Consider the following 57,671-nt stretch of genomic DNA (forward strand, 5'->3'; position numbering starts at 1 on the left):
AGATTGAAGAGGCTAAAAACAATCCCAGTGACTACCCGGTCAACCTCTTAAGTTACCAAAATGAAGGCTACCGGGGTCATGTGGGCCACCCGGGCCGGTCTAACCATCGTTTGATCCGGTTAACTTTAGATAATGGTGAGCAATGGGGCTTCCAGTACTCGCCTTATGCTTACTACAATGAACATTCTATCTTCTTATCCATGGCCCACCGCCCTATGAAAGTGGGCAAGCAAACAGTGGTCAATTTACTCAATATCTTAGAAGAATTTCCCCACTATTTTGTGGGGTCTAATGCCGGCCTTCCCATTGTAGGCGGGTCTATCTTGGCCCATGACCACTACCAGGCTGGCCGCCACCAATTTGCCTTAGACACTGCCCCTTCTATCTACGACTTTACCCTTAAGGGGGTCCAGGCCAGTATTGTAAACTGGCCCATGTCTGTGATCCGCCTCAAAGACCCGGACCGAAACAAATTAACCCAGGCGGCCCAAGTCGTCTTTCAGGAGTGGGAGAGTTACAGCAACGAAGACTTATCCATCCAAGCTTTTACAGGGGAGACCCCCCATAATGCTATTACCCCTTTGACGCGTAAAGATGGGACTGACTTTGTGGTTGACTTGGTCCTCCGCAACAACCGGACAGATAAGACTTACCCTGACGGTATTTTCCACCCCCACCCAGAGGTCCAGCATATCAAACAGGAAAACATCGGCTTAATTGAGGTCCTAGGTCTAGCCGTCCTCCCTCCACGTTTGAAAGGGGAGTTACAGGAAGTGCGGGACTACTTACTGGGTCAAACTGGTCAAGTAGCCACCATCCACCAGGCTTGGGCTGAGTCCCTAAAAGAAAAATACGGGATCCTCAGTCCAGAAGAGGTAGACGGGGTTGTACAGGCTGAAGTAGGGGAGAAATTCCTCCAAGTCTTAAAAGATGCTGGTGTCTTTAAGTTGGACCAGGCAGGACAGGCTGCCTTTAAGGCTTTCGCCGACGACCTGGCCCAGCATGAATGAAGAAGTCAAGCCAAAATAAAAAGGATGAAGGTGTCATTATGAAAGTTATGGCCGTTGATACATCAAACAAGGCCATGGCCATGGCCCTAGCTGAAGACGACAAGCTTTTGGCAGTCAAAAAAATCAATATTAAACGCAACCACAGCATCCAAGTTATGCCAAGTATCGCTAACTTGCTAGAAGAGACCGGCTGGCAGGCTAAAGACCTCGACCGGATTGCTGTAGCCAAGGGGCCAGGCTCTTATACCGGCCTCCGGATTGCTGGGACCCTAGCCAAGACCTTGGCTTGGGCCCTGGGAATTGATTTGGTGGCTTACTCAAGCTTAGAGGTTTTGGCCTTGAACTTGGCTCCGATTCGGCAGGTTTATATCTGCCCCCTCTTCGATGCTAGACGGGAAAATATCTATACTGGCCTTTACCGGTTTGACTCGGCAGGCCAGCTGGAAAATGTCATCAAAGACCAGCACCTAGCTAGTCAGGACTGGGCGGAGAGGCTTTCGGACTTGGATGAGTCAGTTTACTTTGTTGGAGAAGATGTGTTGACTTTTGCTCCCTTGTTTAAAGAAAAATTAGGGACTCATTTTATCTACCAAAGAGAAGTCAGTCAGCTCCCAAATGTTGAAGCCATGGCCTTACAGGCTCATTGCCAGCCTCTTCAAGATGTCCACCACTTTATACCGGAATACTTAAAATTGGCTGAAGCAGAAGAAAACTGGCTGAAAGATAATCCTGATGCAGACGGGAGTACTTACGTTGAAAAATTGGATTGACCAGCTCCAGTCTTGGTGGACCAATATAGTGGGTCAGGTGTCTCTAAGAGATTCAAGTCTACCCCTCATACAGGAAAGTTACACCAGCCAGGAGAGGGTCTATCAGCTAAAAGTAGGCCAAAAAGCTGACGCCAAATCCCTGGTTAACTTGCAAGAAACTGCTTATAGCCCAAGTGAGATCTGGCCTGAGTCCCTCCTGGAAAGGGAAATGTCCACCAAGTCCAACTCCCTTTACTTACTCTTACTCTACCAAGACTACCCGGTTGCCTTTATCGGGGCCTGGATTAAGGGAGACAATTGTCATGTTTCCAACTTGGTCGTTAGACCCGGCTACCAACGACAAGGCCTAGGCCAGTTTTTACTCAACCAGGTGGAGCAAGTTGCCTTAAACCAAAATTGTCACTACTACAGTTTAGAAGTTAGAGAGTCCAACCATAAAGCTCAAAAACTCTACCATAAACAGGGCTTTGAAACTGTCGGCGTCAAAAAAGAATACTACTCCAATAACCGAGAAGATGGATTGGCCATGGTCAAGCAATTAATATTAAAAGACTAGGAAGGAAGAAGACAGTGGCCGACCTGACCGAAAAGAAAGAGACTCAGCTAGGCCCAGGCCTAGCATCCAAGACTACTCCTTTCATCCGCCTTTTAAAGGCTCAGGAAGACTTGTCCCAAGAACTCCACCAAATCAGCCTATCTGCCTTTGCCCAGCAACCACCTTGGCAGGAGGCCCAGCTTACTAGTATCCTCCAGTCAGACCACGTCCTTACCCTTCTGGTTGAAGAAAAGAAGGAGGTCTTAGCCTTTATGGTCCTTGGCTTGGCTGGAGACCAGGCTGAGGTCTATCAAATAGCCGTGGCCAAGCCCCACCAGCGCCGGGGCCTGGCCAGCCTGCTTATGGAAGACTGCTTGCGTCATCTTTGGGCTAATGGGGTTTCAAAGCTTTTTTTAGAAGTCCGGGCTTCCAACCGACCAGCCCAGCTTTTCTATAAAAGACAGGGGTTTACCCTGCAAGGTTACCGTAAAAATTACTACCATAATCCTAAAGAAGATGCTTTGGTCTTAGCCTTAAACTTAAATGGAAAGAGAGATGGAAATGTTCATTCTTGCAATTGAAAGCTCCTGCGATGAAACCAGTGCGGCTATCATCCAAGATGGCCGGTCCCTGAAATCCAATATTGTGGCTTCTCAAATTAAAAGCCATGAGCGCTTTGGTGGAGTGGTACCGGAGATTGCTTCCCGCCACCATGTGGAATTTATCACCCTGATTATTGAAGAAGCTATGAAGGAGGCAGGGGTTGACTTTAGCGACCTGTCAGCTGTAGCTGTCACCCAGGGACCGGGTTTGGTTGGCGCTCTTTTGATCGGCATTAGCGCTGCAAAAGCCATAGCCTTAGCCCATGACCTCCCTCTAATTCCTGTTAACCATCTAGCCGGCCATATTTATGCTAGTAACCTGGTTGAGTCCATGACCTTCCCCCTCCTCGCCCTAGTTGTTAGTGGGGGCCATACTGAGTTGGTTTATATGGCAGAAGATGGTCAATATGAGGTAGTCGGTGAAACACGGGATGATGCAGCAGGGGAGGCCTATGACAAGGTTGGCCGGGTCCTAGACTTGCCTTACCCGGCCGGCAAGGTCATTGACCAGATGGCTGACCAAGGCCAAGACACCTTCCACTTCCCCCGGGCTATGCTCCAGGAAGATAATTATGACTTTAGTTTTTCTGGACTCAAATCGGCCTTTATCAACACAGTCCACAATGCCAAGCAAAAGGGGCAATCCTTAGATGCCAATGACCTGGCAGCCAGTTTCCAGGCAGCGGTCGTAGAAACATTGGTAGAGAAAACTATCCGGGCAGCTAAAGACTACCAAGTCAAGCAAGTGATTTTGGCAGGTGGTGTGGCAGCCAATAGTGGCCTTCGAACCCATTTAAAAAAACGACTAGAAGCTGAAATGCCGCAACTGGACCTCCTTATTCCCCCAATCTCCCTTTGCGGGGACAATGCAGCCATGATCGGAGCAGCTGGGACCATAGCTTACCGGAAAGGAGACTTTGGTCAGCTCGACCTCAATGCCAAGCCTGGCCTGATGCTGTAGATAAAAACCCCTAGTAAATTGGTTTGTTAGGAAACAAGCCAACTACTAGGGGTCTTGTGGTTAGAGTGAACCATTATCCGTTAGTGGACCATTTTAAAACATAGATTATTATTCAAAACTGGCTGCAGTTGACGAATCTTAGCGAAATTCTCAAACAAGGACTGTTATTTGAGAATTCTTTGGAGGTTTTCTCAAACAACTACCGTTATTCGAGAATGCTAATGGATTATTCTCAAATAATATATATTATTTGAGAATCCCGGCACTTTTTTCTCAAACAACAATTGTTATATGAGAATTTTAAAAGCTCGCTTGTTTAGGCTAGGTCTAAAAACTAGCAAGGTTGGATTCATTAAATACTTATCATAGCAGTAAAAAGGACCAGGTTAGACTGGTCCTTTTTATGAAACTTAATGGCCTGGGGCGAAGTGGACTTGGTTGTCTTTTAAGGAGTTAATCCGGCAGATGGAGTAGACATCAATACCTTCAGACTCAAGGTTTTGCCGGCCATCTTGGAAGGACTTTTCGACACAGATCCCAACTCCAGCTACACTAGCTCCAGCTTGCCGAACCAAGTCAACCAGCCCTAAGGAGGCTTGTCCCCGGGCTAGGAAATCGTCGATGATTAAAACCTTGTCCTCAGCTTGCAAGTATTCCTTAGATACAATGACTCGGCTGGTTTTGTCCTTGGTAAAACTGTGGACCTGTGTTTCGTAATGGGCTTGGTTTTTTAAGGTTGACGGTTCGGTTTTTTTGGCAAAGAGCATGGGGACGTCAAATTCAATGGCTGTCATAATAGCGGGAGCAATCCCGGATGCTTCTATGGTAAAAACCTTGGTGACCCCTTCATTCTTAAAGTGGTCGTAAAATTCTCTGACAATTTCTTTCATGACTTTGGGGTCAATTTGGTGGTTTAAAAAGGAATCGATCTTTAATACAGTTTCATCTAAGACAATCCCTTCTTGGATAATCCGGTCTTTTAACAAGCCCATCCCATCACTCCTCTAGTTTTTAAGACCATTATACGAATAAAAGAAGGAGAATTCAATACAATGTTCGGCTAAAGACCAATCTTTATTCAGCCTTTCACGATTTTTTAGTCATCCAAATCGAGCAAGTCTTCCTGGATTTCTTCCCATTCTTCCATTAAGCGAACCTGTTCTTGGTCTAGGTCTTGGTGGGTCTGGCTTAATTCAGCTAATTTGTCAGGGGCTTGGTAGAGATCAGGCTTTTCCAAGTCTTGGGCCAGGTCTGCTAGATCCTGGTCGATTTCTTCCAGTCTGGCTTCAATTTTTTCCGCCCGGCGATTTAATCGGCGGCTTTCTTTTTGTCTTTCTTTCAAGTCTTTGCGGTCCAGGCTGTCTTGACTTTGCTCTTGCCCTTGTTCAGGGGCTTGTTTATCTTGTTCAGCCTTAGTCTGGGCTGCTTCAATGGCTTGGAGTTCTTCTTTCTTCTGGACATAATAGTCGTAGTCGCCTAGGTATCGGTCAATACCACCTGGGTGGATTTCGATGACCTGGCTGGCCAAGCGGTTGATAAAGTAGCGATCGTGGGAGACAAAGATCAAGGTTCCCTGATAGTCGATTAAGGCATTTTCTAATACTTCCTTGGAATCGATGTCTAAGTGGTTGGTAGGTTCGTCTAAGAGGAGGAAGTTGTTTTTTTCTAATGATAATTTGGCCAGGGCGACCCGGGCTTTTTCCCCACCACTGAGGGAATGAATGGTTTTGTCGACCGCTTCGCCTGTAAAGAGGAAGCTGGCCAGTAGGGTTCGGATAACCACTTCGTCAAGGTCTGGCTGTGCGTCCCAGACCTCATCTAAAATGGACTTATTGCCAGTTAGATTGGCCTGTTCCTGGTCGTAGTAGCCTAGGTCTACCTTGGTCCCATACCGAATGTCACCCGCCAAGGCTGGATTAACACCGGCTAAGTTCTTGATAAGGGTAGACTTGCCAATGCCGTTAGGTCCGACCAAGGCGATGGCATCTCCCTTGCGGATGTCTAAGTTAATATCCTCGGCTAAGACTTGATCGCCATACCCAATGGCCAGATCCTTAGTCTGGAGGACAATGTCACCGGAAGTTCGGTCAGTTTCAAAGGAGAAGTAGGCAGACTGGTCATCCTTTTTGGGTTTTTGGACTGTTTCCATCTTTTCTAACTGCTTACGTCTAGCCTGGGCCCGCTTGGTGGTGGAGGCTCGGACAATATTTTTTTGGATAAAGTCTTCCATTTCCGATATTTTTTTCTGCTGCTTGTCATATTCCTTGGCCTGCTGCTTGATCTGAGCCGATTTTAAGTCTAAATAATTGGAATAGTTACCAGGGAAATGGGTGACCTGGCCCAAAGCCACTTCGTAGGTCTCATTGATCACCCGGTCTAAAAAGTACCGGTCGTGGGAGACGATTAAAAGAGCCCCCCGGTAGTTCTTGAGATAGCCTTCCAACCAGGCTAAGGTTTCTATATCCAGGTGGTTGGTGGGCTCGTCTAAAATAAGCAAGTCCTTGTTTTCCAAAAGGAGCTTAGCCAGGGCTAACCGGGTCTTTTGACCTCCAGAAAGGTGATTAATCGGGGTGTCGTAGTCTGTTTCGTAAAATTGGAAGCCATGTAAGACTGTCCGGATTTCACTTTCATAACCGTAGCCATTTTGCTTTAAAAATCTGGTTTGCATCTTATCATACTGGGCCATCAGGTCTTGGTAGTCTGAGCTAGTCTCTTGAACTTGGCTGATTTTTTCTTCTAATTGGTGGAGGTCTGTTTCCAGGTCAATCAACCAAGAGAAGACAGACTCCATTTCTTCTAGGATAGTCCGGTCAGAGTCTAGGCCAGTATGCTGGTCTAAATAGCCAATGGACAAGTCCTTTTGCCAAGAAACTTGGCCAGCGTCAGGATCTTCATGGCCAGCCAGGATGTGGAGGAGGGTAGACTTGCCCGCCCCATTCCTGCCGACTAGGCCAATCCGAGCCCCATCTTGGACCTGTAAGTTGACCTGGTCAAAGAGGGTTTCACCTGCAAAATCCCTAGCCACTTTTTGTGCTTGGAGTAGTATCATATACATTCTTCCTTTAAAAATAGTCACCTTAGTTTAACATAAATCTTTGCCTCTTCTGAATGACATACTGGTGCTTGTGACTTATATCTTTTTATTATAAGAAAAAATATGTTCACTAAAAACTTTCATTAATAGGTTGAACTTGTTATACTATTCATTGATTGTGAATTGATTAATTTTGCAAAGGGGACCATATTATGGTAAAACAAAGACAGATTCCAAAGGCGACAGCAAGGCGGTTGCCACTTTACTACCGTTACTTTACCTATCTTTATGAAACAGGCATTAAGCGGATTTCTTCAGCCCAATTGAGCGAGTCTATGAAGGTTGATAGTGCAACTATTCGAAGAGACTTCTCTTACTTTGGGGCCTTGGGTAAGCGGGGTTACGGCTACGATGTTGAAAACTTGATGAACTTCTTTAAAGAACAATTGAGTCAAGAGGAGTTAACCAATATTGCCTTGGTTGGAGTGGGGAACCTGGGCCAGGCCTTGCTTAACTATAACTTCCGGAAAGACAATAGCATGCGGATATCAGCCGGCTTTGATGTCAATCCTGGCTTGATCGATACCATCTTAGAAGGCGTCCCAATCTATGATGTCAAGGATCTGGTGGCCCAAGTCTCTGACCAAAAAATCAATGTGGCCATCCTAGCTGTCCCCAGCGATCATGCCCAAGACATGACTGATAAGTTAGTGGAAGCTGGAGTGAAAGGCATCCTCAACTTTACCCCTCTAAGGGTAACAGTCCCACCTGGAGTCCGAGTCCATAATGTTGACTTGGCCAACGAACTACAGGCCTTGATCTACTTTATCAGCCATTATACCGACACTGACCAAGAAGCCAGCATGGATGAAGAATAAAAAACCGACTAATTACTTCTCTTGTGGGGTAATTAGTCGGTCTTTTTACTTACCGCCCTTGCGTATATTCCAATAGACCATAAAGTGTCTGGTGGCTTGGACAAAGTCGTAGCTGGCTATCAAAGCAGTTAGGAGGGTAAGAAGGGAGAAGCCAGATTCTTTAAGGGACTGGACCAAAAGAAAGAAGAAAAGGAGGAAGAAAAGAAAGTTAAGACCGGCATTCATCAATAGGGTTTGCTTCATTTTTAGCCCTCCTTAGACCAGCAAGTTCAAGATGGTAGCTAAAATGTTCAGCCCCATATGGGCGATGATGGGACCCCAAATGTTTTGGGTTTTGTAGTAGACATAGCTAAAGATAAGGCCCATGACAGAATAAGTTAAAATCATCCCGTCAAAGTGGATAAAGGCGAAGACCAAGGAAGAGATGACGGCAGCCCCAATCCAGCCAATCTTGTCTACTAAGAGGCCGTTAATCGCCTTTCTAAAGACCAATTCCTCCAAGATGGGGGCGGAGATGATGGGAAGGAGGACGAAGAGGGGGTTGGCCAGGATGGTTGCCATAATGGATGTGGTATTGGCCGAGACGGTGGGTTGGCCAAAGAGGGTGATCTCTAGCATGGTTAGGGCCACTTGAGACAGGTAGGCTAAAGCTGTTCCGGTTAGGCCCCAAGTGAGGATTTCCTTGCCTTTTGTTTGCCCTCTTTCAAAGGGATAAACCAGGTTGAAATGATAATTAATCCAAAGGGCAAAGAAGGCCCCTGCCAGGTTGATGACCACATTGGCATTGATAAAGTAGCTGGGTGGTTGGCTTTGGAAAAGGAAGACGGCTACAATCGATAAGACTTGGACGGCAATAAAGGTCAGCATAATGCTGACAGCCGGGCCAATCTGGGAAGGCTTTTGTTTTTTAGGACGCAAAGTTAGACCTACTTTCTTTATAAGAGCTATCATTTCTATTCTTCATTATAACTTATCATAAAAGCTAGACCATGTCATAAGTTGGAGAAAATTCATAAAATCTTCAAGTCAATCACTTGAAAGCTAGGCGGAAATTTTTTATACTATAAATGAACTTAGCACTCGGGTCACTTGACTGCTAAGTCATCAAATTAGGAAGATTTTTGGAGGCGAATTGAATGCTTAAACCTTTAAGTAACCGTGTCGTTTTAGAAGTTGCTGAAAAAGAGGAAACAACTGCGAGCGGTTTTGTATTGCCAGAATCAGCCAAAGACTCACCCCAGACTGGACGCGTTGTTGCGGTAGGCAAGGGCGTCTTATTACCCGATGGCAGCCGGTCTGAAGTTGAAGTAGCTGAAGGCGACCAAGTTATCTTTGAAAAACACGCTGGATCCGAAGTGAAATACGATGGCAATGAATACCTAGTGGTAAAAGATACAGATATTATCGCTGTTGTTGAGTAAGTGAGACTAGCAGGTAAATCTTTTTTTGAGGTGATATAAATTATGGCAAAAGAAATTAAATATTCTGAAGATGCACGCAATGCGATTTTAGATGGTGTTGACAAATTAGCGAATACAGTCAAAGTAACCCTGGGCCCCAAAGGTCGTAACGTTATTTTAGATCAATCATACGGTGCACCAACCATTACCAACGACGGGGTAACCATTGCCAAAGAAATTGAATTAGAAGACAAGTTTGAAAACATGGGTGCCCAATTAGTCGTAGAAGTCGCTAGCAAAACCAATGACATTGCTGGGGACGGGACTACAACTGCAACCGTCTTAGCCCAAGCCATTGTCAACGAAGGCTTGAAAAACGTGACTGCAGGTGCCAACCCAGTTGGTATCCGCCGCGGGATTGAAGAAGCAACCAAAAAAGCTGTCCAAGCCTTGAAGTCTATTTCAACTGATGTCTCTGACTCTGAATCCATTGCCCAAATTGCTTCTATTTCTTCTGGTGACAAGGAAGTTGGTCAGTTGATTGCTCAAGCAATGGAAAAAGTCGGCAGTGATGGGGTCATTACCATTGAAGAATCACGTGGGATTGAAACCGAACTGGATGTTGTCGAAGGGATGCAGTTTGAACGTGGTTACCTCTCCCAATACATGGTAACCGACAATGAAAAAATGGAAGCCAACTTGGACAACCCTTACATTTTAATTACCGACAAGAAAATTTCTAATGTTCAAGACATCCTCCCATTATTGGAAAACATTATGCAACAAAACCGGCCTCTCTTGATTATTGCCGACGATATTGACGGGGAAGCTTTACCAACCCTGGTTTTGAACAAAATTAGAGGGACCTTGGACGTTACTGCGGTGAAAGCACCTGGCTTTGGTGACCGTCGTAAAGGCATGCTAGAAGATATTGCCATCTTGACTGGTGGCCAAGTGATTACCGAAGACTTGGGCTTGAACTTGTCTGATGCGACAATCGATGACCTGGGTGTTGCCAGCAAGGCTATTGTGACCAAGGATGACACCACCATTGTAGAAGGTGCTGGCGAAAGCAGCCAAGTTGAAGACCGCGTAGCCATGCTCCGTAAACAGGCAGAAGACAGCAATTCAGACTTTGACCGTGAAAAATTACAAGAAAGAATTGCTAAACTAGCTGGCGGTGTGGCTGTTATTAAAGTTGGTGCCCCTACTGAAACTGAAATGAAAGAGCGTAAACTCAGAATTGAAGATGCCTTGAACGCTTCCCGAGCAGCTGTAGCTGAAGGCATCGTAGCTGGTGGGGGAACAGCTTATATCAACATCCTCAAAGAAGTCAAAAAACTTGAAGAAGAGTCTGATGGCGACCTAGCTACCGGTGTTAGTATCGTCGTCCGTGCCCTTGAAGCTCCTGTCCGTCAAATCGCAGAGAATGCTGGTATTGATGGCAGTGTGATTGTTGAACGCTTGAAAGCTGTCGAAGAAGGTGTTGGCTTCAATGCGGCAAGTGGTGAAATGGTCGACATGGTTGAAGAAGGCATTATCGACCCAACTCGCGTAACCCGGTCTGCCCTCCAAAATGCAGCTTCCATCGCAGCCCTCCTCCTCACCTCTGAAGCAGCAGTCGCTGAAATTCCGTCAGGCGATGATGATAACCAAGGCGGAGGCATGAACCCTGGCATGGGTGGCATGATGTAAGACGAGCGTAAAAATGACACAAGCAAAAAGAGCCAAGCTGAACTCAGTTCTAACTAAACTGAGTTGCTTGGCTTTTTTGCTTGCTTTGCTGAAGATTAAGGCATGGGGTGGCCAAAAAATTGGGTCAGATAAAGGATACCCTCATCATAGGCTACGCCTACTCCCATCTGGGTGTAGCTGGGATTGATGATGTTTTCGTAGTGGCCTTGGCTATCCAACCAGCCTTGGAAGATGTACCGGGCCATATGGGCATCGTCGACATGGTAGGTCGCCATGGCCAGATTTTCTCCGATGACTTGGTATTGGTAATTAGGTGGGGCCTCACTGTCTTGGAGGACGGTAAAGAAGTCTTGACCGTCCGGGCGGGTATGGGAGAAGGAGGTAACTGTCTCTTGGGCTCTTATGTCACCTGCCAGTTCTAAGTCGCTATTCTGGCTGAGAGGGGGGAGGCCTTGGTCAGCCCGGGTTTGGTTGGTGAGGTCTAAAATTTGCTCTCGCAGCAATTGGTCGTCTATGTCCAGACTGGTTAAATCTTGCCCGCCTGCCTGGTGGCTTACTTCTTGACGGCTGGCTTGGTCCAACTCCGGCTCCTGGTCATTTTGATCCCAGAAGTCGGAGGTAATGGGCAGGTAGTCCATCACCCAATCTAAGCCGTCGCCAATAGGGGTCCCGCTAGCGACTTGGGAAACAGCTAGCCAATAGCCTAATATGATGAAAAAAATACTTTTCAATAAAGAGCTGATCAAACGCATAGCCCTTCCTCCTTTATGCCCTTATATTGTAGCAGATTAGATAGGAATTTGTTACTGTCTTTAACTCTTTACCCCTTAAATTTTTAACTTAGCAGCAGTAATCTTTACATAAACTATACTTTTACTTGCTATACTAAAATCCTAAGTCTATTGATGAAGGGAGTTGGCAAAATGGGAAGCTTAATCCAGCTTGACCAGGTTTGCTTAGAACTCAAGGACAAGATTATTTTACAAGATATTTCTTTTGCCATCAGCCAAGGAGACTTTGTCACCCTCTACGGGCCATCAGGGAGTGGCAAATCTAGCCTGTTAAAATTAGTCGCCAGCCTCATCAAACCCACGAGTGGGACCATTTATTTTAAAGGCCAGGATATATTTGCCCAAGACATCTTAGATTACCGGAAAAAGGTGTCTTATTTTTTTCAGAATCCCGTCTTGTTTGGCCAAACCGTAAGAGATAATCTCAGCTTTCCCTATCAAATCCGCCATTTAAATTTTGACCAGGACCGGGCTCTTGACTTGCTTGGCCGGGTCAAGCTCGACCAGTCTATTTTAGACAAGTCAATTCAAGATATTTCTGGTGGGGAAAAACAGAGGGTGGCTCTGGTCCGCAACCTCTTATTTCCACCACTGGTCTTGCTCTTGGATGAAATCACCTCTTCTTTGGACCGTGAGACCAGCCAGATTATCCAAGACTTGCTTGAAGACTTATTGACTCAAGGAGCAACCATCTTATCGGTAAGCCACAAGGAAGAAGATATTAACCGGTCTAGTCGCAAAATTCAGATCGCTGATGGAAGGATGGTCGATTAAAGCTTGGAAGGAAGTGTAGAAATTAATAACTTGTCGCTTTTACTGTCGACAAGTTTACTGGTCGTTGCTATTGTAATCTCTTACAAGGAAAGTTTGGGCCTGTCCAAGGATATTGTCATCGCTGGGGTCCGGGCAGTAATCCAGCTTTTTATCATTGGTTTTGTCCTGGAATATATTTTTGCTATCGACCAGCTTGTCTTAACCCTTTTGATGATCGCCTTTATTATCTTTAATGCCTCTTACAACAGCCATCAAAGAAGCAAAGGCATGTCAGGTTCGCTTAAAATATCCCTGACAGCTATCGGGTTCTCCAGCCTAGTTAGCCTCTTGCTCCTTGTCGTGACCGGGGCCATTGACCTAGTCCCCACCCAGGTCGTCCCGATCACCGGGATGATTGCCAATGGGGCTATGGTGGCGGTGGGGCTCACTTTCCAATCCTTGGACCAGCAGTTTAAAGACCACCAGCAGGAAGTTCAGGAAATGTTGACCCTAGGAGCCAGTCCTCTCCAAGCATCCAAGTCGATGATTGCCCAGGCCATTAAGACCGGGATCAGCCCAACCATTGACTCGACTAAAACAGTGGGTCTGGTTAGCCTGCCGGGGATGATGTCTGGCCTCATCTTTGCTGGGGTTAGCCCCATCCTAGCCATCCGCTACCAAATTGTCATCATGTTTATGCTGGTTTCGGCCTCCAGCATTGCCGGCATCATAGCCAGCTACATGGCCTTCCGCAATTACTTTAATGACTTCCACCAGGTTACTAGCTAAAAGTAGTCCGATAAAGCCATAGGAAAAAGTCGTCAGTGTTACAAATGTGACAAAGAGATGTTAAGTTTAATGGAATAATACAAAGCAACTAAGGGGAGGTAACAAATGGGCCCTCCCTCTTTTTTTATGCCGAAAACGTGATAGTATGATGAATGTGCTAAAGGAAATAGAAAAAATACTATTTATAAGGAGACATTCACCATGAAATTACGGAATAAATTGATCGCAACTGGTGCAGCTGCCTTGCTTTCAAGTGTCTTTGCCAACCAAGCAGACGTAGAGGCCGCTACTTGGACCCCAAGAACCGTGGAAGAAATCCACGCTGACATCCAAGAAGAAAAGGCCAACCAAGAAGAATCTGAACCAGTTGAATACACCATTAAAGATGGAGACACTCTTTGGGGAATTTCTGAAGCGACTGGCATTTCAGTTGACGCCCTAACCCAAGTCAACGACATTGCCAACCGCCACTTGATTATTACTGGTAACACCATTTACTTGAGTGACGACAACTCAGTCCTTTCTGTTAAAGACGAAAATGACCAATTGAAAAGTTATGAGGTAAGCGAAGAAGTTAAAGAAACCGAAACTCCGCAAGAAGTCACTGAAAGAGAAGAAGACAGGCAAGAACAAGCTGAAGCACCTGTTCAAGAAGACCAAAATCAAGAACAAGCTGAAGCTCAAGCCCAAGAAGCTGAACAAGCTCCAGAACAAGCCCAAGAAGCAGCTCAAGATCAGGAAGCTAACGACCAAGCAGGCCAAGTTGTCGCTCAACCAGCTTCTAACCAAGGTCAAGACCAAGCTTCTGCAAACACTGGTAGCTTCATCGGAACCTTCAACGCAACTGCTTACGCTATAGGTGACGGTTTAACCCCAAGCACCGTTACAGCTAACGGAACTGACGTATCCAACACCATCTACTCTAACGGCCGTCGCATTATTGCAGTTGACCCTAATGTCATCCCACTTAACTCAACTGTCATTGTTGAAATGCCTAACGGTAGTCGGTTCACTGCAGTAGCAGCTGACACTGGTGGTGCCATCAACGGCAATACCATCGACTTATTGGTATCTAGCCCAGCTGAAGCTCAAAGCTTTGGCCGTCAAAGTGGCATTAAAATTTACCGAGCTAACTAATATGTAAAAGATGGGACACAAAAACTCCAGGCTGAAAGGCTTGGAGTTTTTGTTATCTTCTCTTCTTGACCTTGTTGGTTTAATAGCCCCATTGTTCTATAGTAGGAGGGACCATCATCCACCTCATTATTCTCGAACAACTTACGTTATTCGAGAATTATTTGAGCTTTTTCTCAAACAACTTATGTTATTCGAGAATTATTTGAGTTTTTCTCAAACAACTTGCGTTATTCGAGAATATTTCAAAATTTTTCTCAAGTAACAATTGTTATACGAGAATTTTCAAATCCTGATTGAGTCAGTACACTTTATAAGTGTCTACCCTAGGGGAAACCATGCCGGCCTTTCTGTTTAAGAATGACCCTGGTGAAACCCCACCAAGGTCAAACTATGTATCAGTCGTTTTTCATGGCCATTAATTATATAATAATATAATAAGCTAAAATATAATTAATAATAACTAGCAATGTAAACGCATAATTGATATAATTTAGTCAAGAAGCCAAGCGCTTCACAAAATAATAAGGAGTGGCAGTTATGAAAAAATTAACTCGCTTAATGTTAACTTCTATCTTAGCTGGATCTTTCTTAGTAGCTTGTAACAACAATGAAGAGCCAGCTGAGGAAGAACCTGCAACAGAAGAACCCGCAACTGAAGAAGAAACAACTGAAGAGGATGCGACTGTAGAAGACCCTACCGGTGAAGAAGCGGTAGAGGAAGAAGAAGCAGGAGACGAAAACGCAGGTTAAACCTGCCAATTTATCCATAAACAAAAAAGGCTGGGGGCTAAAAGCCCCTAGCTCTTTTTATTAGCCTTGGTAGATTCGAGGGATGCGGGGGCTGATCCGGGTGAGGATTTCATAGTGGGAGCTAACAGCCTGGTCGCCGATTTCAAAGAGGGAATAGGTATCTTGGCTTTCAGGGCTGAACCAGGTGACTTCATCCCCAACTTCAATATCTGGGACCTGGCTGAGGTCTACCATTAATTGGTCCATGCAAACCCGGCCCACAATCGGCAATTTTTGACCTTGGTAGAGGAAGTAGCCCTTATTGGATAAACTGCGGAAGACCCCGTCAGCATAGCCAATAACCAGGGTACCAATTTTCCCATCCTGGTCCATCTGATAGGTCCGGTTGTAGCCGATATAACGCTCTTTTTCTAAGGGTTTGACATGGGCTAGTTTGGTCTTGACGGTCATCAAGGGTTTCAGGTCAACCAAACCAGCCATATCTGAGGCTGGCGGATAACCGTAAAGGCAGATTCCCACCCGGACCATGTCTAAGTGGTATTCCGGAAAGCGGAGGGTAGCAGCAGAGTTACAGGCATGCTTGATAGCAAAGTGGTGACCCTGGTCTTCTAAAGTTTGGAAAACAGTTTGGAAGTGGTCAAATTGCTGGCGGGTAAAGTCCTCTTCGTCCATATTATCTGCATCCGCAAAGTGGGTGTAGATCCCCTCAACCAGGCAGTTTCGGTCTTCTAGTTCTTCTAAAACTGCTTGCCCTTGGTCGGCGTTTTGGACGCCGATCCGGGACATGCCGGAATCCACCTTCAAGTGGACGTAGGCTTTGGTGTTTAATGCTTGGGCTAGACGGTTGATGACTCGGGCATGGTCTGGTCTAAAACAGGTGATTCGGATTTTGTTTTGAATGACTAGCTCGAGTTCCTCTTCATTGGTGACCGGGGTCAAAACCAAGATCGGTAGGTCAATGCCGGCTTGTCTTAACTCGATGGCTTCTTGAGCCAAGGCAACAGCCAAGAAGTCCACTCCGGTCGCTTGGAGTCTTTTAGCCACTTCTACAGCCCCGTGACCATAGGCATTGGCCTTGACCACGCCACATAATTTACTATTTTTTGAAATATGTTTGGTTAAGGCTTTGACATTGTCTTCTAAATGCTTTAAATTAATTATTGCTTGTGTATCTCTCATAATGATTCCTCCTAAACTTATTATAGAGTAGACAGGCTGAAATCTACAGGCAAGACTTTGGTCGGCTAACTAGCTGGTTATAACTAGGCATGTTTATAGTCGGTCAAAGTAGTGGAAAAGGAGTATGATATGCAGTATTTAAAAAAATCAAAACTATTTGCCATACTGGTGGCGGTCATCCTAGTTGGCTTGGCTATCATGGTTTTCTCTACGGTTGACTTTATATTCTACCCGATCGGTGCCTTGTTTGAAAGTCTCTTTCCTATCTTTCTAATTACAGGCTTTATCTTTTATATCTTTTTGCCCGTCTATGAATTCCTAGATAAGAAGATACATAATGATGGGATCACTATTCCCCTAGTCCTTCTTCTCATTATTCTCATTCTCTATTTTCTTATTTCGGCCTTTTTACCTGAAATTATCAAGCAGATTTCCAATCTCATTTCGATTACACCGGGGATTGTCAGTGACTTGGTGGCTTTTATTGAAAGTTTAGTCGATGAATACAATATTTCTAGCCAAGAAGTCTACAATTACCTTAGCAACTTAGACCTTTCTGTAACGAATATCTTAACTAATATTTTAAACCAGTTAACCTCTGGCTTTGGGAACTTTCTGTCGGTGACCATCAATTCCTTGGTCATTATCGCCACTGTTCCCTTGGTCTTGATCTACCTCTTTAAAGAAAACGAAAAGGTCCCTAAGAATATCTTGCAATTTGTCTCACCCAAGTACAAGACACTTGCCTTAGATTTATTAACCGCTTTCCACGAAAACGCCAAAAAATACATTGGGGGCCGGGTCTTGGTCTGCGTGTTTGTAGGAATCTCTTCTTATATTATTTACCTCCTACTTGGATTGCCCAATGCCATGCTCTTTGGTCTCTTCAGTGCTGTTGCTGACTTAATCCCTTACTTCGGTCCCTTTATCGGGGCAGCCCCAGCCTTCTTTGTAGCCCTATCCATGTCTCCATTGCGAGCTTTGGCCTTGGTGGTATTAATTACCATCCTCCAGCAAATCGAGTCCTATGTCTTCACTCCATTTGTTATGGGCAACAGCTTGGACCTGCACCCAGTGACAGTCGTGGTCTTGGTTATCTTTGCCAAAGACGCTTTTGGTGTCTTGGGGATGGTCTTGATCTTACCAGCTTATGCTATTATCAAGGGCTGTGCCATTGTTTTGATGAACTACTTGAGGGACAAGAAGGGAATTCAAATCAAGTATGATTAATTGTTGCCAGTAATCATTAATGGTATAATAGCGAAAAAAATACGGAAAATTTTTATTGGTCGCAATCGGAGGCTTTAACAGTAAATGGATTCAAATTATTTGTCCAGTATCCTTATATTCTTGTTTTTTGTGGTGCTTTCAGCTTATTTCTCCTCGTCTGAAACTGCTTTTACCTCAGTTAGGGAAACCAAGCTGAAAATCCAGGCCAAAAATGGAGACAAGCAGGCAGCCCGCACCTTGAAATTGCAAGAGAATTTCGATGATGTTTTATCCACCATCTTAATTGGCAATAACTTTGCCAATATCGCTGCTTCAGCTATCGCAACGGTTTTTTTCGTTGACCTTTACCCCAGATATGGGGCCACCATTTCTACTATTGTAACCACCATCCTTCTCTTGATCTTGGCTGAAATAACCCCAAAATTACTGGCCAAGATGGTTCCCGAACCCATCGCCAAGATGACTTCACCCGTCTTAAACTTCTTACTGGTCCTCTTTAAACCCTTGATTTGGTTGCTCGGTCAGTGGCAAAAGTTGGTAAAAATAATCGTCCCAATCTCTCCTTCAGAGTCCCTTAGTGAAGAAGAACTCCTGTCCATGGTAGATGAAGCCCGGGTGGACGGGTCGATTGAGTCAGAAGAGCATAAATTGGTCAAGGCAGCTATTGAATTTGATGATGTCGAAGTCTCTTCCATCCTAACACCCCGGGTTGACGTGGTAGGGGTGGATATAGAAGACAGTGATGATACCATTGAAGAGACCTTTGACCAAAACCCCTTTTCTCGACTTATTGTTTATGATGAATCCGTGGACAGCGTGGTGGGAGTCCTTCACCAAAAGGACTTTAACCGCTACTTAAGAGCCAAGCAGAGGGGGGCCTTGAAAGTCCAGTCGGTGGTCAACTTAGTGACCGAAGTCCTCTATGTCCCACCTATGATCAAGCTTTTTGACCTCCTCCGCCTTATGCAACGCAACAAGAACCATATGGCTGTTGTCGTCGATGAGCATGGGGGGATGACCGGTATTGCCACCATGGAAGATGCCCTAGAGGAGTTGGTTGGCGAAATTTGGGATGAAACGGATGAAGTTGAAAATGAGATAGAGGTTCTTGAGGAAGGGTCTAAAATCCGGGTCAAGGGGACCTACCCGATCGAAAAACTCCTAGCTAGCCTCAACTTGCCTGTTTTAGATGACTGGTTATCCAATACCGTCTCAGGTTTTATGATAGAGCAATTGGAGCGGGTGCCCGAGTCCAATGACTCTTTCATTTATGAGGGTTACGAATTTTTAGTCTTGGATGCGCAAAAGCGGCGGGTCAATGAAGTTTTGGTTGAAAAAATTGATCCTGCTGCTGATTCAGATGAACCGGATGATTCAGATGCAGATTGATGAAAATGAAGTCTTTTAGGGTTGAAAGGCCGAGGTGAGAAGAAAGGCTAGCTAGACCTAAGTCTGGCTAGCCTTTTTCTTTTTTAGCCGTGTTTGATTGGTCACCAAACGCTTACTATTGCAAAGTTAGGTCATAAAGATGTAAAATAAAAAACACGTGACTTTTGTGAAAAAAAGATAGACCAAGCAGGAGGCAGAAAGAATGACCGGAAATAAATTTACCAGAGAATTTACCCTACCCCCTTATTTAAGTGACCGTTACCGTAATATTCCTTTAACCACCCTGAGCTCCATTTTAGTATCTGTCTTAGGCCAGCAAAGTGAAGAACTCGGTCAAGAGGCAGAACTTGAAGCTTATTTCAAAGAGAAAAACCTGTCTTGGATAATTCTCAAATTTGACATGGACATTGATCGCCAGCCAGATGCTGGTGAAAAGCTAAGGGTGGAGACCTATGCCACAGGTTACAACAAACTTTTTTGCTACCGGCAAATTGATGCTTATGATGAACAAGGGGACCTGGTTGTCCAGTCTACGGTCACCTATGCCTGGTTCGATATGACCAAACGCAAACTGGCCCGGTTAGACCCAGACATCATGACCCTATACGGGGCAGACTACGAAAAAAGAATTCGCCGGATGAAGACGCCTGAATTTGACCCTGACCAGGCTTCAGAGGGAGACCATTTTGAAGTTACTTATTTTGATATTGATATCAATAACCACGTGAACTTTACTATTTACCTTAAATGGGCCATCCAGTCCTTGGGGGTTGATTTTATGAACCGCCACCGGGTTCAATCTTTGTCCATCAAGTATGACAAGGAAGTTTTAGAAGGGGAAGAGGTCACCGTTAAAACCAGCTTGAGTCCAGAAGAAGACGGACAAGTTCAAACCATCTCCAAAGTAGAAAGTAGCCGGGACAATGCCACTGTTGTCCTGGACTGGGTCCAGCGGCAAAATCAAGACTAGTAGACTAGGCTGCAAAAATAAAGAGCTAAACAAATAGACTTGTTCGGTCTATCCTGCTAAGACTTAATGTTACAATGGTAAAAAAGCCATCCTGCCAAAAACTGGTGGGATTGACTTTTTTTATTCCAGTCTTGTTAAGACTTAAAAGGCAATAGGTGCATTTGGACCAAGTGGGAGACCCAAGAGGTACCAGATGATCAAGAGGATGGTCCAGGTGATTAAGAAGGTAATCGAGTAGATCAACATGGTTGAAATTAGGGTTCCAATCCCCGAGTCCTTGTCATAGCGTTGGGTGAAGACAATCACCATAGCAAAGTAGTTCATCAGTGGTGAAATAATATTGGTGGTAGAGTCGGCAATCCGGTAGGCCATCAAGGTCATCTCAGGGGTTAAGTTTAGGTTATAGAACATTGGTGTGAAGATGGGGGATAGGATAGCCCATTTGGCTGAAGCTGAACCGATGAAGAGGTTGATAAAGGCAGCCACCAAGACAAAACCTAAGATGAGGGGGATACCAGTTAGAGAAATGGATTCAAGAAAGTTAGCTCCGGCAACAGCAATAATGGTCCCTAAGTTGGTGTAGTTAAAGTAATTAATCAGTTGGGCCGCAAAGAAAGCTAAGACAATGTAAGCCCCCATGGAGCTCATGGCTTCAGACATGCCTGTTACCCAGTCTTTGGTATCTTTAATCTTGTTAATGGTTACACCGTAAACGGTACCTGGTATGGCAAAGAGGAAGAAGATAGCCAAGAGCAAACCAGCTGACATGAAGTTGTTCAAGTTGACTGCTTCAGCAGTTTCGTCAAAGGATTGGAGGATTCCACTGAAAGGGAGGTTGAAGTCAAACATGAGGTAAACCATGACGATTGCGTAAATGATCAGAGCAATCAAGGCATTGCGCAGGCCTCGGTGTTCAAGGTCGGTCAAGGGCTCTTGGTCTGGGACAAACTCCCCATTGTATTCACCTAATTTGGGTTCCACAAACTTGTCTGTCACGATGGCCCCCACGATGGTCAAAACGAAAGAGGAAGCAATGATGAAGTACCAGTTAGCAGTTACTTGAATATCGTATGTAATATTCGCTGCATCCAAGGCTTCTTCAGTAATCCCAACCAAGAGGGCATCAGTTGGACCGGGCAATAAGTTGGCAGAGAAACCAGCTGAAACTCCAGCGAAGGCAGCAGCTAAACCGGCAATGGGGTGGCGGCCAGCTCCGGCAAAAATAACAGCACCTAGAGGGATGATAACAACGTAACCGACATCTGAGGCAATGTTAGAGATGACCCCGGCAAAGACCACAGCAGCTGACAAGAGGAAGGGAGGGACATCGGAGAGCAAGTTCTTCAAGGTTGAGGAAATCAGACCGGTCCATTCTGCAATCCCGACCCCTAACATAGCCACCAGTACTGTTCCCAGTGGAGCGAAGGAAGTGAAGTTTTCCACGGCGCTGTTAAAGATATAGTTAATCCCATCCACACTTAGGAGGGATTCAGCAGCCACGGTCACTTCTTCACCAGTTGGGTCGGTATAGTCTAGGGCGAGTCCAGATAAGTCAGCAATACCTGAAGCAAGGATGACGATAGCCGCCAAGATGATAAAAATAAAAACAGGGTGGGGGAGCTTGTTCCCGACCCGCTCAATCCAGGCGAAGAAACCAGAATTTTGCTGCTGGTTAGCAGTATTTTGATCCATTTTGATCAAATCCTTTCCAAGAATGATAGTCTATTTTTTTACAGTTGGGAATTAGAAAAATGGGTTGTAGCTTTTCTCATGGCCAATACTTGTAGCCTGACCATGGCCTGGGTAAACAGTAAAGTCATCGTCTAGGCTAAGGAGTTTGGTCTGGATACTGTCCAGCAAGGTTGGGCCATCAGCATTAAAGGAATCAGTCCGGCCGATACTTTCCCTGAAGAGGGCGTCGCCAGCGATAACTTGTTTGTCAGATTGGAAAATAAAGGAAACAGACCCAGGAGAGTGGCCGGGAGTGTGGACTACTTTAAAGTCAAAGGGTCCTATCTCTAACTCAACTTCCTCTGTAAACAAGTGGTCGGCAGGCTGGCAGGTAAAGGGCTGCCCCGTCATGCTAGAAAAGTTTAGGTCAGGGTCAAGTAGGTAGTCCTTTTCGATTTCATGGATGCTGGCCGGGATATGGTAATAGTCCCTAACCTGGTCCAAGGCTCCAATATGGTCAAAGTGGGCGTGGGTCAGGAGGATGTGAAGAGGCTTTAAGTTCAGGTCTTCAATTTTATGAATGATCCGCTCCCCGTCCGAACCCGGGTCAACCACCAGGGCCTGGCCATCTTTTTCCAGAATGTAACAGTTTTCCTGGACAGGCCCGGTGATGAGTTTGTGAATTTTCATGAAGGTCACTCCCTTATTAAAAAGTGATTACTAAGTAATAATAAGTATATAGAAAAGATAAGAGTCAGTCAATATTTGCACTTTATTCATTTTTAAATGCGCAGTAATAACACCCCTTCACTTGCCTTACGAGCTTTCGTGACTTAAATCGATTGTCAGACTAGTTTTATGAGCTATGTCCATAATTTAAATCTAGCTGAAAGTAAGGAAGGACCAATAAGGATATTATTGTAAATATAATAGTTGAACTTAAAAAGAATTGTATTTCTTGAATGTTAGGTGATAAATTGCATGAATGATTATAAATATTTTATATAAAAAGGTCTATTGCTTACAGGGTTATTGGCTATTAATTAATAATATAGTATAATAACGATTTGTATAGAAGCATTGTATTATATTATTAAAAAATAGAGGAGGTTTCCTTGTGAGTAAGGAAAACAAAGAGAAGAAACTTGGACTCTTGCCGCAATTAATCGCTGCGATTGCCTTGGGGGCTTTGGTAGGTCAGATGTCTTTTATTCCGGACTTTATCTTACAAATACCGGTGACTTTTTCAGACCTGTTTGGGAACATTCTGAATTTTTTTATCCCCTTGATGATCGTTGGCTTTATTGTGAAAGGGATTGCCGACTTGTCAGAAGGGGTAGGTCGCCTACTTGGGGCGACTGCAGGTATTTCCTACTTGTCTACCTTAATTGCAGGATTGGTTGCCTACCTCATAGCCAGTTGGGTTTTTCCCTTATTTATCCAACCAGGCCAGGCAACAGTTGAAGTCACAGGTCAAGGCTTAGATCCCATTTTTATGGTGGAGATTCCGCCTATGTTTGAGGTGACCTCGGCCATTGTCTTTTCCTTTATGTTTGGCATTACCATTTCATGGTTAAGAAGCAAAAAAAATTCCTATGGCATGTATAACTTTTTTGATGAATTTAACCAGTCGGTCAGTCTTATCCTTGATAAATTTATTGTTCCATTTCTCCCCTTATTTATCTTTGGCAATTTTGTTAACTTGTCCTACACAGGAACTTTTGGGGCAATCTTTTCAGTCTTTTGGCGGGTCTTTCTCATCATTATCACCCTTCATTGGGTCTTCATTATTCTTTGGTTTATTATTGCGGGAACCTATGCTGGTAAGAAGCCCATGGATTTAATCAAGAACCAATTAACCGGTTATATTGCAGCTGTTGGTCTCCAATCTTCTGCTGCCGCTATTCCTATCAACTTGGAAATTGCTCAAAAGAATGGGGTTTCCAAGGAAATTCGTGATTTTGTCATTCCCTTTTGTTCAACAGCCCACTTGATGGGGAGTATGATTTCCATCACTTCCAGTGTAATGGCCGTTCTGATGCTAAATGATATGGCCAATGACTTTACTATCATGGCTCCTTTCATCATCACCTTAGGTATTGTTATGGTAGCAGCCCCTGGAGCCCCAGGGGGAGCCATTATATCGGCCTTGCCCTTCCTGACCATGGTAGGGATTGACCCTTCTGGTAGTCTGGCTTCCCTTCTGGTTTCCCTTCATATGGCCCAGGACAGCTTTGGTACAGCGACAAATATTTCAGGGGACAATGCAATCGCGGTTTTAATTGATAAATGGTTTAACAAAAATACCAACAGTAACCAAGCTAGCCAAGGTAAGTAAAAATTTTATCTGGCAGCTTTCACACTAGACGAAGCTTTTGCTATATTGGTGCAGATCAGGCAGTTCTAATCCATCCTCAGCCAAGTCAGGAATTGGTCAATCGCCTTCTAAAACAAGGCTAGAAAGAGATCTTAAGATCAAAGACTTATGTATAGATAAATATTAAAAGGGCTAAGGGTACTGTCCCTTAGCTCTTTTCTTACTGACTGTGCATGTGACCCAAATAAAACTAGACAAGAGAAGTTCCTGATAATATAATAGAATAAATCTAAAGGATAACTCATTTATTGGTCATTAAAATGGCCTTGCATTCCCGGTTGGATCATGCTATTTTATAAGCAGAATATAAGAAAGCGTTTTCTTTAATAGTGATTTCACAAGAAAAAAGGAGGGTTCAAGTATGATTTATCTTGTCTTGCCGACTTAAACAGTTGTATACTTAGTCCAATCTTTTTGAAAACTGAGGAGGTTTCCTAATGAGTCAGGAAAAAAAGAAGAAAAAATTTGGGCTCCTGCCCCAGTTGATTGTAGCTATTATCCTTGGTGCCCTGGTCGGTCAAATGACATTTATCCCAGAGATTATCTTGCAAATCCCGGTAACCTTTTCCGATTTGTTCGGGAATATTTTAAGCTTTTTTATCCCCTTAATGATTGTTGGTTTTATTGTTAAAGGGATAGCCGACCTGTCCGAAGGGGCTGGCCGGCTTTTAGGGGCTACTGCTGGTATTGCTTACCTGTCCACTTTAATAGCCGGGACGGTCGCCTATTTAGTTGCGAATTTTGTTTTCCCTTTATTTATTGAAGTAGGCACCTTTGTAGGTGAAGCAGAAGGGGAGGGCTTGGCTCCGATTTTTACGGTCGAAATTCCAGCCATGTTTGAAGTGACTTCTGCTATCGTCTTTGCCTTTATGTTCGGGATCACTATTTCCTGGTTGCGAACTAACAAAGAGTCCTATGCCATGTACAATTTTTTCGATGAATTTAACCAATCCGTTATCTTTGTCCTGGAAAGATTTATCGTCCCCCTCTTGCCTTTCTTTATCTTCGGGAACTTTATCAACCTATCTTACGCTGGAACTTTTGGCACTATCTTGTCTGTTTTTTGGCGGGTCTTCTTGGTCATACTTATCCTGCACTGGGTCTTTATCATCCTCTGGTTTGTCTTGGCCGGGTCCTATGCTGGCAAGAACCCATGGACTTTAATCAAAAACCAATTATCCGGCTATATTGCGGCTGTTGGACTCCAATCATCAGCGGCTACTATCCCTATTAACTTAGAAATCGCAAGAAAAAACGGTGTCTCACAAAAAATTCGTGACTTTGTTGTCCCCTTCTGTGCGACCGCCCACCTGATGGGGAGTATGATTACCATTACCTCCTGTGTCATGGCTGTTCTCATGATGAACGACATGCCTTCTAATTATGGCATCATCGGGCCTTTTATCATCACCTTAGGGATTGCCATGGTTGCGGCACCAGGAGCTCCAGGCGGGGCCATCATGGCAGCCTTACCTTTCTTGGGGATGGTGGGGATCGACCCGTCTGGTGCCCTGGCTTCTTTACTGGTCTCCCTCTATATTGCCCAGGATAGCTTTGGAACAGCCACCAATATTTCAGGCGACAACGCCATTGCCGTTCTGATTGACAAGTGGTTTAACAAAAATATAGGCGGAGGCGACATAAACCAAGCCAGTGATTAAAGCCTAAAGAACATTGGCCAAACTTGTGTAAAAGCTTGGATTTTGATCCAAAACTTGAAACGAATAGAAAAAACTCAGCCAGACGATAAGATTTAACCCTAGTGGTGTGGTAAGATAGAGGAGGAAACAGGAATGACCAAGCAATATTTTGACAAAGAAATTTTTGCAACAATTGAGAAGGAGAGGCAAAGACAAGAAGACAATATTGAATTGATTGCTTCTGAAAACTTTGTCTCTGAAGAAGTTTTACAGGCTCAAGGGTCTATTTTGACCAACAAGTACGCAGAAGGCTACCCTGGCAAACGCTATTATGGGGGCTGTGAATTTGTCGATGTCATCGAGCAGTTGGCCATAGACCGGGTCAAAGACTTGTTCGAAGCTGATTATGCCAATGTCCAACCCCACTCCGGGTCCCAGGCCAATAACGCCGTCTTCCAAGCCCTGCTCCAGCCTGGGGACACTTACTTGGGTATGGACTTGAGCCACGGGGGGCACTTAACCCACGGGTCTCCGGTTAACTTTTCTGGCATTTTGTATCATGCTGTCCACTACGGAGTTAACAAGGAAACAGAACTAATTGACTACGACCAAGTCCGCCAACTCGCCATAGACCACCAGCCAAAGATGATCATTGCTGGCTACTCGGCCTATCCAAGGGAGTTGGACTTTAAGAAGTTTAGAGACATTGCTGACGAGGTTGGTGCCTATCTGATGGTGGATATGGCCCACTTTGCTGGTTTAGTCGCAGCAGGCGTCTATCCTGACCCTGTTCCTTATGCGGATGTCATCACCTCTACTACCCACAAGACCTTGCGGGGACCTCGGGGAGGCTTAATCCTAGCCAAGGCAAAATATGCTAAAAAATTAAACTCGGCTATTTTTCCCGGTAGCCAGGGCGGTCCCTTGGAACACGTGATTGCTGGGAAGGCAGTGGCCTTTTTAGAAGCTGCCCAGCCTGCCTTTAAAGACTATGCTAAGCAGATTAAAAAGAATGCCAAAGCTATGGCAGAGGTTTTTGCCCAATCAGACAAGGCCCGACTGATCTCGAATGGAACGGACAACCACTTGCTCCTCCTTGATGTAACAGGTTTTGGCCTTACCGGTAAAGAGGCCGAGAAGCTTTTAGACCAGGCCAAAATTACCGTTAATAAAAACACCATTCCTTTTGAAACCCGGTCACCACAAGTGACGTCTGGTATCCGCTTAGGGACACCGGCTGTGACCACTCGGGGCTTCAAAGAAGAAGATTGCCAGCAAGTTGCCCGTTTGATTATCCAAGCATTGGAATCAAATGACCAAGAAGAGGTCCTCGACCAAGTTCGTCAAGGTGTAGCCAACTTAACCAAGGCTATCCCACTATACAAATAAGAAAGAATGAGTTGATGAAAGAAATACAAGTAAAAGACCAAGAAGGATCCTATAAACTAGCCCAGACCCTAGCCCAATATGTCAAGCCGGGGATGGTCTTCTTACTAGAAGGGGACTTGGGGGCCGGCAAGACAACTTTTACCAAGGGCTTGGCCCAGGCCCTCCACATTGACCGGATGATTAAAAGTCCCACCTACACGATTATCCGAGAATACCAAGGTGGCGATCTCCCTCTCTACCATATGGACCTCTACCGGCTGGACTTGGACATGGCCCTAGACCTAGGTTTGGAAGAATATTTTGACGGCCCTGGTCTTTGTGTGGTGGAGTGGCCTTCCCAGGCAATGGAGGCCATGCCCAGAAAACACCTTAAAATTACTATTAAGGATTACTTTGACCAAGCCGGCCACCGGACTTTTTACTTGCAAGCTGAGGGAGAAGCCTACCAAGCCCTCCTAGACCAGGTTCATTTAGACGAATAGACCAGCAGAAAAGAGCTAAGGGAAGACCTTAGCTCTTTTGCTGTTTCTGCTCAATGGGGTGATAGTTTTGACTTAGTGGTTAAAGATTAATTTTTTCACTTCCATGATGATGGTGGTAGCTAGGGCTAGGCCGGAAGCGATCCCCCAGTGGACTAGGCCAAAGGAGTCGGGAATGCTGAAGAGGTCCCGGGCAATAGGAAGGAGGGTCAAACCGTACAAGGCCATGCAGACGAGGAAGGCAAGGAGGATGTATTTGTTGGAAGTGAAGCCCAATTCAGCAATGGTCAGGTTTTTAGACCGGGCTGGGAAAACCTGGAGACTTCTGGATAAGATGAGGGTTGTGAAGGCCATGGCCACGCTGATTTCAACGCTGTAGGATAAACCAATATACTGGGACAGGATAACGGCCAGGGCTATGGTAATCCCCCTAAAGAGGATATTTTCCAGGGTTCCACCAGCAAAGAGACCTTCATTGGGGTCTCTTGGGTCCTCCTGCATCAGTTGGGCTTCAATCGGCTCCGCACCGAGGGCAATAGCAGGGAGGGCGTCGTTGACCAGGTTAATAAAGAGAAGCTGGATGGTGGTAAATGGGGCCACCCAATTTAAGATCAAGGCCACGATAATAGCCAAGACAGCCCCAAGGTTTCCGGAGAAGAGGTAGGAAATCGATTTTTTAATATTACTGTAGACATTCCGGCCAACTTCAACCGCATTGATAATGGAGACGAAGTTGTCATCGGTCAAGATCATGGCAGCAGCATCTTTTGCGACATCCGTTCCTGACCCCATGGCCACACCGATGTCAGCTTGTTTAAGGGCAGGGGCATCGTTAACCCCGTCCCCAGTCATAGCCGTAACCTTGTCTTTGGCTTGCCAAGCATCGACAATCCGGATTTTGTTTTCAGGAGTGACCCGGGCATAGACTGAAATGGATTCCAACTTCTCTTCCAATTCTCGGTCGGACATGTCATCTAACTCACTACCAGTGACAGCCAAATCACCTTCACGGAAGATTTCCAAGTCCTGGGCAATGGCCTGGGCGGTTGTCTTGTGGTCTCCGGTGATCATAATTGGCCGGATGCCGGCATTTTTGGCAGTTTGGATAGCATCGTAAACCTCTTGTCGGGGTGGGTCGATCATAGCCATCAAACCCACCAGGATAAGGTCATTTTCATCATCTAGGTCTAAGTTATCGGAAGGGTGGTCTTTATAGGCAAAGGCCAAGACTCGTTTGGCTTCTTCAGCAAAGTCTTCATTAGCCTGGATAAAGGCTTCTTTATCTTCTTGGCTAAGGTCTTGGACCTGGCCGTCTTTAAGAATGCGGTTGGCCCGGTCGAAAACGACATCAGGTCCCCCCTTGGTTAGCATCATTTGGTCTCCGTCAATTTCATGGAGGGAGGACATCAACTTCCGGTCAGAGTCAAAGGGGAGCTCGGCGATTCGAGGATAGCGGTCGCGGAGGTCTTGATAGTCTAAGTCTAAATCTTGGGCCAAGAGAATAAAGGCTGCTTCAGTTGGATCACCTGCTAGAGTCCCTTCCTGGTTGACATAGGAATCATTTGCCAAGATGGCGATTTTATAGAGGAGGTCTTCTGCCGGGGACCATTTGTCTGGATCCTCATCTTGGAAGATTTGGTCTTGGTCAGGTAGGAAGCCATCCACTACCGTCATCTTGTTTTGGGTCAAGGTCCCGGTCTTGTCTGAGCAGATAATAGAGGTTGATCCCAGTGTTTCCACTGCTGGTAGGCGGCGGATGATGGCATGTCTTTTAGCCATTTTGTTGGTCCCTGTGGAGAGAACAATAGTAATGATGGACTGGAGAGCTTCAGGAATCGCAGCAACAGCTACTGCCACAGCGAACATAAAGGCATTGACTAAGGAAAGGGTAAGGTTGGAAGTCCCCATGGTCAAAATTCGGTAACTTGAAAGGGCAAATATAAAGAGAGAAAGGATTAAGATGCCCCAGCCCAACTTCACAGAAAATTTCCCAACCTGGACCTGGAGAGGGGTTTCCTTGGTCTTGGCTGACTGGATCAAAGAGGCAATTTTACCCATTTCCGACTGGTTACCGGTTTCGGTTACTAAAAATTTTCCTCGACCATTGGTGACCAGGGTGCCACTGTAGACCATGTTAATTCGGTCAGCTAGGGGTGTTTTCTCTTCTACTTGGCCGACTTCCTTACTGGCAGGGACTGATTCTCCGGTTAAGGCTCCTTCGTCCACCTGCAGACTTTTAGCTTCTAGCAAGAGGCCGTCTGCTGGGACCTGATCGCCAACTTCCAAATGAACCAGATCACCGGGGACAACTTGGTCTGCTTCAACTTCAACTTGCTGGTCATTGCGGTAAACTACTGCTGTGGGAGAAGACAGGTTGCGGAGGGACTCTAGGGATTCAGCTGCTTTTTTCTCCTGAACCACTGTAATAATGGCACTGAGGATAACAATGGCTAGGACAACTAGGGATTCAAAAATCTCACCCAAGAAAATTTGGACCAGGGCCACGAGCAAGAGGATGATCACCATGGGGTCTTTGAAATTTTCTAGGAACATTTTAAGGGTGGACTTTTGCTCCTGGTCTTGGATTTGGTTGGGGCCGTATCGGTCGAGCCGGTCCTGGACTTGGTTGTCAGATAAGCCCTCTAAGCTAGCATCCAAATGGCTTAAAGCCTCATCTTGCTTCATAGCGTAATATGGTTTGGTCATAGTTGATCCTTTCTCCTTTAAAAGAGCACAGACAGGATTAAAAAAAGACGCATGCAAAAGCTAGGACTTTTACATACGTCTCACTATTTAATCCAGTACCAGAAACAAAAAAGCCATCGTTTCGGTTGGTGGCACTGGAACAGAAATCTGTCAGTTACTCCCGTATTGATTTATAATACTAAAGTAATTATAGCGACTGGATGGACTGAAAACAAGTCTTTTAAATTATTTTTTTATTAAAAAGATAAAAGTAAAATCTCCCTAAGGCAAGAAAATCTTTTTCGATATCTTCTTTTATTCGTGATAGAATGATCGTATCATATTTTAGACTTTATTAGTAGTTGAAAGCAAAAGATTTATGTATCATAAAGTAAAGGATTAGTAAAATGTTATTTGATCGTATCGTAGAAGCCTTTCCCGAAAGCAACATCAAAAAAGATGAACCCTTGTCCTATTACTCTTACACTCGAACAGGTGGCCCGGCTGACATTTTGATTTTCCCAGAATCCATCGATGAAATTGTGACGATTATCAAGTGGATCAACCAAAGTCCGGAATACCAAGCTGGCGATCTCCCCCTCACTATCTTAGGCAATGCTAGCAACCTGATCGTAAAAGATGGTGGGATAAGAGGGATTACCATCATTACCACCGGCATTAAAACCATTTGTCACGAAGAGAACCGGATCACTGCGGGCGCTGGAGCAGCTATTATCGATGTTAGCCAGGCTGCCTTGGACCATAGCTTAACTGGCTTGGAATTCGCTTGTGGCATACCGGGTAGTACAGGCGGGGCTGTTTACATGAACGCTGGGGCTTACGGTGGGGAAGTCCAGCATTGTGTTGAAAGTGTCCAAGTCTTGACCCGGCATGGCCAGTTGAAGACCTATAGTAATGCGGAAATGAACTTCTCCTACCGCCACAGTTATTTGATGGAAGAAGACGATATAGTAGTCTCCGTGACCTTTAAATTGGAGTCGGGCGACTACATCACTATCAAGGAAAAGATGGATGAATTAACCTACCTTAGAGAATCCAAACAACCGCTGGAATACCCCTCTTGTGGGTCAGTCTTTAAAAGACCTGAAGGCCACTTTACGGGGAAATTAATCCAGGATGCTGGCCTTCAAGGATTGGTCCATGGTGGAGCCCAGGTATCCGAAAAACATGCCGGTTTTATCATTAATATAGGCAATGCTACCGCCAGCGACTACCAAGAGTTGATCCAACATATCCAAGAAGAAGTCTACCGGATTTACAAGGTTAAGCTGGAACGTGAAGTTCGCATTATAGGGGAGGATTAGTTAGAAAGGGGCAGGCGTCATGACAGACTTAAAGAAAGCAGTTGGCTATCAGGCGGCCGAATACGTTGAAGATGGTATGGTGGTTGGTCTTGGCACAGGCTCGACAGTAGCCTACCTACTCGAGGGTTTGGGCAAGCGGCTGAAGGCAGAAAACTTGTCCATAACAGCTGTCACAACTTCCAACCGGACCAAGGACAAGGCGAGGAGCTTGGGCATTCCCACCCTTCCCCTGGACCAGGTTGAGCGAATTGATTTGACCATTGACGGAGCTGATGAGGTGGACCCCCAATTTAACGGGATCAAGGGGGGAGGCGGGGCCCACCTTTACGAAAAAATTGTGGCCCAGCATTCCAAACAAAATATCTGGATTGTCGATGAATCCAAGTTGGTGGACCAGCTAGGGGCCTTCCCATTACCTGTTGAGGTGGTCAAATTTGGTAGCCAGCACCTATTTGACCAATTGGTGGCAGACCAGCTCAAGCCTAGCTGGCGTTTAGATGACCAGGGCCAAAAGTACTTAACCGATGACAACAACTACATCATCGACCTCAAGCTTGACTACATTGACCAGGTCCAAGAATTGGCAGCCCAACTCAAATCCTATACTGGTCTGGTGGAGCACGGTCTTTTTATCGGCTTGACCGACCGAGTCCTAGTGGGCCGACCAAGTGGGGTAGAAGTTTTAACCAAGTAGCCAACCTCCCATCAAGCAAGAAAGCCCGTCTTCTAAAGCCGGGCTCCTATCCTCAAGAGCATACTGGGGTTATCAGTATGCTCTTTGATTTTAACCTGGCCACTGCCGGGTTAAACCACTCATTAACGTAGAAGGTGTGATGTAAATGTTTAAAAAAGTTCTCAAGCCGGCCTTTCCGGTCATGGTTTCCTACCTTGTTCTTTCCCTGGTTTGCGGGATTGTCTCCTTTCAGGTTGGCTTTACCCCCCTGCAGATTTTACTTACTTCCGCGGTCTTGTATTCCGGTTCAGGTCAGTTTCTTTTAGCCGGTCTCTACGGGGCTGGAGCTAGCCTGGTGTCTATTATCATTACCCTGGCCTTCTTAGGCCTCCGCTTTGTCCTGATGTCCATGTCTTCCTCCCGCCATGTCCGCCAAAAGACTACTTGGTTCGACTTTTTCTTTAGCATGACCATCTCAGATGAAAGCTTTGGTGTGAACACAGTCATGTTTAGTCAACCTGACTGGACAGCAGACCATGCCTTGGCTTTGAACTTATTGAACTACGGCATTTGGGTTCTAAGATCCGGACTAGGAGCCCTCTTGGTCAGCGTGGTTGACTTGGACACCTCTATTATTAGTTATGGTCTAACGGCCATGTTTATCTGCATGACAGTTGAGCAGTTTGTAGACCGTTACTACTTATATGCTGGCTTGATTTCTGTAGTTTTTACCATTATTGCCCTCGTTATCTTGCAAAACTCCCTGGGCATAGTGGTGGGGGCCTTGCTAGCATCCTTAATCGGCTTTCAATTAAAATGGACCAAGGAGGGACAAGGCCATGAATAATGATTTTCCTATTCTTTTAGCGGCTTTCGCAGCCATCACCCTGTCAACCAAGTTCCTGCCCATGGTCTGGTTGAAAAATAAAAATCTCTCTCCTAAATTCAAGGCTTGGATGAACTTTATCCCGGTAACTATTTTTGCCGCCCTAGTCGCCTCCGATGTTTTCTTTGTAGAAGACCAAGTCTCCTTCCACCTCTTGGAAAACCCCCTCCTTATCCCCTCCCTTATTGTCCTCTTGGTATCAGTGAAGACTAAAAACCTGATTTATGCCATCTTGACTGGGGTGGGCTCTCTCTTTCTCTTCCAAGTTCTTCTTTAAGAAAAGAGGGACTAGCTCTAATAGTTCAGTAAAAATCTTGGTGGGCAATCTTGCTAACGCTAAATATTATAGAACTAAAATGACCTTGGTGAATTTCTCACCAAGGTCAGATTTTGTAGAATCATTACCTTTTGATTCCATTTTTTCATCACCATATAAAATTGTACTCTACTAGCTAATTATTAATTCTAATAAGCCATAAAAGACAACTCCTAAAATTGCTGTCCATAGCCAGCCAATCGAAATCTGTGTAAAATAATTAATTGCAAGGCTAAGTAAGAAAAATGGGACCTTAAACAATATTAACCGCAGCCACCACTGTGGTATATGTTGGCGAATACTATTTTTTTACCATCTTTTTCAAATTCCTTCCCTCCTTTCGGTATTAGATTAATTGAATAATTAAGCGTTTGCAAGTTATATACTTTATTAATCAAAGTAATAATGAATTTTTACCATTAAAAAGTTTCGTAATTGACCCTTGAGTTATTGAAATAATATTAGTCATGTTTCCCCTTACTTCTATGAACAAGCCCAGTGAAGTCGATGATGTCATCGAATAGGTAGTTATATTTACTTGGATGGTCATGGGAAATCACGATGTAATGTTTATCTGTTACTTGACTCACTATTTCCCAGAACTTATAGACATTTTCCCGGTCTAGATTACTAGTCGGTTCGTCAAAGAAGACAAGATTGCGAGTGCTAAGAATACCTCGGAGGAGCAGGACTCTTCGTTTTTCACCACTGGACAGGTCATCGATGGAGGTGGATTTTATAAGATCAGGTCCTAGAAGACTTTTGATGGTAACCATTTCCTGGTCACTTAAGTCTCGTCCAAATGCGATATTAAAGAAGACACTGCCCTTAAACAAGTTATTGGAGGGACCGATATAGGCAATATTATCAATTGCCCCAGCCTTATCTGAAACTTCCTGGTCAATATAAATATCCCCTTGGTATTCCTTCCTATTTTTTAGGAGGATATCCATATAGAGACTTTTCCCAGTTCCACTCGGTCCTTGGATTAAATAATTTTTATCTTTATGGAAGGTTAAATTATCATAACTTAAACAAGTCTTACCAAAGTTAACCGAGATGCCGTCAGATTCAAGCTTGTCTTGGATGGTGTAGCTTTTGTCATTTTTCGAACCAACTTGATTTAAGTCTGCTTCTATTTCCTTGCGAATTTCCTTGGTACTGTTAATATTATTTAAATTTTGTGAAAAGACCAGGATAGGCATACTTAGTTGCTCTACCAAGCCAATCAGAGTTAAAACAGTACCTGCTTGGATTTGACCGTTCAGAACTAGGATAGTCGAAAAGATCAAGATCAGTAAGTGGGAAAAGTAGGATAAAGAAGAATTCAGTATATTGGCATTGATTTTTGTATTCTGGTTTCTTTTATAAGTTAAAACCTCTCCGATAATGGATTGGCTTAAGCGGTTAAAGATGGTCTCCTGTAAATGGAAACTCTTAACTGACCGCATATTGCTAAAGTAATTTTCATAGAGGTCCAGGTTGCGCCCTTTATAAAGTTGGTATTTTCCCTCTGTTACCGAAAGTTTATTCTTGTAAAAGCGGGTGACCAACAAGGGAAGAAATAAGAAGACCAAGAGGCCAAGTCCGATATAAAGGTTAATGTACATCAAAGCAAAGGTAACAAAGACCATTCTAAGTAGCAGGTAGATATTATTAAAAATAGCCCGATAATAATTGACTTCCAGTCGGTCAATCTTATTGGATAGGGTGTTGATCGTAGCTTCTTTTTCAGCAATTAAATGGTCAAAACTATTTTTTTGGAGAAATTGCCTAGACAAACTACTCTTAATATCAATTAAAACATTGGAATAAATGTAGTTATGCATCTTCCATTCCAAGTAGTAAAAGACAAGCTCAAAAATAATAAGGGTCGTCAAAAACAGACCAGTTCCAACTAAACCATTGACATTTCGCTCTATAGCAAATTGGAAGAGGTCGCCCTTGACAAATTGAATATAAGTTGCGATTGAGGTTGAAAAGATTAAGATTAAAACCAATACAAAGACCAAGCTATTTTTTACTTTAAAGACCAATAAAGTTCCTCCTGACTGGGCTAGACTACCATTATTATAGTGGAAAACACCTTTTTATTTTCCTCCTTGTTATGTTTTCTCAAATAATTATATTATTTTGTAAATTAATGGTATAGTATTTATGAGTAAAGTAAAAAAATGTCTAAAATTTTAGACATTATTTACGGAGGAATATATGATATATTATAATATTGAATTAATAAGAATAAAAAAAGGCTTGAAGATTAATGAATTAATCGATGGTATTATGTCAAGGGCAACTTATCACAACTTTAAAACAGGAAAACATGAGATTAGTTACTTAGACTTTTTTAAGCTAGTTAAAAGATTAAATTTAATGCCTGATGAATTAGGAGAAGTGGTTGTTGATGAGACTACGAACATGTTCAAAAAATACATGAATCAGTTGAAAGACTTGTCTGACCAAGGGGAGGTCAATAGCTTATTGGCTTTAAAAAGGGAAATGAACCAAAATAGAAATGGGCTTCCCAATAAAGACCTGCTTGTAGAATTAGTGGATAGCCATATCCACCAGTTACAAGGGCAGACTTTTGATTTAAATCCCGGTTCTTTGGTTTCTCAATACTTGTTTGGAGCTGAGGGGTGGACTCAGTATGAGAAAATCATTTTTAATCTTAGTTTGCCTTTCCTCCGAAGTGAATTGATTGATATCTACTTAGATAGGATTTTATCAACTAAAATGGATGATCAAGATCATAGGCACTACGGTGATGGCCATTTTAGACTGGTTATCCGAGCCTTGATCATTTTTATTGAAGGCAAGGACTATGGAATGATCAAGAAATGGTCGAAGAAGGTTGAAGAAATGCCATTAGATCCTTCATTTGTATTTGAGATAAGCTTAAAAAAGCTATTCCATTTATTGGTGGACTATATTCTAGACCATCATTTGTCTAGCCTTGATAAAAGTAAGCGAATGGTTAAACTATTAGAAGAATTGGATTGTCAGCCCTACGCCGACAACTTGACTAATATAATTACTTTTGTTGAAGACCATTATGCCTAGTTGGGTCCTCATCCTCTCTTTAAAGACGATCTGTAAAACTGATTTCTATTCCTCTATTTAAAATCAGCAGCAAACAACTCGTAAAAAGCTAAAGTTAAAGTCATATGCTGTTTTAAATTCTTCTGGATGTCAGTATCCATTAGGTTTGTAAGTGATGACTCAAAGACAAGGGTGGTTAGACTATGGATAAGTTAGTTTTAGACTTGCATGATATTGAAAAGAGTTTCATGCACCAAGATATTTTAAGTATTGACAGTTTGAAGGTTTATGAAAGTGAACGAATTGGAGTCGTTGGTAGCAATGGGGCGGGCAAGTCCACCCTCTTAAATATAATTGCAGGTAAGCTAAAACCAGACAGTGGCCAGGTCACCCGCAATATAGATTTTGAATATTACGAGCAGATTGAAAGCCTTGACCCAGACTATGAAAGAATTGACCCTGAATACCTTTCTCGCTTGGAGCTTCCGGATTATGAAGCCAGTAATTTTAGTGGGGGTGAAGGGACTCGTTTACGGTTGGCGGAATTTTTCTCGACTTACCACTTTGGTTTGTTGTTAGATGAGCCGACCACCCACTTAGATAGTCAAGGCATTCAATTTTTAATCGACCAATTAAAGTACTATTATGGTACCCTAATTGTGGTCAGCCACGACCGGTATTTTTTAGATGAGGTCGTAGACACTATCTGGGAAGTCAGCGATGGCCGTGTAACCGTCTATCCCGGCAACTACTCAGACTACCGAGACCTGAAGGAAGAAGAATTGATCGAGCAAGAACATAATTATGAAAACTTTATCAAAGAAAAAAGGCGTCTAGAGGAAGCTGCCCAGGAAAAACAAGACCAAGCCCAAAAAATGGAAAATGTGAGCCAAAAGCAAAAGAATAAGGCCATCAAACCCAACCGCTTGGCTTCTTCTAAACAGAAAGATACTGTCCAAGCAGCAGCCTTTAAATCAGCCAAGTCCATGCAAAAAAGGGCTGACCAATTAGAGGAAGTCGAAAAGGTAGAAGAGGACAAGGAAATTAGCTTTCCTGAGGCCAAAAATTTGGCCATCCACAACCGCTTTCCCATTATGGGGGAGAAGGTAACTATCCAAGTTGGTGAAAAAGTCTTATTTAAGGAAGCAGACTTTCAACTGCCCCTAGGGAAGTGCATTGGGATTGCAGGGCCAAATGGTTCCGGTAAGTCTACCTTGTTGGACTATATTGTAAAAGATGGGCCGGGAATTACCCTGTCTAGTAAAATTGTTTTTTCTATTTATAACCAGCACGATTACCAGTTAAAAGACAAAAAAACCATGTTGGAATTCCTAGAAGAGGATTCCTATATCGATGAGGCCTTAATCCGAACCATTTTGAATAATCTGGGTTTTGACCAAACTGAAATCACCAAGAAATTGGTCTGCAATTTAAGTGGTGGGGAAAGAACCCGGTTAGTGATTGCCAAATTATTTACCGACCCAAGCAATGTCTTGGTACTGGACGAACCAACCAATTTTATTGACCTGGCCACTATTGAGGCCCTTGAGTCACTCATTGCTAGCTACCAGGGGACAGTCTTAGTAACCTCCCATGATAAATACTTCCTAGAAAAGGTAGCTGACCAAATTTGGCAGGTCCAAGACCAAAAATTGAAGTTAGTTAAATATTAAGTCAATTACGCTAGTTAAGGCAAAACAGCCATGACCCGGTTTCGAACTCGGTCATGGCTGTTTTTTATTATTGTATTTTCTACGGGCCCCTGCTTGGACACCGGTTTTCACCGTGTTTGGGACTTGGCCCGTCGCTTGGCATAAAGGGTTAGATCAATCTGCCGGGCCTGGCACCAGGCAGCGGTTTGGCCGGTAATCACCAGGTCTGTCTTCACCTGGAGGTCGGCAGACTTTTTGGCTCCCAGGATGGTATACCATTTCTTCAATTCTTCCTTCCACTGGTCAATAGTTTCTATGGCTTTATTGACGTCTTTGATGGCCAGGTGGAGGATTTGGTTAGAAATCCCTACCAGGTCTGCCCCCAAGGCTAGGGACTTGACAATATCAAGCGGGGTCCGGATGCCACCGGAGGCAATGATCTGACTTTTTTGCCGGGCCTCCATGGCTTCTAATAGCGAAATGGCAGTGGTCTGGCCGATGCCTTCAAAGTCATCTAACTTGTTTTCCTTCCGCCGGTAGTTTTCAATTTGGGCAAAATTGGTTCCTCCAGAGCCTGACACGTCAATGTAAGTCACACCAGCTTCTTCCAAAGTCTGGACGGTTTCCTTGGACATGCCAAAGCCAACTTCCTTGACAATAACAGGCAGGTCTAGTCCGGAACAGATGGCTTGGATATTGTCCAACCATTGACTAAAAGTCCGGTCACCTTCTGGCATGACAATTTCTTGGGGGGCATTGAGGTGGACTTGCAAGGCATCAGCCTGGAGGAGGTCCACCGCTCGTTTGGCATTTTCCAAGCCATGGTTGGCCCCTAGGTTGGCTAGGATAATATTATGAGGATTGATCTGACGGACCACCTGGTAGGAAGGGGCCAAACTGGGGTCTTTTAAGGCGGCTGAAACTGACCCGGTGGCCATGGCCAGCTGGCTTTCCCGGGCAATGATGGCTAATTTCTCATTGATGGTCTGACTCCACTGAGACCCCCCAGTCATGGCATTGATAAAAAAGGGGGCCTTGAAGTTGAGACCGGCAAATGAGACAGCCAAATCCACTTGGTCAAGATCAGTCTGGGGCAGGGAGTGGTGAACAAGCTGGACATCCTTTAAGGGGCTCTCTTTTTTACTATAAAACTTTTGAGCTAGGGAAACATGTTCGTTTTTTCGGTTGTTTGACTTAGTCATAGCAAGCACCATTTTCTACAATGTCTAGTCTTAAGGGCAAGATACCTGCATCCATCCATTCCCGGTAGATGGCTTCTATTGGGCTCTCCCTTGTGATTAGGCCAATGCCACAATCTCCACCGCCGGCACCGGAAGACTTGGCTTGGCCTCCGTATTTCGCGACAATATCGCACAAGTAGGTCAAGGCTTTGGTTTCGATGACTTTCCCCCGGCTTTGGCCCATTGCCTTGAGGAGGGTTCGGTTCTTTTGGATCCAAGCTAAGCTTGCCTGGGAGTCAGCCTGGCTTAAAGACTCCACCAAGCCGTCGACACACTCTTGGGATTGGTCTAAGAAGGACTGGAAGTCCAAGGGGGTCCTGGTTATTTTTTGGGGGTAGACAGCCTGAACCAATTTTTCTGTGGAGGCAGGCTGGCCGGTCCATCCGATTAAAAGCCTGAGGTCATGGGGCAGGCTGAGCCGGTCTAGACCTAGGCTAGGCCAATCCATGGCCAGGAGGTCCTTGATGGAATGGTTGGAGATTTGTTCTTGTAACCATTCTCTATCCAGGGACTGGTAGCGGATCACACCAGTATAAGTGCAGGCTGCCAAATCGCCAAAAGACCCCTTGCTCTTTAGCTGGATATGGGCGATGGCAGCTAGTTTGAAAATGTCTATGTCTTTTAAGTGGAGGTCGTAAAGAAGGCTCAGGCCTCGGATAACAGCGATGGTAACGGCCCCACTAGACCCCAGGCCAATTTTTTTGCCCTGGTAGTCCAACTGGCTCTTGATCTGAATCCCGTAACTTTTTAAAGGCAGGGACAAGGATTCTATGTAGGCTTCCACTGTTTGGATCACCGTTTCGACTAGGTGGAAGGGGTGGGACCAGTCCTTAAAGCTAAAGATACCATCTAACCGCTCCCAAGCATAGGCCTGGTTGCCATATGTTTGAGACCTGACTGAAGCTTGGTCGGGAGATGTTTCCCAAATGTCTAAAGTCAAATACCGGCTGACTGTCAGCAAGATCCCGGCATAGCCGGGGGTTACTACTGCGTATTCACCTGCCAAATAAAGTTTCCCCGGAATCCTTAAGCTATAAACCATGAAAACACCAGCTTTCTAGTTCAAAGGTCCATCAATAAAGGCCAGGCCTGGACCCGGTTTAGCTAAGACAAGATGCTTGTCGGGCCAGTCTTGGCTGAGGTCTGCTTTGAAGGCTTTAAGGTCAGCTTCCCTGCCAATAACCTTGACATTGGGGCCGGCGTCCATGGTGAAGTAGAGGGACTGGCCAGCCTTGCGCCGGTCCCATACTTCCTGCATCAGGGCTAAACTTTCTTTAGTCCAATAGGTGAAGGGGGGCTTGGCTGCCAGGTTGGTGGCATGCATTTTCAGGGCATTTCTTTCTGCAATGGACCCAACCTGGTCGAGGTCTTGGGCTTGGATAGCGGACTTGATGTCTGCTAGGTCTTGGTCCAGGCTGTCTAACCAGGCCTGGTAAAAGTCCGACGTCTCCTGGGTCAATTGCATGCCTTGGCTGGAGGAAATTGCCTTTGGTCGGTCGCTTACAATGACAAAGAGCATGGCAATATCCCACTGGGCCAAGTCGATGGGCTTGGCAAAGGAAGAGCTATCATCATGACCCTTTTCCCACTCGACAAAACCACCAAAAATACTTCGTGAGGCAGACCCAGATCCCCTGCGGGCCAATCGGGAGAGGTCAGTTGGGGATAGGCCAAGGTCTAAAGCATCAGCTGAAGCACCCGCCAAGGCGGCCAGACCAGAAGCAGAGGAAGCCAAGCCAGCTGCAGTGGCAACTTGGTTGTGGCTGGTAATTTTGGCCGGCCAGTCAAGCTGGGCTTGGTCCCGAACCAAGTCCAGGATGACCTGGGCCTTGGTTAAGGCGGACCCTTTTTCCTGTTTCCCGTCTAGCCATAATTGGTCCTGGTCCAAGTCTGGGTCAAAAACTACCTGGGTATCGGTATAAAAAGCGTCCAAGGTTAAAGATAGGGAGTTGTTATTGGGGATAATCAAGTCCCTATCAGCCTTACCCCAGTACTTGATCAAGGCAATGTTGGTATGGGCCCGGCAAATCCGGCCTAACTTTTTCTTTTCAAAGGCCTGCTTAGTCATGGTTGGCTTCTCCTAAGGGGTGGATCCAGGTTTCAATGGCTCCCGCTTTTTCCAATTTTTGGGCAATATTGGAGGCATCCTGGTTGCTTTGGGCTAGGGCAATCATGCAACCACCCCGGCCCCCACCGGTTAACTTAGCTCCGCAAGCTCCAGCATCTTGGGCTGCTTGGACAAGTTGGTCTAACTTGGGATTGCTGACAGTTAAATCCTTTAAGAGTTGGTGGGACTGGTTCAAAATCTCCCCTAAGCCAGGGAGGTTATTGGTCATGATTGCTTTTTTAGCCTGGTGGGTAAGCTGGCCGAGGTGGTGGACAATGTCCATGGTTTGAACCTTGGCAGTTTCAACCAGCTTCGCCACATCCCCAACGGCTTCTTTCGTGTGGCCCTTAATCCCAGTATCGGCTGCAATTAAATAGCCGTCAACATTTAAAGGGATGGCCTTGGGAAGCTGGTTGCGTTTAAAATAAACGGGGGCAATGGAGTTGACGACTGTAGCATCCAGACCCGATGGCTTGCCATGGGTAATTTTTTCGGCAATCTCGACATAGGCTGAGAGGGCTTCACTGCTTAAGTCGACTTGGAAGTAGTGAAAGAGGGCCTTGACTAAGGCGGTGGCCACAGCAGCACTGGACCCCATTCCTCTTTCAGCAGGGATCATGCTGTCGACCTTGATATACAAGTGGTCGCTGGACTGGTCTAAGTCGGCACAAACCGCTGTCAAACAGGCTTGAAGCCCTGCCAAGTCCCCGGGCGCTTGGTCTAAAGATCCGCAGTAGCAAGCACTTTCTAGATAGCTTTTGCCTTGGTAAGGACTAACTTCAACGGTGATGGTGGCTGTGGTAAAAGGGAGGGCGATGGCCGGCATGTTATAGACAACAGCATGCTCACCGATTAAAATAATTTTACCATGGGCAGTGCCTTTGGCTACATTTTTAACAAGCGTCATCCTTTTGTCTCCTTTGTCTATTTTTGTTTAGATACTTGTGTTATGATGAAATGGCAATTGCATCCTTTATTCTAATACATAACATGATATAGAATATAAAGATTTATTTAAAGAATCAAATTTGTTTTAAAATTATCAGCTTTTGGAGGTCAGAACATGAACAATTCCCGTATTTTTTTAGTCTATGACCGTAAAGACTGGCAGTCTCTTAGAGAAAATGCCAGCCTTTCTTTAACGGAAAAAAACCTAAATAACTTGCGTGCAGTGAATGACGTCATATCGATGGAAGATGTCCGAGAAGTTTACGTCCCCATTATCCAATTACTGGATGTCTACATAAAAAGTTACTACCGCCACCAGGCTTCCTTGATCAATTACTTGAACCTGGACCAGCCTAAAAAGTACCAACCCTATGTGATTGGGATTGCAGGGAGCGTGGCTGTGGGCAAGTCTACGGTTGCCAGGCTTCTTAAGTCCCTCTTGAGCGACTACTATCCGGAAAAAAAGGTAGACCTCCTCACAACAGATGGCTTCCTTTATCCGAATAAGATTTTAAAAGAGCGAGATATCATGGACCGCAAGGGTTTTCCCGAAAGCTATGATATGAAACGTTTGATTAACTTTATGACCGATGTCAAAAATAATGTTCCCAACATCCAGGTGCCCAAGTATTCCCACCAAGTTTACGACATAGTAGAAGGGGAAAGGTTGACCATTAACCAGCCAGACATCTTGATTGTCGAAGGGATCAATGTGCTCCAACTTCCTTCTAATGAGAAGATTTTTGTTAGCGATTTTTTCGACTTCTCCTTTTATGTGGATGCCTCAGAAAATCTGATTGAAAAATGGTACATGCAACGCTTTGGCACCTTTATGGATACCGCCTTCCAAGACCCCAACAACTATTACTACAAGTTTAATGACTGGGACCGCAAGGAAGCTTTTGCCTATGCCAACCAAGTTTGGGAAACGGTTAACCTAGAAAACCTCAGGGAATATATTCTACCCACCCGACTCCGGGCTAACCTCATCCTCCATAAAACCCATAACCACTACATCGACAAGATTTTACTCAAAAAACACTGATGTCAATACAAGCCAAGGACCCAGATTGGTCTTTGGCTTTTTACTAGCCAAAAACTAAAAAGGGCTATCATTTGTCATTATTTTAGCCATAGGGGATAATAAGGAAAAGGAGGTTTGACGGATGAAAACTTATGACAAACTTTACTACGATGGCCAGTGGCAAGAAGCTAAGTCGGATGACTACAGGGAAGTCATCAACTCAGCTAATGAAGAAGTTATCGCTAAGGTCAAAAGTGCCAGCAAGGAAGATATCGATTTGGCGGTTCAATCAGCCAATGAAGCCTTTGACAGCTGGAGTCAGTTAGACCCCAAAGACCGGGCTAGCTACCTTGAGCAAATCGCCCAAGGGATAGAGGATCGATTAGATGAAATAGCAGAAACAGTAGTTTTAGAATTAGGGTCTTCCAGGGACTTTAGCCAAAGTGCTCAGGCCCAAAATGCCGTTAATGAAATGCGGGCCACCCTTAAAGATTTTGCAGACTTTTCCTTTGTTGACCAAGTGGACCAGGGGCAAGTGGTCAAGGAGGGAACTGGGGTCGTTGCTTGTATCACCCCTTGGAACTTCCCTCTCAACCAGATTCAACGTAAGATGACCCCAGCCCTTTTAGCCGGCAATACCGTTGTGGTCAAACCAGCTTCTGAAACCCCTTTAACTGCCTACATCTTAGCTGACATTATCCACCAGGTTGGCTTGCCCAAGGGTGTCTTTAACATGGTCTTTGGGTCAGGATCTAGTGTCGGGGACTACCTGGCAGACCACCCAGATATCGCCTTAATTTCCTTTACCGGGTCTACTGAAGTGGGCCGTTTGATGTACCAAAAAGCAGGCAAAGGGATTAAGCGCCTGGTTTTGGAACTTGGAGGCAAGTCAGCCATGGTCTTCTTAGAAGGGGGCGACTTGGAAGCTGCAGTTAAACAAGCGGCCGATACGGTCTTGGACAACCAGGGCCAGACCTGTTCTGCCTTGTCCCGCTTAATCGTCCCAGGTGACCGGCTGGAAGACACCAAGGCTATCCTCAAAGATTACTACCAAGACATCCAGGTCGGTGACCCTAGCCAAGATGGGGTCAAGGTCGGACCGATGGTGTCAAAAGACCAATACCAAAGGGTCTTAGACTATATTGCAAAAGGTAAGGAAGAAGGCGCCCAAGTCTTACTGGGTGGCCAGGCGGTGGAAGGTCCTGGTTACTTTATCCAACCGACCGTCTTTACCGAAGCCACAAATGACATGACTATCGCTCGAGAAGAAATTTTCGGACCAGTCTTGACCGTTTTAACCTATGATAGTGTCGAAGAAGCCATTGCTATTGCCAATGACTCCCCTTATGGTTTGAGTGGGGCGGTGACTGGGCCTAAAGATGAAGCTTTTGAAGTGGCCAAACGCTTGCGGACAGGGAATGTGAATGTCAACCAAGCCAGCCGCAATCCAAGACTGCCTTTTGGGGGCTACAAGGAGTCTGGTTTTGGCCGAGAAAACGGGATTTACGCCCTCGATGACTACCTGGAACTCAAGGCAATTTTTGAATAAGTCCAGCTCACTAATTTAGAAGCAAACTAAATGAGTAAGAGGCCTGTCAGCTTTATTCTTTGGGAATAACTGACAGGCCTTATTATTATTTGCTGTCAACCTGCCTTATGCCAGGCTTGTTACTATCCATTCCTACTAGTTAAATGCGTTAACATTAATTTAATAGAATGATATAATAAGGCTAAATGAGAATGGACTAAACTAGGAGGACTATAATAGTGACCCAGTATGCGAATGATTCTTTAGCCTTGCACACCGACCTGTATGAAATTAATATGATCTTAACCCACTGGCAGAAGGGGAATGCTGACCGCCGTGCTGTTTTTGAAATGTACTTCCGAGACAACCCCTTTGGCATGGGCTATGCCATTTTTACTGGCTTGGAGCGGTTGATTGATTATATCGAAAATTTGCACTTTTCAAAAAGCGATATCGACTACCTGCGGGATAGCCAAAACTACCCTGAAGAATTCCTGGATTATCTGGCCAATTGGCACTTTAGGGGCAGCATCCGGTCCTACAAGGAAGGGGAGGTGGCCTTTGCCAATGAACCCTTGATTCAGGTTGAGGGCCCCATTGTGGACTGCCAATTGATTGAAACTGCTCTTTTGAATATTGTTAATTTCCAGACCCTGATTGCCACCAAAGCTGCCCAAATTAAAACCGTTGCCCAGGAAGATTCTGTCTTGGAATTCGGATCACGCCGGGCCCAAGAGATTGACGCCAGTGTCTGGGGTGCCCGGGCGACCTATATAGGCGGTTGTGACGCAACTAGTAATGTTTTAGCTGGCAAGCGTTTTGGCATTCCAATAGCTGGGACCCATGCCCATGCCTTGATCCAGGCCTACCGGGATGAGGTGGAAGCCTTCCGTGCCTATGCGGAGACCCACCGAGATTGCATTTTCCTGGTGGATACTTACAATACCTTAGATTCTGGTGTCCCCAATGCCATCCAGGTGGCCAGAGAATTTGGCGACAAGATTAACTTCAAGGGGGTTCGCTTGGACTCAGGCGACTTGTCCTACTTGTCTAAACGGGTCCGCCAGCAGTTAGATGAAGCGGGTTTCCCCGAAGCTAAAATTTATGCTTCCAGTGACTTGGATTCGTCAACCATCCTAAATTTAAAAATGCAGGGTGCTAAAATTGATGTCTGGGGGGTAGGAACCAAATTAATCACTGCCTATGACCAGCCAGCCTTAGGAGGGGTTTACAAGTTGGTTTCCGTCCAGGGCAATGACGGCCAGATGCACAACACACTCAAACTAACAGGGGATGCCGACAAGATCTCCACCCCAGGTAAAAAGCAAGTTTACCGAATCCACAGCCAGCAAGGACGCAAACCTGAAGGGGACTATATCACTTTTGATGATGAGAAAATTGATGAAAAAGGCGACCTCTTCATGTTCCACCCTAAACACCCCTACATCAATAAAACGGTCAAGGACTTTAAGGCTAGACCCCTTCTCCACGACATCTACATTAACGGGGAATTAGTCTACGACAAACCAGATCTCGAGAGTATCCGGGCCTATTCTGACCAATCTTTAGATGAATTTTACGAAGAATACAAGCGGGTTTTAAACCCTGAAAATTACCCGGTTGACTTATCAGAAGCACTTTTTAATGCTAAAATGGAAACGATCAAAGAATTTAGACACCAAGCCCAATCCAAGGAGACGAGAAAGGTTTTTGACGCCAAAGAAAAAGGTGAAGCTTAATGGGAGATGACTTAAGAGAAGAAATTCTTGACCAAATGAAGGTCCAAGCCCAAATTGACCCCAATAAGGAAATTCGCCGAACCATTGACTTTATCAAGGACTATCTTCAGGCCCACCCTTTTTTTGAATCCCTAATCTTGGGCATCTCCGGTGGCCAGGATTCAACCCTCCTCGGCAAGCTAGCCCAGATGGCCTGCCTTGAACTGAGGGAAGAGAAGGAATCTGACAAGCCAATCTTTATTGGTATCCGCCTGCCTTATGGGGACCAATTTGATGAAGCAGAAGCCCAGCAAGCCCTCGATTGGATCCAGCCTGACCAGGCTTTGACCATCAATATCAAAGAGTCTGTTGATAGTCTGGTTGAGACTTTTGCAGGCCAAGGCATTGACGTTTCTGACTTTAACAAGGGCAATATCAAGGCTCGGGTTCGGATGGTGGCCCAATATGGCCTAGCGGGTCACTTCCAAGGGGCTGTGTTAGGGTCTGACCATTCAGCCGAAAATGTTACTGGTTTTTTCACCAAGCATGGGGATGGGGCCAGTGACCTCAACCCCCTATTCCGCCTAAATAAACGCCAGGGGAAGGCCCTGCTTGAGGAATTAGGGGCTCCCAAGAACTTGTACCAAAAGACCCCCACAGCTGACTTGGAAGAAGACCAGCCTGGCTTGTCGGATGAAGACAAGTTAGGGGTTTCTTATGAGGCTATTGATGATTACTTAGAGGGCAAGCCTGTCAGCCAGGGGGACCAGGCAACCATCGAAAAATGGTATCAGCAAACAGCCCACAAGCGCCACTTGCCGGTGACTATCTTTGATGATTTTTGGAAGGAAAAAAATTAGAAAGAAGTGGAAAAATGGCAAGCGTTTTTACAAATGCAAAGATTTACTGTGGTAACCAGGTGATCGACCCAGGTTTTATTCGTTTTGACCGAGATATCAAGCAGGTTGGTCCCATGACAGACTACCAAGAAGAAGGCCAAGACCAGGTTAAGGATCTTTCAGGTCAGATCATTATTCCTGGTTTTATCGATATCCACAGCCACGGGGGTTATGGGATCGACAACATGGATGCTGACCCTGACAAGATTGATGAGATGGTGGACCTCTTCTTAAACGAAGGGATTACTTCTTACTTTGCCACCACCATGTCCCAAACTGCCTCTAATATTACCGCTGCCATGGAAGCTATTGCTGAGGCCATGAAAAAAAACGACCGAATACTTGGTGTCCACTTGGAAGGACCCTTTATTAACGAAAAACACAAGGGAGCCCAATCAGCTGACCACATTGTCCCAGCTAATTTGGACCTCCTTAAAAAATGGCAGGACATCACCGGTGGTAAAATTAAGTTGATTACTTATGCTCCTGAACAGGCAAATGTTAAGGCCTTTGAAGACTACTGCCTGGACCAAGGTATTGTTCTTTCTGCTGGTCACACGGATGCGACTTACGACGTCTTAGACCAGTCTCCGATTACCCACATCACCCACCTTTTTAACGGTCAAAAAGGAATCCACCACCGGGAACCCGGTACTGCAGGATTTGGCCTGTTAAAAGGGGATGACATTAAGGTTGAATTGATCGTAGACGGCCACCATATTGATCCTAAAATGGTAGACTTTGCCTACCGGATGAAGGGGGCAAAAGGCATTGTCTTGGTAACGGACTCCATGCGGGCGAAAGGCTTGCCGGATGGTGAGAGTGAGTTGGGTGGTCAAAAAGTAATTGTTAAAGACAGCACCGCCCGGCTAGAAAGTGGTTCCTTGGCAGGCAGTGCCTTGACCTATATTGACGCTTTTAGAAATATGATTAACTTTAGTCATTGTTCTATAGAAGAAGCTGTTTTAATGTCTTCAACTAATCAGGCTGAGGAGTTCAAGTTAGATGGCAAGGGCTACCTGGCTGAAGGTTATGACAGTGACTTTTTGGTCTTAGACAAGGACTTGAATTTGAATCAAACCATCGCAGCTGGCAAGGTGCACGATTGCCAATAAACTGGCAGATAGGGGGCTAACATTGACAGACCAAGAACTATCTGTTTACATTAAGATTCACAATCAAATGCGAGAGCAAATTAAACAAGGTCTTTGGAAGGAAGGGCAGAAGATCCCTTCCGAACGCAACTTGGCCGACCGCTACAATGTTAGCCGAATGACCGCCAGAGCAGCCATCAACAGCTTGGTGGCTGATGGTATACTAGAACGGCGAGTAGGGTCTGGGACCTATGTTTCCGTTAGTAAGATCAAAGAAAAGCTTAACGGCCTGGCCAGTTTTACTGAAACGGTTGAAAAACTGGGCAAGCAACCCTCTAGCAAGCTGGTTGCCTACTATACCAAAAATGCCAATTCCAGTGAAGTGGACAAATGCAACTCCAAGCCGGTGAAAAAGTCCTGGTCTTGGAGCGGGTTCGCTATGCCGACCAGGTCCCCATTTGCTATGAACAGGCATCCATCCCTAACAGGATTGCCGACCAGTTGAGTAAGGAAAACATTACCAGCCACCTCTACCAGAGCTTGGAGGAAGAAGGCATTCTCCAAGTAGCCTATGCTGACCAAACCATATCGGCTAGTTGGGCCAATGAAGCTGTGGCGGATATGTTGGAAATCAACCGGGGCGATGCCATCTTGAGCTTGCGCCAAGTTACTTATAGTCAGGAAGGCCAAGCCTTTGAATACGTCCGATCCAAGTATGTCGGCGACCGGTATGAAATGGTCATCCGGTCAAGCAAATAAAAAAAGTTTTGGTAGGTTTGGCCCACCAAGACTCAATATTTTAGAACCTAAAAAATCAAAAGAGCAAGGGCAGGCGAGTTCAGCTTGTCCTTGCTTTTTTCTTTGTCAAATAGCATTGGTGAGGTGCAAGATTGGGGGACCCTTGTTTTTGCTTGTCCGCTATTTGATAATTGTGGGGCATGCATTGGTGTTTCTTAGACAGTAATCCCGGGGGGAAGTTGGATTTTTGGGAAGTATAAACTTGACTTCCAAAACTTCCCTATTTTGAATTATTGTCCAGTTTCAATTCCGAAACTTCCCTATTTTGAATTATTGTCCAGTTTCAAGTCTAAAAGTACCGAATGACTACCCCATTATCGCCTTTCACGTCTGAAAGTACCGAACGGCTAGCTCATTGTCGCCTTTCAAGATCGAAAGTACCGAACGGCTAGCCCATTGTCGCCTTTCACGTCTGAAAGTACTGAATGACTAACCCCTTGCAAGCTTTCACTAGCAAGCAAGACCTCCATGCCCAACCCGTCCATTAGAAAAAGGCAACTGGAAGAAGTTGCCTCAATAAAATTGACTCTATTAAGCTAGTAAGGTCAAAAATGTAGAGTCTTTTCGGTATTCAGTCAAGCGGGTGTTTAGGAATCAAGTTCCTCATCTGTTTGCAAGTTTGCCCTACCATCATGGAGACCTTTAACCTCCAAGTGGTCTTGGAAGGTATCTGACAGGTCTTCCAAACTGTCTGGGTCGGGCTCTAGTCCATAAACATTGAAGCCGTAATGAGGGAAGAAGATTGTTGTGTCAGAGCCATCCATCAGGAAAGTCTCAATATCTTGTGCTGCCTCTCGGTAGTTCATGGCCAAGGTCAGCATCTGCTCACCATCTAAGTTGGTAGACAGGTGGGGGGAGATGGCATTTAAAATGGGGTTAAACTTGGCCAGGACATTCATGGTCGTGAATTCCCGGGCCAGGGCCTTGATGACTTTTTGCTGGCGTTCCTGCCGACCATAATCACCTTTGGGATCCTGCTTCCGCATCCGGGCAAAGCCCAGTGCTTCTTCCCCGTTCAGCTCTTGCCAGCCCTCTTGGATTTCGATAGGTTGGCCCCCACCCAAACTATTACTTTCAGTAAAGGCAAGGTCAGACTTAATCCGGATTCCCCCGACAGCATCAACCAAGTCAGCCAAACCTTGGAAGTCCAAAATGGCGTAGTGGGAGATGGGGATGTCTAGGAGTTTTTCAACTTCCTTGATCATGAGGTCAATCCCGCCATAAGTGTACATGGCATTAATTTTCTCAGTAAGACCAAAATCCGTTTCGACCAGGGTGTCCCTTGGGATGGAGACGAGTTTAATATCTTCTGAGTCCGGATTGATGCTAGCCACCATAATGGTATCGGTCCGTGAAGTCAGACCATTATCCATATCCATGCCCAGCAGTAAGATAGAAAAAGGTTTCTTCTCTTGGATCTGGTTGTAGTCTAACTGGTCTTGTGGTCTTTCTTCTTGGGCTACAGAAACTTCTTGGACAAATTGGTTGGTTCGGTAGGCATAATAACCAAAGATACCACCAACAATGAGCATGATACCAGCAATAAAAAACAAGACTATCCTTAGCCACTTATTCTTTTTATGTTGGTTACCACGCATAAACTTCCTCTTTCTTTAATTGATTTCTTGGTCAATATCGATGTAAGCTTTGGCACCCAGGTGGAAACTAGCCTGGTCATTGGTCCATTCAGTCACTTCTGACTTAAATTGGTCCACTTGTTCAGGTTCGACAAAGCATTTAAAAGTTACCTGGTCTGTGTATTCGGTATCGTTTAAGAGGTAGTCGGATTCTCTCAAAGCATTTTCTAAACTGCCAGAAACCGGGTAGGGAACGGTCACATCGAGGGCTTGTAAGGATTGGCGTTTAACTACACCAATAGCTTTCACTGCATCATTGACTGCCCCACTATAAGCCCGGATCAAGCCACCAGCTCCTAGTTTCTTCCCGCCAAAATACCGGGTAACCACAGCGGTCACATTCTTCAGTTCCCGCTTTTTGAGAATTTCCAGCATCGGCACACCGGCTGTCCCACTGGGCTCACCGTCGTCATGGGCCTTTTGAATGTCATCCTTCATTCCAATGGTGTAGGCTGAACAATTATGGGTGGCCTTGTAGTGGTCTTTTTTAACGGACTCGATAAAACCATTGGCTTGGTCTTCGGTCTCCGTCCGGGACATCTGGCAAATAAAGCGGGATTTGTTAATTTCAATTTCATAACTGCCCGCTTCCTTAATTGTGTAGTATGATTCCATAAAGACACCTACCTATTTCCAGTACATTGTAACATAATAGTCGGTTAAGTCGGAAAAATCTTTATAAAATTATTAAGAAGAAAAAATGATTTTCCATCTTTTTTGCGTATATATAGGTGAGGTGGTGAAATGAAAGAGGAATTACTATACGGCCGGCAGCTTTTAGCACGGGAATTACCCTTAGAGTTCGACCCGGCGTCCAACAAAAAGCTTCAAAGCTATCCGGCTTTTGAGGAAAAGTCAGGCAAGTGGATTTGCCGTCGGTGCGGAGCCCATGTTGTCCCTATTAAACCTACTTTTTGCCAATGTGGCCAAGAATGTGGTTACTGTACTCAGTGTATTCAAATGGGCAAGGTCAAAAGATGCCTGTCCTTTTACCATATTGAAGAGGAGAATCGTTTTCCTAAGATAAAAGATCCCCTGGCCTGGCAAGGACAGCTGTCGAGCCAACAAGACTTGGCTGCCCAAGATATTGTCCAAGCTATCCTCAACCGGCGAACCCTCCTGGTATGGGCTGTGGCCGGGGCAGGTAAAACTGAAATGCTCTTTAAGGGCTTGGCCCTGGCTATTGAGAAAGGTTACCGGATTGGCTTGGCTTCCCCCCGGGTGGATGTTTGTCTAGAACTTTATCCCAGGCTCCAGGCAGCCTTCCCTAAACTTGCTATTTCCCTCCTCTATGGTCAAATGGAAGAAGACTATGTCTATCGCCAGATGACCATCGCTACCACCCACCAGCTCTTACGGTTCAAGCAAGCCTTTGACCTTCTCATCATTGATGAAATTGATGCCTTCCCCTTTGACACTGACCTCGTCTTGCAAAGAGGGGCAGACCAGGCCCGGAAGGAGAACTCGGCATTAATCTACCTAACGGCCACTCCTAACCGGCAGATGCAGAAGCAAATCAAACAAAAGAAAATCCAAGCCACTATCCTGCCGGCCCGCTACCATGGTCACCCCCTGCCAGTTCCAAAGCTGAAGCGATCTAAAAATTGGCAAGTCAACTTACTCAAGAAGGCAGGGAAGACCCCGGTTGACCGGGCCATCGCCAGTCGCCTCCAAGCAGGGCGCCGCTTTTTAATTTTCCTACCCAATATTGCCTGGTCCAAGCAATGGGAGGGGGTCCTTGAAGCCAAGTTTCCCCAGGCTAAGTTTGCTACTGTCCATGCCCAGGATCCCGACCGTAAAAGCAAGGTCATAGCCATGAGACGGCAAGAGCTGGATTTTTTAGTGACTACCACCATCCTAGAAAGAGGGGTAACCTTTCCCAATATTGACGTCTTGGTAGTAGGGGCTTGTGACCGGGTTTTTACCGAATCCTCCTTGGTTCAAATTTCGGGACGGGTAGGCCGGTCACCTGACTATCCGACCGGGGACATCCTATTTTTTTATCATGAGACCAGCCTGGCCATGAAGCGGGCAGTCAAGCAAATTAAATTGATGAATAAACTAGCAAGAAAGCGGGGGTTATTACATGAATGACCAATGTATCCACTGCCAGGAAGAGTTTCATGCACCCATTTCTTTTAAAGACCTACTCTTGTGGAAGCCCATTGACCAAGGACTGGTTTGCCCCAAGTGTTTTAGCCGTTTCCAAAAAGTTGATCCAGCTAGTATGTGTCCAACTTGCTCTAAGTACCTTGAAAGTGGGGCTGTCTGTGCCGACTGCCAAGCTTGGCAAGACCTGTACCCTGACATCTCAGGTCGGCACTTAGCCTTGTTTTACTACGATGACTTTGCCAAGGACTGGATGTTTGAATTCAAGATGAAAGGGGATATCCGCTTTGGCCTGGTTTTTGGCCAGGTCTTGAGAGAATGCATCAAGAGACACTTCCCCAACCACCTACTGGTTCCCATTCCTTCTTCGACTCCCCACTTTAAGGACCGGGGTTTTAACCAAATCGATGTTATCCTTAGTGTCCTGTCCTTTGAATATGAAGATTTACTGGCCAACACGAGCCATGGCCTTGGCCAGGCTAAAAAAACCAGGGCTGACCGCTTGCGAACCGACCAGCCCTTTTCCTACCGGGGGGCAGGGGACTTGACCCAAGTGGATATCCTTCTGGTCGATGACGTTTATACTACTGGCCGCACCCTTTACCATGCTAAAAGGCTTTTAACTGACCAGGGAGCTAGACGGGTGGACAGTTTGTCCCTCTTCCGTTAATTGCCATGACTCAACTATCTTCTTAAGTCGGCGGACATCTTCAACTAAGGACCTTTATGGCAGAAGGGACAAAAGCAAAGTGTTCTCCGACCTTGTCGCTAGGCCTAGACCTTACCGAAAAAATGTCAGCCGGGAGGCATCAGTTCTTGCTTTATCAAGTAATTCTACCTATCCTTGCCAATTTCTAAAGTAAGAATTTTACAAGTTGGACTTCTTGATAAATGAAGCGCTATCACCTATAATGAAGGTAAATAAAGAGTTAATTTTATTAATTCTTTATTACGAATAGCTTTTGCTAGACTCGGTCTAGTAGAAGATGGAAGGGTGCATTACTATGTTAAGGTTCAATATACGCGGTGAGAACATTGAGGTAACAGATGCTTTGCGCGACTACACTGAGAAAAAAATTTCAAAAATTGAGCGTTATTTTAACAAGGAATTGACCAATGTCGATGCCCACGTTAACTTGAAAATTTACTCCGACCGAAGTGCTAAAGTGGAAGTTACTGTCCCACTCTCCAACATTGTCTTGCGGGCTGAGGAAACCTCCCAAGATATGTACGGCAGTATTGACTTAGTGGCAGATAAACTTGAGCGACAAATTCGAAAGTATAAAACTAAAGTTAATCGCAAGATCCGTCGGGAAAACCTATCCCGGCCGGAAGCCATTGACCCTGATTTGTGGGATAGTGATGTGCCGGCTTTGGATGATAATAGCAAAGATGATGGGGATGTTTCATCTTCTATCGTCCGCATCAAGCAAGTTGACTTGAAGCCCATGAGTCCGGAAGAAGCTGTTTTACAGATGGACTTGCTAGGACATGACTTTTTTATTTTTGAAGATGCCGAAACAGAAGGAGTCAGCTTGGTCTACAAACGCCACGATGACCAATACGGCCTACTCGAGACCTAGGCTAAGATAATCTAGCCAACCATTTGAATTGACCTTTAAAACAAAGCGTTCTTAACAGTAAAATTATTGTTAAGGGCGCTTTTAATGCAGTCTTTTATTTCTAAATCAATCATGGTATGATAGGGAAGTATCTTCCGGATCATGTAAATTGAAAATAATGAATACAAGGGATATGGATCTATAATCTAGAGGTGAAAGAATCAGATGGCGAACTTCTTAAAACGTCTTTTTGATAATGATAAAAAAGTCTTGCGTCGTTACGGTAAAATTGCTGATAAAATTGAAGCTTTATCAGATGATATGGCTGAGTTAACAGACGAAGAATTACAGGCCCGGACTCAAGAATTTAAGTCCCGATATGCCAATGGCGAAAGCTTGGATGAAATGCTAGTAGAGACCTTTGCTACCATGCGGGAAGCAGCTAAGCGGGTCTTGGGCCTTTACCCCTTCCGTGTCCAGTTGCAAGGGGGAATGGCCCTGCATGAAGGGAACATTGCTGAGATGAAGACTGGTGAAGGGAAGACCTTAACAGCCACTATGCCGGTCTATTTAAATGCCATCTCTGGCAAGGGTGTCCATGTTGTCACTGTTAACGACTACCTAGCCACCCGGGATGCTGAAGAGATGGGTGAGCTTTACCGTTGGATGGGGCTGACGGTTGGTTTGAACCTCAACTCTAAGAACGCCGACGAAAAACGGGATGCCTACAATTGCGATATTACTTACTCAACCAATAATGAGTTAGGCTTTGACTACTTAAGAGACAATATGGTGGTCTACAAGGAACAAATGGTCCAAAGACCCCTTAACTTCGCTATCTTGGATGAGGTCGACTCGATTTTAATTGACGAGGCCCGGACCCCCCTTATTATTTCGGGTCAAGCAGAAGGATCCACTTCTTACTACACTCGAACTGACTTCTTTGTCAAGGGTTTGAAAGAAGATGAGGATTACACCATTGATGTTCAGTCCAAAACCATTAACCTAACTGAAGAAGGTATTGAAAAAGCAGAGGATACCTTCAATGTTAAAAACTTGTATGATGTGGAAAACCAAACCTTGATCCACCACCTAGACCAGGCTTTACGAGCTAACTACATTATGATCTTGGACAAGGACTATGTGGTTAAAGATGATGAAGTCAAGATTGTCGACCAGTTTACGGGACGGATAATGGAAGGTCGCCGTTATTCTGACGGCCTCCACCAGGCAATTGAAGCTAAAGAAGATGTAGAAATTCAAAAAGAATCCAAAACCATGGCTACCATCACCTTTCAGAACTTTTTCCGTCGTTATGCCAAACTCTCTGGTATGACCGGGACAGCTAAGACAGAGGAAGAAGAGTTCCGAGAAATATACAATATGGATGTTATTGCTGTTCCAACCAACAGACCGGTAGCCCGGGATGACAAGGATGATCTCCTATACCCTACCTTGGACAGCAAGTTCAAGGCAGCAGCCCAGGACATCAAGGAACGTCATGAAATTGGCCAACCTGTTTTAGTTGGGACCGTAGCGGTGGAAACATCTGAAGTTATCTCCCGCTACCTGCAAGAACTAGACGTCCCCCATGAAATTTTGAATGCCAAAAACCACTTTAAAGAAGCAGATATTATTGTTAATGCTGGTCAACCTGGTGCAGTGACCATCGCCACCAACATGGCTGGACGGGGGACTGATATCAAGTTAGGCCCTGGTGTCAAAGAACTGGGTGGGCTAGCCGTTATCGGGACGGAACGCCACGAATCACGTCGGATTGACAACCAGTTGCGTGGTCGGTCAGGCCGGCAAGGGGACCCGGGTGTTTCTCAATTTTACTTGTCCTTAGAAGATGACCTCATGCGACGGTTTGGGTCTGAGCGGATCCAGTCTGTTTTAGAGCAACTGAAAATTTCTGGTGACGATGCAGTGATCCAAAGTCGGATGATCTCCCGCCAGGTAGAATCAGCCCAAAAAAGGGTGGAAGGGAACAACTACGATACCCGTCGAAATGTCTTGAAATATGATGATGTTATGCGGGAACAGCGGGAAGTTATTTACGCCCAACGCCAAGAAGTCATTATGGAAGAGGATTCTCTTTCTTACGTTGTCAATCCAATTATCCGTCGTACCATCGATGGGGCTGTGAATATTAATACCCAAAGCGATGACTCCTCAAAATGGGACTTAGACCAGTTAGTTGATTTTGCCCACCAAGTTTTATTGCCGGCTGATTCCATTTCCAAGGAAGACTTGTATGGACGGGACCGGGAAGGCATCAGAGACTATCTCAACCAGTTGACTACTGAAGCTTACCAGGAAAAAATCAGTCAATTTAATGGAGAAGAGCAAGTCTTGGAATTCGAGAAAGTTGTCACCCTACGTGTGGTTGACCGCAAATGGACCAACCATATTGATGAGATGGACCAACTCCGACAGGGGATTGGCCTCCGGTCTTACGGCCAGTTCAATCCCTTGACTGAATACCAGCAAGAAGGTGCCCGCCTCTTTGAAGAGATGATCGGTGAAATTGAATACGAAATCACCCGCCTATTGATGAAGTCTGAAATCAGACAAAACTTACAGCGGGAACAAGCTAGTGCGGACGGCAAGGGTAAGAAAGCTAAAAGACCGGCTAAGAAAGATGACTATGAATACTCCCATGACGACGAAACCAATACCGTCACGGGATAAGTTCAGGAAAACGGTAAAAGCAGGGGCAAGGCCACCTGCTTTTCTTTTTTTTGGAGGTAAAAATGGAACGATTTGAAATAGAACAAGATTTACAAACAATGCGACAAACACTAGCCAAGTATAGGGGGTCTCTTTGACCTGGAAAAAATTCAGGCAGACCTAGCAGAGGCCCAGGAAATCATGACCCAGCCTGACTTTTGGGATGATCCTGACAAGGCCAAAGAAGTTATTGACCAGAGTAACCAATTGAAGGAGAAGGTTAATTTATTCCAGTCCGTCCAAGGCTTGGTCGAGGAAAACGAAA

50 protein-coding genes and 2 pseudogenes (2 of these 52 cut by a window edge) are annotated in these 57,671 nt (G+C 45.1%); 36 read left to right on the forward strand and 16 right to left on the reverse strand.

All coding sequences use genetic code 11. The features are described 5' to 3' along the window. The 5 genes in view from HMPREF9698_RS06275 to tsaD are tightly spaced (at most 38 nt apart) and all read left to right on the forward strand, a layout consistent with a single transcriptional unit that may run on beyond the window. Positions 1–1,010: the 3' portion of a UDP-glucose--hexose-1-phosphate uridylyltransferase gene (locus HMPREF9698_RS06275; RefSeq protein WP_003778434.1), read on the forward strand. Its footprint begins 481 nt before the window's first position; 1,010 of the gene's 1,491 nt are visible here — the last part of the coding sequence; its start codon lies beyond the left edge, outside the window; it ends in the stop codon at positions 1,008–1,010. Positions 1,011–1,048: 38 nt separating this feature from the next. Then, positions 1,049–1,780: a tRNA (adenosine(37)-N6)-threonylcarbamoyltransferase complex dimerization subunit type 1 TsaB gene (gene tsaB / locus HMPREF9698_RS06280; RefSeq protein WP_040292736.1), complete on the forward strand. Its 732-nt coding sequence runs from the start codon at positions 1,049–1,051 to the stop codon at positions 1,778–1,780. Beyond that, on the forward strand, positions 1,764–2,336 hold the full coding sequence (gene rimI, locus HMPREF9698_RS08515) for a ribosomal protein S18-alanine N-acetyltransferase (protein WP_003778438.1): 573 nt from the start codon (positions 1,764–1,766) through the stop codon (positions 2,334–2,336). Before tsaB ends, rimI (HMPREF9698_RS08515) begins: the two co-directional genes overlap by 17 nt. 14 nt (positions 2,337–2,350) lie before the next feature. Next, positions 2,351–2,896 carry a ribosomal protein S18-alanine N-acetyltransferase gene (gene rimI / locus HMPREF9698_RS06290; protein ID WP_003778440.1) on the forward strand — a complete coding sequence of 182 codons (546 nt, stop codon included), beginning with the start codon at positions 2,351–2,353 and terminating at the stop codon, positions 2,894–2,896. Next, a complete protein-coding gene (gene tsaD / locus HMPREF9698_RS06295) occupies positions 2,871–3,878 on the forward strand; it encodes a tRNA (adenosine(37)-N6)-threonylcarbamoyltransferase complex transferase subunit TsaD (protein WP_374189081.1) in 1,008 nt (335 codons plus the stop codon). Before rimI (HMPREF9698_RS06290) ends, tsaD begins: the two co-directional genes overlap by 26 nt. A gap of 410 nt (positions 3,879–4,288) precedes the next feature. Here the strand turns inward: tsaD and HMPREF9698_RS06300 are convergent, their stop codons facing one another. Together HMPREF9698_RS06300 and HMPREF9698_RS06305 are read right to left on the reverse strand one after the other, a co-directional pair. Then, a complete protein-coding gene (locus HMPREF9698_RS06300) occupies positions 4,289–4,870 on the reverse strand; it encodes a xanthine phosphoribosyltransferase (protein WP_003778444.1) in 582 nt (193 codons plus the stop codon). Positions 4,871–4,974: 104 nt separating this feature from the next. Beyond that, a complete protein-coding gene (locus HMPREF9698_RS06305; RefSeq protein ID WP_003778446.1) occupies positions 4,975–6,927 on the reverse strand; it encodes an ABC-F family ATP-binding cassette domain-containing protein in 1,953 nt (650 codons plus the stop codon). Positions 6,928–7,124: 197 nt separating this feature from the next. On the opposite strand from HMPREF9698_RS06305, the gene HMPREF9698_RS06310 reads away from it, so the two are divergent. Beyond that, entirely contained in the window at positions 7,125–7,790 is a 666-nt protein-coding gene (locus tag HMPREF9698_RS06310) for a redox-sensing transcriptional repressor Rex (protein WP_003778449.1), read from the forward strand. A gap of 45 nt (positions 7,791–7,835) precedes the next feature. Here the strand turns inward: HMPREF9698_RS06310 and HMPREF9698_RS06315 are convergent, their stop codons facing one another. Next, positions 7,836–8,033, reverse strand: a complete 198-nt coding sequence (locus tag HMPREF9698_RS06315; RefSeq protein ID WP_003778450.1) for a DUF4305 domain-containing protein — start codon at positions 8,031–8,033, stop codon at positions 7,836–7,838. Positions 8,034–8,045: 12 nt separating this feature from the next. Further along, positions 8,046–8,708: a CPBP family intramembrane glutamic endopeptidase gene (locus HMPREF9698_RS06320; RefSeq protein WP_003778453.1), complete on the reverse strand. Its 663-nt coding sequence runs from the start codon at positions 8,706–8,708 to the stop codon at positions 8,046–8,048. Between the two features lie 218 nt (positions 8,709–8,926). Between HMPREF9698_RS06320 and groES the strand changes: the two genes are divergently transcribed. After that, the gene (gene groES / locus HMPREF9698_RS06325; RefSeq protein ID WP_003778455.1) at positions 8,927–9,211 is read left to right on the forward strand and encodes a co-chaperone GroES; all 285 of its coding nucleotides are present in this window, start codon (positions 8,927–8,929) and stop codon (positions 9,209–9,211) included. 42 nt (positions 9,212–9,253) lie between these two features. Next, on the forward strand, positions 9,254–10,885 hold the full coding sequence (gene groL, locus HMPREF9698_RS06330; RefSeq protein ID WP_003778456.1) for a chaperonin GroEL: 1,632 nt from the start codon (positions 9,254–9,256) through the stop codon (positions 10,883–10,885). Positions 10,886–10,980: 95 nt separating this feature from the next. Here groL and HMPREF9698_RS06335 read toward each other — a convergent pair whose 3' ends face one another. Next, positions 10,981–11,637 (reverse strand): CAP domain-containing protein, encoded by a 657-nt coding sequence (locus tag HMPREF9698_RS06335; RefSeq protein WP_003778459.1) that lies wholly within the window; start codon positions 11,635–11,637, stop codon positions 10,981–10,983. Positions 11,638–11,808: 171 nt separating this feature from the next. On the opposite strand from HMPREF9698_RS06335, the gene HMPREF9698_RS06340 reads away from it, so the two are divergent. The 4 genes from HMPREF9698_RS06340 (at position 11,809) to HMPREF9698_RS06355 (ending at position 15,105) form a co-directional block, all read left to right on the forward strand. Further along, positions 11,809–12,450 (forward strand): ABC transporter ATP-binding protein, encoded by a 642-nt coding sequence (locus HMPREF9698_RS06340; protein WP_003778460.1) that lies wholly within the window; start codon positions 11,809–11,811, stop codon positions 12,448–12,450. A gap of 3 nt (positions 12,451–12,453) precedes the next feature. Continuing rightward, entirely contained in the window at positions 12,454–13,218 is a 765-nt protein-coding gene (locus HMPREF9698_RS06345; protein WP_003778462.1) for an ABC transporter permease, read from the forward strand. 201 nt (positions 13,219–13,419) lie between these two features. Further along, complete coding sequence (locus HMPREF9698_RS08520) at positions 13,420–14,355, forward strand: 3D domain-containing protein (RefSeq protein ID WP_003778464.1); 936 nt, start codon at positions 13,420–13,422, stop codon at positions 14,353–14,355. A gap of 537 nt (positions 14,356–14,892) precedes the next feature. Further along, entirely contained in the window at positions 14,893–15,105 is a 213-nt protein-coding gene (locus HMPREF9698_RS06355) for a hypothetical protein (RefSeq protein WP_003778465.1), read from the forward strand. 60 nt (positions 15,106–15,165) lie between these two features. Here the strand turns inward: HMPREF9698_RS06355 and alr are convergent, their stop codons facing one another. Next, positions 15,166–16,284: an alanine racemase gene (alr, locus tag HMPREF9698_RS06360; protein WP_003778468.1), complete on the reverse strand. Its 1,119-nt coding sequence runs from the start codon at positions 16,282–16,284 to the stop codon at positions 15,166–15,168. 129 nt (positions 16,285–16,413) lie between these two features. On the opposite strand from alr, the gene HMPREF9698_RS06365 reads away from it, so the two are divergent. The 3 genes from HMPREF9698_RS06365 (at position 16,414) to HMPREF9698_RS06375 (ending at position 19,873) form a co-directional block, all read left to right on the forward strand. Then, complete coding sequence (locus tag HMPREF9698_RS06365; protein WP_003778470.1) at positions 16,414–17,514, forward strand: AI-2E family transporter; 1,101 nt, start codon at positions 16,414–16,416, stop codon at positions 17,512–17,514. A gap of 84 nt (positions 17,515–17,598) precedes the next feature. Continuing rightward, positions 17,599–18,903, forward strand: coding sequence for an HlyC/CorC family transporter (locus tag HMPREF9698_RS06370; protein WP_003778472.1), 1,305 nt, complete (start codon positions 17,599–17,601; stop codon positions 18,901–18,903). Positions 18,904–19,105: 202 nt separating this feature from the next. Further along, positions 19,106–19,873 carry an acyl-[acyl-carrier-protein] thioesterase gene (locus HMPREF9698_RS06375; protein WP_003778473.1) on the forward strand — a complete coding sequence of 256 codons (768 nt, stop codon included), beginning with the start codon at positions 19,106–19,108 and terminating at the stop codon, positions 19,871–19,873. A 141-nt stretch (positions 19,874–20,014) separates the two neighbouring features. On the opposite strand, the gene HMPREF9698_RS06380 is transcribed toward HMPREF9698_RS06375, so the two are convergent. Both HMPREF9698_RS06380 and HMPREF9698_RS06385 read right to left on the reverse strand, forming a co-directional pair. After that, the gene (locus HMPREF9698_RS06380) at positions 20,015–21,565 is read right to left on the reverse strand and encodes an AbgT family transporter (RefSeq protein ID WP_003778476.1); all 1,551 of its coding nucleotides are present in this window, start codon (positions 21,563–21,565) and stop codon (positions 20,015–20,017) included. Positions 21,566–21,616: 51 nt separating this feature from the next. Further along, a complete protein-coding gene (locus HMPREF9698_RS06385) occupies positions 21,617–22,234 on the reverse strand; it encodes an MBL fold metallo-hydrolase (protein WP_003778478.1) in 618 nt (205 codons plus the stop codon). Positions 22,235–22,661: 427 nt separating this feature from the next. On the opposite strand from HMPREF9698_RS06385, the gene HMPREF9698_RS06390 reads away from it, so the two are divergent. The 4 genes from HMPREF9698_RS06390 to tsaE all read left to right on the forward strand — a co-directional run bounded on the left by HMPREF9698_RS06390 (position 22,662) and on the right by tsaE (position 27,432). Continuing rightward, positions 22,662–23,882, forward strand: coding sequence for a dicarboxylate/amino acid:cation symporter (locus HMPREF9698_RS06390; RefSeq protein WP_003778480.1), 1,221 nt, complete (start codon positions 22,662–22,664; stop codon positions 23,880–23,882). A gap of 476 nt (positions 23,883–24,358) precedes the next feature. Next, positions 24,359–25,582, forward strand: coding sequence for a dicarboxylate/amino acid:cation symporter (locus tag HMPREF9698_RS06395; protein WP_003778481.1), 1,224 nt, complete (start codon positions 24,359–24,361; stop codon positions 25,580–25,582). A gap of 132 nt (positions 25,583–25,714) precedes the next feature. Continuing rightward, positions 25,715–26,950, forward strand: a complete 1,236-nt coding sequence (gene glyA / locus HMPREF9698_RS06400; protein WP_003778483.1) for a serine hydroxymethyltransferase — start codon at positions 25,715–25,717, stop codon at positions 26,948–26,950. Positions 26,951–26,964: 14 nt separating this feature from the next. Next, complete coding sequence (gene tsaE, locus HMPREF9698_RS06405) at positions 26,965–27,432, forward strand: tRNA (adenosine(37)-N6)-threonylcarbamoyltransferase complex ATPase subunit type 1 TsaE (RefSeq protein WP_003778486.1); 468 nt, start codon at positions 26,965–26,967, stop codon at positions 27,430–27,432. A 72-nt stretch (positions 27,433–27,504) separates the two neighbouring features. Here tsaE and HMPREF9698_RS06410 read toward each other — a convergent pair whose 3' ends face one another. Continuing rightward, positions 27,505–30,135 (reverse strand): cation-translocating P-type ATPase, encoded by a 2,631-nt coding sequence (locus tag HMPREF9698_RS06410; protein WP_003778489.1) that lies wholly within the window; start codon positions 30,133–30,135, stop codon positions 27,505–27,507. A gap of 386 nt (positions 30,136–30,521) precedes the next feature. Here HMPREF9698_RS06410 and murB point away from each other — a divergent pair, with 386 nt between their 5' ends. The 4 genes from murB (at position 30,522) to HMPREF9698_RS06430 (ending at position 33,275) form a co-directional block, all read left to right on the forward strand. Beyond that, positions 30,522–31,439, forward strand: a complete 918-nt coding sequence (murB, locus tag HMPREF9698_RS06415; RefSeq protein ID WP_003778490.1) for a UDP-N-acetylmuramate dehydrogenase — start codon at positions 30,522–30,524, stop codon at positions 31,437–31,439. Between the two features lie 19 nt (positions 31,440–31,458). Further along, a complete protein-coding gene (gene rpiA, locus HMPREF9698_RS06420; protein WP_003778492.1) occupies positions 31,459–32,133 on the forward strand; it encodes a ribose-5-phosphate isomerase RpiA in 675 nt (224 codons plus the stop codon). A gap of 145 nt (positions 32,134–32,278) precedes the next feature. Next, a complete protein-coding gene (locus HMPREF9698_RS06425) occupies positions 32,279–32,959 on the forward strand; it encodes an AzlC family ABC transporter permease (RefSeq protein ID WP_003778494.1) in 681 nt (226 codons plus the stop codon). Next, positions 32,952–33,275 carry an AzlD domain-containing protein gene (locus HMPREF9698_RS06430; RefSeq protein WP_003778496.1) on the forward strand — a complete coding sequence of 108 codons (324 nt, stop codon included), beginning with the start codon at positions 32,952–32,954 and terminating at the stop codon, positions 33,273–33,275. The genes HMPREF9698_RS06425 and HMPREF9698_RS06430 overlap by 8 nt, the downstream gene beginning before the upstream one ends. Positions 33,276–33,775: 500 nt before the next feature. Here HMPREF9698_RS06430 and HMPREF9698_RS06435 read toward each other — a convergent pair whose 3' ends face one another. Beyond that, positions 33,776–35,350, reverse strand: a complete 1,575-nt coding sequence (locus HMPREF9698_RS06435) for an ABC transporter ATP-binding protein (RefSeq protein WP_003778498.1) — start codon at positions 35,348–35,350, stop codon at positions 33,776–33,778. A 175-nt stretch (positions 35,351–35,525) separates the two neighbouring features. Here HMPREF9698_RS06435 and HMPREF9698_RS06440 point away from each other — a divergent pair, with 175 nt between their 5' ends. Together HMPREF9698_RS06440 and abc-f are read left to right on the forward strand one after the other, a co-directional pair. Continuing rightward, the gene (locus HMPREF9698_RS06440) at positions 35,526–36,377 is read left to right on the forward strand and encodes an Rgg family transcriptional regulator (protein ID WP_003778500.1); all 852 of its coding nucleotides are present in this window, start codon (positions 35,526–35,528) and stop codon (positions 36,375–36,377) included. 182 nt (positions 36,378–36,559) lie between these two features. Continuing rightward, the gene (abc-f, locus tag HMPREF9698_RS06445) at positions 36,560–38,029 is read left to right on the forward strand and encodes a ribosomal protection-like ABC-F family protein (RefSeq protein ID WP_003778502.1); all 1,470 of its coding nucleotides are present in this window, start codon (positions 36,560–36,562) and stop codon (positions 38,027–38,029) included. 107 nt (positions 38,030–38,136) lie between these two features. On the opposite strand, the gene fni is transcribed toward abc-f, so the two are convergent. The 4 genes from fni to mvk are packed head-to-tail and all read right to left on the reverse strand — an operon-like array spanning position 38,137 to position 42,263. Beyond that, positions 38,137–39,210, reverse strand: coding sequence for a type 2 isopentenyl-diphosphate Delta-isomerase (fni, locus tag HMPREF9698_RS06450; RefSeq protein WP_003778504.1), 1,074 nt, complete (start codon positions 39,208–39,210; stop codon positions 38,137–38,139). Continuing rightward, positions 39,203–40,291, reverse strand: coding sequence for a phosphomevalonate kinase (locus HMPREF9698_RS06455; protein ID WP_003778506.1), 1,089 nt, complete (start codon positions 40,289–40,291; stop codon positions 39,203–39,205). The genes fni and HMPREF9698_RS06455 overlap by 8 nt, the downstream gene beginning before the upstream one ends. 15 nt (positions 40,292–40,306) lie before the next feature. Beyond that, positions 40,307–41,317 (reverse strand): diphosphomevalonate decarboxylase, encoded by a 1,011-nt coding sequence (mvaD, locus tag HMPREF9698_RS06460; protein ID WP_003778508.1) that lies wholly within the window; start codon positions 41,315–41,317, stop codon positions 40,307–40,309. Further along, entirely contained in the window at positions 41,310–42,263 is a 954-nt protein-coding gene (mvk, locus tag HMPREF9698_RS06465; protein WP_003778510.1) for a mevalonate kinase, read from the reverse strand. The genes mvaD and mvk overlap by 8 nt, the downstream gene beginning before the upstream one ends. A 156-nt stretch (positions 42,264–42,419) precedes the next feature. Between mvk and coaA the strand changes: the two genes are divergently transcribed. The 6 genes and pseudogenes from coaA (at position 42,420) to HMPREF9698_RS06495 (ending at position 49,326) form a co-directional block, all read left to right on the forward strand. Beyond that, the gene (gene coaA / locus HMPREF9698_RS06470) at positions 42,420–43,349 is read left to right on the forward strand and encodes a type I pantothenate kinase (protein WP_003778512.1); all 930 of its coding nucleotides are present in this window, start codon (positions 42,420–42,422) and stop codon (positions 43,347–43,349) included. Between the two features lie 121 nt (positions 43,350–43,470). Further along, entirely contained in the window at positions 43,471–44,877 is a 1,407-nt protein-coding gene (locus HMPREF9698_RS06475) for an aldehyde dehydrogenase family protein (RefSeq protein WP_003778515.1), read from the forward strand. Positions 44,878–45,095: 218 nt separating this feature from the next. Then, positions 45,096–46,595 (forward strand): nicotinate phosphoribosyltransferase, encoded by a 1,500-nt coding sequence (locus HMPREF9698_RS06480; protein WP_003778518.1) that lies wholly within the window; start codon positions 45,096–45,098, stop codon positions 46,593–46,595. Continuing rightward, positions 46,595–47,434, forward strand: a complete 840-nt coding sequence (nadE, locus tag HMPREF9698_RS06485; RefSeq protein ID WP_003778520.1) for an ammonia-dependent NAD(+) synthetase — start codon at positions 46,595–46,597, stop codon at positions 47,432–47,434. Before HMPREF9698_RS06480 ends, nadE begins: the two co-directional genes overlap by 1 nt. 14 nt (positions 47,435–47,448) lie before the next feature. Further along, positions 47,449–48,588 carry an N-acetylglucosamine-6-phosphate deacetylase gene (gene nagA / locus HMPREF9698_RS06490; RefSeq protein ID WP_003778523.1) on the forward strand — a complete coding sequence of 380 codons (1,140 nt, stop codon included), beginning with the start codon at positions 47,449–47,451 and terminating at the stop codon, positions 48,586–48,588. Positions 48,589–48,655: 67 nt separating this feature from the next. Next, positions 48,656–49,326 (forward strand): annotated as a pseudogene (locus HMPREF9698_RS06495) (GntR family transcriptional regulator). A 626-nt stretch (positions 49,327–49,952) separates the two neighbouring features. Here HMPREF9698_RS06495 and HMPREF9698_RS06500 read toward each other — a convergent pair. Both HMPREF9698_RS06500 and HMPREF9698_RS06505 read right to left on the reverse strand, forming a co-directional pair. Next, positions 49,953–50,963 (reverse strand): LCP family protein, encoded by a 1,011-nt coding sequence (locus HMPREF9698_RS06500; RefSeq protein WP_003778527.1) that lies wholly within the window; start codon positions 50,961–50,963, stop codon positions 49,953–49,955. Positions 50,964–50,978: 15 nt separating this feature from the next. Further along, positions 50,979–51,617 carry a YigZ family protein gene (locus HMPREF9698_RS06505; protein WP_003778529.1) on the reverse strand — a complete coding sequence of 213 codons (639 nt, stop codon included), beginning with the start codon at positions 51,615–51,617 and terminating at the stop codon, positions 50,979–50,981. A gap of 129 nt (positions 51,618–51,746) precedes the next feature. On the opposite strand from HMPREF9698_RS06505, the gene HMPREF9698_RS06510 reads away from it, so the two are divergent. From HMPREF9698_RS06510 to prfB, 5 genes and pseudogenes are all read left to right on the forward strand, one after another. After that, complete coding sequence (locus tag HMPREF9698_RS06510; RefSeq protein WP_003778531.1) at positions 51,747–53,096, forward strand: ATP-dependent helicase ComFA; 1,350 nt, start codon at positions 51,747–51,749, stop codon at positions 53,094–53,096. Next, positions 53,089–53,781, forward strand: coding sequence for a ComF family protein (locus HMPREF9698_RS06515; RefSeq protein ID WP_003778533.1), 693 nt, complete (start codon positions 53,089–53,091; stop codon positions 53,779–53,781). The genes HMPREF9698_RS06510 and HMPREF9698_RS06515 overlap by 8 nt, the downstream gene beginning before the upstream one ends. A gap of 334 nt (positions 53,782–54,115) precedes the next feature. Continuing rightward, entirely contained in the window at positions 54,116–54,694 is a 579-nt protein-coding gene (gene hpf / locus HMPREF9698_RS06520) for a ribosome hibernation-promoting factor, HPF/YfiA family (protein ID WP_003778535.1), read from the forward strand. Between the two features lie 204 nt (positions 54,695–54,898). Further along, positions 54,899–57,274: pseudogene (gene secA / locus HMPREF9698_RS06525) on the forward strand (preprotein translocase subunit SecA); the annotation flags it as partial. 155 nt (positions 57,275–57,429) lie between these two features. Continuing rightward, positions 57,430–57,671 (forward strand): peptide chain release factor 2 gene (gene prfB / locus HMPREF9698_RS06530; RefSeq protein WP_115629215.1). Its coding sequence is split into 2 segments (ribosomal slippage): positions 57,430–57,501 and positions 57,503–57,671, totalling 1,104 coding nucleotides; it runs 863 nt beyond the window's last position; the frame shifts between segments, so codons are not numbered across the junction.

Origin of the sequence: Alloiococcus otitis ATCC 51267, assembly GCF_000315445.1 — a bacterium.
In the GTDB taxonomy this organism is placed as follows: Bacteria; Bacillota; Bacilli; order Lactobacillales; family Carnobacteriaceae_A; genus Alloiococcus; species Alloiococcus otitis.

Bases quoted from the DNA above. Each gene is read 5' to 3' on its own strand.
- tsaB (WP_040292736.1), top strand. From the start codon at position 1,049: ATGAAAGTTATGGCCGTTGATACATCAAACAAGGCCATGGCCATGGCC.
- tsaD (WP_374189081.1), top strand. From the start codon at position 2,871: ATGGAAATGTTCATTCTTGCAATTGAAAGCTCCTGCGATGAAACCAGT.
- HMPREF9698_RS06300 (WP_003778444.1), bottom strand. From the start codon at position 4,870: ATGGGCTTGTTAAAAGACCGGATTATCCAAGAAGGGATTGTCTTAGAT.
- HMPREF9698_RS06305 (WP_003778446.1), bottom strand. From the start codon at position 6,927: ATGATACTACTCCAAGCACAAAAAGTGGCTAGGGATTTTGCAGGTGAA.
- HMPREF9698_RS06310 (WP_003778449.1), top strand. From the start codon at position 7,125: ATGGTAAAACAAAGACAGATTCCAAAGGCGACAGCAAGGCGGTTGCCA.
- HMPREF9698_RS06315 (WP_003778450.1), bottom strand. From the start codon at position 8,033: ATGAAGCAAACCCTATTGATGAATGCCGGTCTTAACTTTCTTTTCTTC.
- groES (WP_003778455.1), top strand. From the start codon at position 8,927: ATGCTTAAACCTTTAAGTAACCGTGTCGTTTTAGAAGTTGCTGAAAAA.
- groL (WP_003778456.1), top strand. From the start codon at position 9,254: ATGGCAAAAGAAATTAAATATTCTGAAGATGCACGCAATGCGATTTTA.
- HMPREF9698_RS06335 (WP_003778459.1), bottom strand. From the start codon at position 11,637: ATGCGTTTGATCAGCTCTTTATTGAAAAGTATTTTTTTCATCATATTA.
- HMPREF9698_RS06340 (WP_003778460.1), top strand. From the start codon at position 11,809: ATGGGAAGCTTAATCCAGCTTGACCAGGTTTGCTTAGAACTCAAGGAC.
- HMPREF9698_RS08520 (WP_003778464.1), top strand. From the start codon at position 13,420: ATGAAATTACGGAATAAATTGATCGCAACTGGTGCAGCTGCCTTGCTT.
- HMPREF9698_RS06355 (WP_003778465.1), top strand. From the start codon at position 14,893: ATGAAAAAATTAACTCGCTTAATGTTAACTTCTATCTTAGCTGGATCT.
- alr (WP_003778468.1), bottom strand. From the start codon at position 16,284: ATGAGAGATACACAAGCAATAATTAATTTAAAGCATTTAGAAGACAAT.
- HMPREF9698_RS06365 (WP_003778470.1), top strand. From the start codon at position 16,414: ATGCAGTATTTAAAAAAATCAAAACTATTTGCCATACTGGTGGCGGTC.
- HMPREF9698_RS06370 (WP_003778472.1), top strand. From the start codon at position 17,599: ATGGATTCAAATTATTTGTCCAGTATCCTTATATTCTTGTTTTTTGTG.
- HMPREF9698_RS06375 (WP_003778473.1), top strand. From the start codon at position 19,106: ATGACCGGAAATAAATTTACCAGAGAATTTACCCTACCCCCTTATTTA.
- HMPREF9698_RS06380 (WP_003778476.1), bottom strand. From the start codon at position 21,565: ATGGATCAAAATACTGCTAACCAGCAGCAAAATTCTGGTTTCTTCGCC.
- HMPREF9698_RS06385 (WP_003778478.1), bottom strand. From the start codon at position 22,234: ATGAAAATTCACAAACTCATCACCGGGCCTGTCCAGGAAAACTGTTAC.
- HMPREF9698_RS06395 (WP_003778481.1), top strand. From the start codon at position 24,359: ATGAGTCAGGAAAAAAAGAAGAAAAAATTTGGGCTCCTGCCCCAGTTG.
- glyA (WP_003778483.1), top strand. From the start codon at position 25,715: ATGACCAAGCAATATTTTGACAAAGAAATTTTTGCAACAATTGAGAAG.
- tsaE (WP_003778486.1), top strand. From the start codon at position 26,965: ATGAAAGAAATACAAGTAAAAGACCAAGAAGGATCCTATAAACTAGCC.
- HMPREF9698_RS06410 (WP_003778489.1), bottom strand. From the start codon at position 30,135: ATGACCAAACCATATTACGCTATGAAGCAAGATGAGGCTTTAAGCCAT.
- murB (WP_003778490.1), top strand. From the start codon at position 30,522: ATGTTATTTGATCGTATCGTAGAAGCCTTTCCCGAAAGCAACATCAAA.
- rpiA (WP_003778492.1), top strand. From the start codon at position 31,459: ATGACAGACTTAAAGAAAGCAGTTGGCTATCAGGCGGCCGAATACGTT.
- HMPREF9698_RS06425 (WP_003778494.1), top strand. From the start codon at position 32,279: ATGTTTAAAAAAGTTCTCAAGCCGGCCTTTCCGGTCATGGTTTCCTAC.
- HMPREF9698_RS06430 (WP_003778496.1), top strand. From the start codon at position 32,952: ATGAATAATGATTTTCCTATTCTTTTAGCGGCTTTCGCAGCCATCACC.
- HMPREF9698_RS06440 (WP_003778500.1), top strand. From the start codon at position 35,526: ATGATATATTATAATATTGAATTAATAAGAATAAAAAAAGGCTTGAAG.
- abc-f (WP_003778502.1), top strand. From the start codon at position 36,560: ATGGATAAGTTAGTTTTAGACTTGCATGATATTGAAAAGAGTTTCATG.
- fni (WP_003778504.1), bottom strand. From the start codon at position 39,210: ATGACTAAGTCAAACAACCGAAAAAACGAACATGTTTCCCTAGCTCAA.
- HMPREF9698_RS06455 (WP_003778506.1), bottom strand. From the start codon at position 40,291: ATGGTTTATAGCTTAAGGATTCCGGGGAAACTTTATTTGGCAGGTGAA.
- mvaD (WP_003778508.1), bottom strand. From the start codon at position 41,317: ATGACTAAGCAGGCCTTTGAAAAGAAAAAGTTAGGCCGGATTTGCCGG.
- mvk (WP_003778510.1), bottom strand. From the start codon at position 42,263: ATGACGCTTGTTAAAAATGTAGCCAAAGGCACTGCCCATGGTAAAATT.
- coaA (WP_003778512.1), top strand. From the start codon at position 42,420: ATGAACAATTCCCGTATTTTTTTAGTCTATGACCGTAAAGACTGGCAG.
- HMPREF9698_RS06475 (WP_003778515.1), top strand. From the start codon at position 43,471: ATGAAAACTTATGACAAACTTTACTACGATGGCCAGTGGCAAGAAGCT.
- nadE (WP_003778520.1), top strand. From the start codon at position 46,595: ATGGGAGATGACTTAAGAGAAGAAATTCTTGACCAAATGAAGGTCCAA.
- nagA (WP_003778523.1), top strand. From the start codon at position 47,449: ATGGCAAGCGTTTTTACAAATGCAAAGATTTACTGTGGTAACCAGGTG.
- HMPREF9698_RS06500 (WP_003778527.1), bottom strand. From the start codon at position 50,963: ATGCGTGGTAACCAACATAAAAAGAATAAGTGGCTAAGGATAGTCTTG.
- HMPREF9698_RS06505 (WP_003778529.1), bottom strand. From the start codon at position 51,617: ATGGAATCATACTACACAATTAAGGAAGCGGGCAGTTATGAAATTGAA.
- HMPREF9698_RS06510 (WP_003778531.1), top strand. From the start codon at position 51,747: ATGAAAGAGGAATTACTATACGGCCGGCAGCTTTTAGCACGGGAATTA.
- HMPREF9698_RS06515 (WP_003778533.1), top strand. From the start codon at position 53,089: ATGAATGACCAATGTATCCACTGCCAGGAAGAGTTTCATGCACCCATT.
- hpf (WP_003778535.1), top strand. From the start codon at position 54,116: ATGTTAAGGTTCAATATACGCGGTGAGAACATTGAGGTAACAGATGCT.